Annotated in this window: 44 protein-coding genes, 1 tRNA gene and 4 pseudogenes; 24 read left to right on the forward strand and 25 right to left on the reverse strand. The window is 68.1% G+C overall.

Features of this window, described 5'->3' with window-relative positions; genetic code table 11:
• From B551_RS26405 to hutG, 11 genes and pseudogenes are all read left to right on the forward strand, one after another.
• Positions 1-476, forward strand: a pseudogene (locus B551_RS26405) (SDR family NAD(P)-dependent oxidoreductase); the annotation flags it as partial.
• A 448-nt stretch (positions 477-924) separates the two neighbouring features.
• Positions 925-1,890, forward strand: coding sequence for an ABC transporter substrate-binding protein (locus B551_RS03390; RefSeq protein ID WP_052511254.1), 966 nt, complete (start codon positions 925-927; stop codon positions 1,888-1,890).
• A gap of 15 nt (positions 1,891-1,905) precedes the next feature.
• Positions 1,906-2,790: an ABC transporter permease gene (locus tag B551_RS03395; RefSeq protein ID WP_052511253.1), complete on the forward strand. Its 885-nt coding sequence runs from the start codon at positions 1,906-1,908 to the stop codon at positions 2,788-2,790.
• Entirely contained in the window at positions 2,787-3,566 is a 780-nt protein-coding gene (locus tag B551_RS03400; RefSeq protein WP_006579257.1) for an ABC transporter ATP-binding protein, read from the forward strand. Before B551_RS03395 ends, B551_RS03400 begins: the two co-directional genes overlap by 4 nt.
• An 88-nt stretch (positions 3,567-3,654) precedes the next feature.
• Positions 3,655-4,452 (forward strand): histidine utilization repressor, encoded by a 798-nt coding sequence (gene hutC / locus B551_RS03405; RefSeq protein WP_006579256.1) that lies wholly within the window; start codon positions 3,655-3,657, stop codon positions 4,450-4,452.
• Between the two features lie 116 nt (positions 4,453-4,568).
• A complete protein-coding gene (hutH, locus tag B551_RS03410) occupies positions 4,569-6,158 on the forward strand; it encodes a histidine ammonia-lyase (RefSeq protein ID WP_023263487.1) in 1,590 nt (529 codons plus the stop codon).
• An 85-nt stretch (positions 6,159-6,243) separates the two neighbouring features.
• The gene (hutU, locus tag B551_RS03415) at positions 6,244-7,944 is read left to right on the forward strand and encodes a urocanate hydratase (protein WP_006579074.1); all 1,701 of its coding nucleotides are present in this window, start codon (positions 6,244-6,246) and stop codon (positions 7,942-7,944) included.
• Positions 7,941-8,597, forward strand: a complete 657-nt coding sequence (locus B551_RS03420; protein ID WP_023263488.1) for a HutD family protein — start codon at positions 7,941-7,943, stop codon at positions 8,595-8,597. Before hutU ends, B551_RS03420 begins: the two co-directional genes overlap by 4 nt.
• Entirely contained in the window at positions 8,594-9,874 is a 1,281-nt protein-coding gene (gene hutI, locus B551_RS03425) for an imidazolonepropionase (protein WP_023263489.1), read from the forward strand. The genes B551_RS03420 and hutI overlap by 4 nt, the downstream gene beginning before the upstream one ends.
• Positions 9,871-11,262 carry a formimidoylglutamate deiminase gene (locus tag B551_RS03430; protein ID WP_023263490.1) on the forward strand — a complete coding sequence of 464 codons (1,392 nt, stop codon included), beginning with the start codon at positions 9,871-9,873 and terminating at the stop codon, positions 11,260-11,262. The genes hutI and B551_RS03430 overlap by 4 nt, the downstream gene beginning before the upstream one ends.
• A 121-nt stretch (positions 11,263-11,383) precedes the next feature.
• Complete coding sequence (gene hutG, locus B551_RS03435; protein ID WP_006576426.1) at positions 11,384-12,199, forward strand: N-formylglutamate deformylase; 816 nt, start codon at positions 11,384-11,386, stop codon at positions 12,197-12,199.
• An 81-nt stretch (positions 12,200-12,280) separates the two neighbouring features.
• Here the strand turns inward: hutG and B551_RS03440 are convergent, their stop codons facing one another.
• From B551_RS03440 to B551_RS03450, 3 genes are all read right to left on the reverse strand, one after another.
• Positions 12,281-13,045: a M48 family metallopeptidase gene (locus B551_RS03440; protein WP_006576427.1), complete on the reverse strand. Its 765-nt coding sequence runs from the start codon at positions 13,043-13,045 to the stop codon at positions 12,281-12,283.
• Positions 13,046-13,221: 176 nt separating this feature from the next.
• Positions 13,222-13,878: an oxygen-insensitive NAD(P)H nitroreductase gene (nfsB, locus tag B551_RS03445; RefSeq protein ID WP_006576428.1), complete on the reverse strand. Its 657-nt coding sequence runs from the start codon at positions 13,876-13,878 to the stop codon at positions 13,222-13,224.
• Between the two features lie 63 nt (positions 13,879-13,941).
• Positions 13,942-14,949, reverse strand: coding sequence for a zinc-binding alcohol dehydrogenase family protein (locus B551_RS03450; protein WP_006576429.1), 1,008 nt, complete (start codon positions 14,947-14,949; stop codon positions 13,942-13,944).
• 114 nt (positions 14,950-15,063) lie between these two features.
• Between B551_RS03450 and B551_RS03455 the strand changes: the two genes are divergently transcribed.
• Positions 15,064-15,984 (forward strand): LysR family transcriptional regulator, encoded by a 921-nt coding sequence (locus B551_RS03455; protein WP_043437170.1) that lies wholly within the window; start codon positions 15,064-15,066, stop codon positions 15,982-15,984.
• Between the two features lie 35 nt (positions 15,985-16,019).
• Here B551_RS03455 and B551_RS03460 read toward each other — a convergent pair.
• Positions 16,020-16,681 (reverse strand): annotated as a pseudogene (locus B551_RS03460) (DUF4172 domain-containing protein).
• Positions 16,682-16,748: 67 nt separating this feature from the next.
• Entirely contained in the window at positions 16,749-17,702 is a 954-nt protein-coding gene (locus B551_RS03465) for a LysR family transcriptional regulator (protein WP_006576432.1), read from the reverse strand.
• A 185-nt stretch (positions 17,703-17,887) separates the two neighbouring features.
• Between B551_RS03465 and B551_RS03470 the strand changes: the two genes are divergently transcribed.
• The 3 genes from B551_RS03470 to B551_RS03480 all read left to right on the forward strand — a co-directional run bounded on the left by B551_RS03470 (position 17,888) and on the right by B551_RS03480 (position 21,326).
• Entirely contained in the window at positions 17,888-18,901 is a 1,014-nt protein-coding gene (locus tag B551_RS03470) for a tripartite tricarboxylate transporter substrate binding protein (RefSeq protein WP_157071903.1), read from the forward strand.
• A 13-nt stretch (positions 18,902-18,914) separates the two neighbouring features.
• Positions 18,915-20,375: an amidase gene (locus B551_RS03475; protein WP_006576434.1), complete on the forward strand. Its 1,461-nt coding sequence runs from the start codon at positions 18,915-18,917 to the stop codon at positions 20,373-20,375.
• 96 nt (positions 20,376-20,471) lie between these two features.
• Positions 20,472-21,326 carry an aminoglycoside adenylyltransferase family protein gene (locus B551_RS03480; protein ID WP_023263492.1) on the forward strand — a complete coding sequence of 285 codons (855 nt, stop codon included), beginning with the start codon at positions 20,472-20,474 and terminating at the stop codon, positions 21,324-21,326.
• Between the two features lie 19 nt (positions 21,327-21,345).
• On the opposite strand, the gene B551_RS03485 is transcribed toward B551_RS03480, so the two are convergent.
• On the reverse strand, positions 21,346-22,569 hold the full coding sequence (locus B551_RS03485) for an MFS transporter (protein ID WP_006576436.1): 1,224 nt from the start codon (positions 22,567-22,569) through the stop codon (positions 21,346-21,348).
• 295 nt (positions 22,570-22,864) lie between these two features.
• Here B551_RS03485 and B551_RS03490 point away from each other — a divergent pair, with 295 nt between their 5' ends.
• Positions 22,865-23,515, forward strand: coding sequence for a LysE family translocator (locus B551_RS03490; protein ID WP_006576437.1), 651 nt, complete (start codon positions 22,865-22,867; stop codon positions 23,513-23,515).
• Between the two features lie 18 nt (positions 23,516-23,533).
• Here B551_RS03490 and B551_RS03495 read toward each other — a convergent pair whose 3' ends face one another.
• Positions 23,534-24,142 (reverse strand): GNAT family N-acetyltransferase, encoded by a 609-nt coding sequence (locus tag B551_RS03495; RefSeq protein WP_006576438.1) that lies wholly within the window; start codon positions 24,140-24,142, stop codon positions 23,534-23,536.
• Between the two features lie 36 nt (positions 24,143-24,178).
• Here B551_RS03495 and B551_RS03500 point away from each other — a divergent pair, with 36 nt between their 5' ends.
• The gene (locus B551_RS03500; protein WP_006576439.1) at positions 24,179-24,979 is read left to right on the forward strand and encodes an APH(3'') family aminoglycoside O-phosphotransferase; all 801 of its coding nucleotides are present in this window, start codon (positions 24,179-24,181) and stop codon (positions 24,977-24,979) included.
• A gap of 23 nt (positions 24,980-25,002) precedes the next feature.
• Here B551_RS03500 and denD read toward each other — a convergent pair whose 3' ends face one another.
• The 14 genes and pseudogenes from denD to B551_RS03570 all read right to left on the reverse strand — a co-directional run bounded on the left by denD (position 25,003) and on the right by B551_RS03570 (position 38,452).
• Entirely contained in the window at positions 25,003-25,974 is a 972-nt protein-coding gene (gene denD / locus B551_RS03505) for a D-erythronate dehydrogenase (RefSeq protein ID WP_006576440.1), read from the reverse strand.
• A gap of 70 nt (positions 25,975-26,044) precedes the next feature.
• Positions 26,045-26,827 carry a 2-oxo-tetronate isomerase gene (gene otnI, locus B551_RS03510; RefSeq protein ID WP_006576441.1) on the reverse strand — a complete coding sequence of 261 codons (783 nt, stop codon included), beginning with the start codon at positions 26,825-26,827 and terminating at the stop codon, positions 26,045-26,047.
• Between the two features lie 54 nt (positions 26,828-26,881).
• Positions 26,882-28,204, reverse strand: coding sequence for an MFS transporter (locus B551_RS03515; RefSeq protein WP_006576442.1), 1,323 nt, complete (start codon positions 28,202-28,204; stop codon positions 26,882-26,884).
• Between the two features lie 93 nt (positions 28,205-28,297).
• Positions 28,298-28,936, reverse strand: a complete 639-nt coding sequence (locus B551_RS03520) for an aldolase (protein ID WP_006576443.1) — start codon at positions 28,934-28,936, stop codon at positions 28,298-28,300.
• Positions 28,933-30,252, reverse strand: coding sequence for a 3-oxo-tetronate kinase (otnK, locus tag B551_RS03525; protein ID WP_006576444.1), 1,320 nt, complete (start codon positions 30,250-30,252; stop codon positions 28,933-28,935). Before otnK ends, B551_RS03520 begins: the two co-directional genes overlap by 4 nt.
• Before the next feature lie 55 nt (positions 30,253-30,307).
• A pseudogene (ltnD, locus tag B551_RS03530) lies at positions 30,308-31,204 on the reverse strand (L-threonate dehydrogenase); the annotation flags it as partial.
• A 33-nt stretch (positions 31,205-31,237) separates the two neighbouring features.
• Positions 31,238-31,942 carry a FadR/GntR family transcriptional regulator gene (locus B551_RS03535; protein WP_006576446.1) on the reverse strand — a complete coding sequence of 235 codons (705 nt, stop codon included), beginning with the start codon at positions 31,940-31,942 and terminating at the stop codon, positions 31,238-31,240.
• A 180-nt stretch (positions 31,943-32,122) separates the two neighbouring features.
• Positions 32,123-33,217, reverse strand: a complete 1,095-nt coding sequence (locus B551_RS03540) for a cation diffusion facilitator family transporter (RefSeq protein ID WP_006576447.1) — start codon at positions 33,215-33,217, stop codon at positions 32,123-32,125.
• Positions 33,218-33,506: 289 nt separating this feature from the next.
• A tRNA-Leu gene (locus tag B551_RS03545) sits at positions 33,507-33,591 on the reverse strand.
• 123 nt (positions 33,592-33,714) lie between these two features.
• A complete protein-coding gene (locus B551_RS03550; RefSeq protein WP_006576448.1) occupies positions 33,715-34,089 on the reverse strand; it encodes an HNH endonuclease in 375 nt (124 codons plus the stop codon).
• Positions 34,090-34,111: 22 nt separating this feature from the next.
• A pseudogene (locus B551_RS03555) lies at positions 34,112-35,005 on the reverse strand (NAD(P)-dependent oxidoreductase); the annotation flags it as partial.
• A 51-nt stretch (positions 35,006-35,056) separates the two neighbouring features.
• Positions 35,057-36,247, reverse strand: a complete 1,191-nt coding sequence (locus tag B551_RS03560; protein WP_006576450.1) for an ABC transporter substrate-binding protein — start codon at positions 36,245-36,247, stop codon at positions 35,057-35,059.
• Positions 36,248-36,308: 61 nt separating this feature from the next.
• The gene (locus tag B551_RS03565) at positions 36,309-37,514 is read right to left on the reverse strand and encodes a class I SAM-dependent methyltransferase (RefSeq protein ID WP_023263494.1); all 1,206 of its coding nucleotides are present in this window, start codon (positions 37,512-37,514) and stop codon (positions 36,309-36,311) included.
• Positions 37,511-38,452, reverse strand: coding sequence for a CysB family HTH-type transcriptional regulator (locus tag B551_RS03570; RefSeq protein WP_006577802.1), 942 nt, complete (start codon positions 38,450-38,452; stop codon positions 37,511-37,513). Before B551_RS03570 ends, B551_RS03565 begins: the two co-directional genes overlap by 4 nt.
• A 157-nt stretch (positions 38,453-38,609) precedes the next feature.
• Between B551_RS03570 and B551_RS03575 the strand changes: the two genes are divergently transcribed.
• From B551_RS03575 to cobA, 7 genes are all read left to right on the forward strand, one after another.
• Positions 38,610-39,383, forward strand: a complete 774-nt coding sequence (locus tag B551_RS03575) for a sulfite exporter TauE/SafE family protein (protein ID WP_006577803.1) — start codon at positions 38,610-38,612, stop codon at positions 39,381-39,383.
• A gap of 75 nt (positions 39,384-39,458) precedes the next feature.
• Positions 39,459-41,138, forward strand: coding sequence for a nitrite/sulfite reductase (locus B551_RS03580; protein WP_006577804.1), 1,680 nt, complete (start codon positions 39,459-39,461; stop codon positions 41,136-41,138).
• A 41-nt stretch (positions 41,139-41,179) separates the two neighbouring features.
• Positions 41,180-41,758 carry a DUF934 domain-containing protein gene (locus B551_RS03585; RefSeq protein WP_023263495.1) on the forward strand — a complete coding sequence of 193 codons (579 nt, stop codon included), beginning with the start codon at positions 41,180-41,182 and terminating at the stop codon, positions 41,756-41,758.
• Positions 41,755-42,576, forward strand: a complete 822-nt coding sequence (locus B551_RS03590; RefSeq protein WP_006577228.1) for a phosphoadenylyl-sulfate reductase — start codon at positions 41,755-41,757, stop codon at positions 42,574-42,576. Before B551_RS03585 ends, B551_RS03590 begins: the two co-directional genes overlap by 4 nt.
• An 8-nt stretch (positions 42,577-42,584) precedes the next feature.
• Positions 42,585-43,571: a sulfate adenylyltransferase subunit CysD gene (gene cysD, locus B551_RS03595; RefSeq protein ID WP_006577229.1), complete on the forward strand. Its 987-nt coding sequence runs from the start codon at positions 42,585-42,587 to the stop codon at positions 43,569-43,571.
• 48 nt (positions 43,572-43,619) lie between these two features.
• Entirely contained in the window at positions 43,620-44,936 is a 1,317-nt protein-coding gene (locus tag B551_RS03600) for a sulfate adenylyltransferase subunit 1 (RefSeq protein WP_006577230.1), read from the forward strand.
• A gap of 48 nt (positions 44,937-44,984) precedes the next feature.
• Positions 44,985-45,749, forward strand: a complete 765-nt coding sequence (cobA, locus tag B551_RS03605; RefSeq protein WP_006577231.1) for a uroporphyrinogen-III C-methyltransferase — start codon at positions 44,985-44,987, stop codon at positions 45,747-45,749.
• Between the two features lie 204 nt (positions 45,750-45,953).
• On the opposite strand, the gene B551_RS03610 is transcribed toward cobA, so the two are convergent.
• The 4 genes from B551_RS03610 to B551_RS03625 form a co-directional block, all read right to left on the reverse strand.
• The gene (locus B551_RS03610) at positions 45,954-46,535 is read right to left on the reverse strand and encodes a hypothetical protein (protein ID WP_006577232.1); all 582 of its coding nucleotides are present in this window, start codon (positions 46,533-46,535) and stop codon (positions 45,954-45,956) included.
• Between the two features lie 29 nt (positions 46,536-46,564).
• On the reverse strand, positions 46,565-47,638 hold the full coding sequence (gene ruvB, locus B551_RS03615) for a Holliday junction branch migration DNA helicase RuvB (protein ID WP_006577233.1): 1,074 nt from the start codon (positions 47,636-47,638) through the stop codon (positions 46,565-46,567).
• Between the two features lie 144 nt (positions 47,639-47,782).
• Positions 47,783-48,364: a Holliday junction branch migration protein RuvA gene (gene ruvA / locus B551_RS03620; RefSeq protein ID WP_006577234.1), complete on the reverse strand. Its 582-nt coding sequence runs from the start codon at positions 48,362-48,364 to the stop codon at positions 47,783-47,785.
• A gap of 217 nt (positions 48,365-48,581) precedes the next feature.
• Positions 48,582-48,810, reverse strand: a 229-nt coding sequence (locus B551_RS03625) for a glycerophosphodiester phosphodiesterase family protein (RefSeq protein WP_043437174.1), incomplete at its 5' end; no start/stop codon positions are given.

The following is a 48,810-nucleotide window of genomic DNA, read 5'->3' on the forward strand; positions in this document are numbered from 1 at the left end:
GGGCACGCCGCCGCGTCGCTGCCGAGCGGGCGGTGCGGGCCTTCGGCCGTGCCAGTGGCTGGCGCGCCGGCATCGTGCGGATTCCCGGCATCTACGCCGCGGACCGCCTGCCAGTGGCGCGCCTGCTCAAGGGCACGCCGGCGCTGGTGCCCGAGGACGACGTCTACACCAACCACATCCACGCCGACGACCTGGCGCGCGCGATGATCGCCGCGCTGCTGCGCGGCAGGCCGCAGCGCGTCGTGCATGCCAGCGACGACAGCGAACTGCGGATGGCCGACTATTTCGATCTGGTGGCCGACCGCCGCGGGCTGCCGCGGCCGCCCCGGCTGTCGCGCCAGCAGATCCGCGAGGCCGTGGAGCCGGCGCTGCTGAGCTTCATGAGCGAATCGCGCCGGCTCGACAACGCGCGGCTCAAGCGCGAGCTGCGGCTGCGGCTGCGCTATCCGACGGTTCACCACTTCTTCGAAACCTGATCCGCTCCGGGCGCCTGGAGCCCTTTGAGCCATCGCGCCGCCGCGATGGCATGGCGATTGCGTCATTCCGCTTCGCTAACCTGTCTATACAGCATATTGGGGCACGATGCCCGCAGGCCGTGCCGGAACGTCACCACGATGGTGCGAAACAACCGTTGCCAAGGCCTCCGCCGATGCCGCCGCTCCATTCGCCTGCCCGTTATCGCTTTCCCGATCAGGGTTTGCGAGGAGCGTCCGGGATTCGGCAACGGTCATTGGCGGGGCCCTTCCGGAAGGGCGAAGCCGTGATCTTTCGTCTCCTTGACTTGTATATACAGGATTGCTACATTGCCCGGAAACCGACCGGCGCCCCGACCGAGGACGCCGGCACGACCCGGGCGGGCCCGCCAGCCGGCGGCGCCGTTCGCGACACCAAAGGAGCCAGACAGTGCAGATGCAGAAGCGGAAGTTGGGGAATCAAGGGGGCGCCGGCCGTGCGCTCGGTTGGCTGGCCACGCTGGCGCTTGCCGCCGGGGCCGGCGGGGCGCAGGCCCAGACCACCAAGGTGGCGCTGGGCATGAGCGGCTGGACCGGCTTCGCGCCGCTGACGCTGGCCGCCAAGGCCGGCATCTTCGAGAAGCACGGCGTCGAGGTCGACATCAAGATGATTCCGCAGAAGGACCGCCATCTGGCGCTGGCCTCGGGCGCGATCCAGTGCGCGGCGACCACGGTGGAAACGCATGTGGCCTGGAACGCCAACGGCGTGCCGATCACGCAGATCGTGCAGCTCGACAAGTCCTACGGCGCCGACGGATTGGCGGTGCGCAGCGACGTCAAGTCCTTCGCCGACCTGAAGGGCAAGACCATCGGCGTCGATGCGCCGGGCACCGCGCCGTATTTCGGGCTGGCGTGGATGCTGAAGAAGAACGGCATGACCATCAAGGACGTCAAGACCACCACGCTGTCGCCGCAGGCGGCCGCGCAGGCCTTCGTCTCGGGCCAGAACGATGCGGCGATGACCTACGAGCCGTACCTGTCGACGGTGCGGCAGAACCCGGAGAAGGGCAAGATCCTCGCGACCACGCTTGACTATCCGATGGTGATGGACACGCTCGGCTGCACCCCGAAATGGTTGAAGGACAACCCGAAGGCCGCGCAGGCGCTGGTCGACGGCTACTTCGAAGCATTGGAGATGATTCGCAAGGACCCGGCCAAGTCCAACGAGATCATGGGCGCCGCGGTCAAGCAGACCGCCGAGCAGTTCGCCAAGTCCGCCTCGTATCTGCGCTGGCAGGACCGCGAGGCCAACCGTAAGTTCTTCGCCGGCGAGCTGGCGGAGTTCAGCAAGGAAGCTGCCGCGGTGCTGCTCGACGTCGGCGTGATCCGCAAGGTGCCGGACGTGACCGGCCTGTATGACCCGCGGTTCATCCGCTAAGCGCCGGGAGCCGCGATGACACAACCGTTGCACGCCGATTCGCTGCGGGCCGTCGCGCCCGACAGCCCGGCGCCCGCCAGGACGATGCCGGCCGCGCCGCGTGCGCGCCGGACCCATCCGTGGCTGACGCCGCTGACCCCGGTCTCGCCGCGCACCCGCTGGGTGCTGGGCCTGGGCTTCTTCGTGCTGTTCTTCGCCGTCTGGGGCGCGGTGACGCTGGGCGGCCTCGTGCCGCCGACCTTCCTCGCCGATCCGATGACGATGGCGCGCGAGGCGTGGCTGCTGTTTACCGAGTATGGCTTTCTCGGCGACATCGGCATGACCGTCTGGCGCGTGCTGGGCGGCTTCGTGCTGGCCGCCGTGCTGGCGGTGCCGCTGGGCATCCTGATGGGCGCCTACAAGGCGGCCGAAGCCTTCTTCGAGCCCTTCGTCTCGTTCTGCCGCTACCTGCCGGCCTCGGCCTTCATTCCGCTGCTGATCCTGTGGGCTGGCATTGGCGAGACGCAGAAGCTGCTGGTGATCTTCATCGGCTCGTTCTTCCAGATCGTGCTGATGGTGGCCGTCACCGTGGGCGGCGCGCGCCGCGACCTGGTCGAGGCGGCCTATACGCTCGGCGCCAACAGCGCCGGCATCGTCAAGCGCGTGCTGATTCCCGGCGCCGCGCCCGGCATCGCCGAAATCCTGCGGCTGGTGCTCGGCTGGGCCTGGACCTATGTGATCGTCGCCGAGCTGATCGGCTCGTCGTCCGGCATCGGCCACATGATCACCGACAGCCAGGCGCTGCTCAATACCGGGCAGATCATCTTCGGCATCATCGTGATCGGCTGCATCGGCCTCGTCTCTGACCTGCTGTTCAAGCTCGCCAACCAGCGGCTGTTTCCGTGGAGCACCATTCAATGAGCGCGCTGTCGATCCAGCAGGTGTCGCGCACCTTCGTCAATCCGCGCGGCGGCCAGACCCAGGCCTTGCTGCCGGTGGACTTCGAGGTCCGCGAGAACGACTTCGTCACCATCCTCGGGCCTTCGGGTTGCGGCAAATCGACGTTGCTGCGCATCGTCGCCGGCCTCGACTCACCGACCTCTGGCCGCGTGCTGCTCGACGGCGAGCCGGTCACCGGACCCGGCGCCGACCGCGGCATGGTGTTCCAGTCCTATACGCTGTTCCCGTGGCTGACGATCGAGCAGAACGTCCGCTTCGGCCTGCGCGAGCGCGGCATGAGCGTGGCGGAGCAGCGCGAGCGCAGCGATTTCTTCATCGCCCGCGTGGGCCTGCGCGGCTTCGAGCATCACTATCCGAAGCAGCTGTCGGGCGGCATGCAGCAGCGCACCGCGATTGCGCGGGCGCTCGCCAACGATCCGAAGATCCTGCTGCTCGACGAACCATTTGGCGCGCTCGACAACCAGACCCGCGTGCTGATGCAGGAGCTGCTGCTCGGCATCTGGGAAAGCGCGCGCAAGACGGTGTTGTTTGTCACGCACGATATCGACGAGGCGATCTTCATGGCCAACCGGGTTGCGGTATTCTCTGCGCGGCCCGGACGGATCAAGACCGAAATCGCCGTCGACTTCGCCCATCCGCGGCACTACACGATCAAGACGTCGCCGGAGTTCTCGGCGTTGAAGGCGCGGCTGACCGAAGAGATCCGTGCCGAGGCGATGGCCTCGGCCGAGCATTGAGCCGGCCCATGATGTCCACCCGCACGCGCACCGACACGCCCACCGACACGCCCGCCGACGCGCGCGTCGACCCACGCAACCACTGACCATGACCGTAGAAGCCGGCACCCGCCGCCCCGCCACCCGCCCCGACGCCAACGGCCACCGCCCGTCGCCCGATGCCACGCCGACCGCGCTGTACCAGCAGGTCAAGGAGTACATCGCGCGCCAGATCCAGAGCGGCGCCTGGCAGCCGGGCGATCGTGTGCCGTCGGAGCAGGAGCTGGTCAACCGCTTCGCCGTGTCGCGGATGACGGTCAACCGCGCGCTGCGCGAGCTGGCCGAGCAGGGCAGGGTGGTGCGCGTGGCGGGGGTCGGCACCTTCGTCGCCGAACACAAGCCGCAGTCGACGCTGCTGTCGGTCGTCAACCTGCAGGACGAGATCCGCATGCGCGGGCACGACTACGCCTGCGACGTGATCCTGGTCGAGCGCGCCTCGGCCTCGATCGAGGTGGCGGCGGCGCTCGACCTGCGCACCGGCGAGTCGGTCTTCCATTCGGTGTGCGTGCATCGCGAGGACGGCGTGCCGGTGCAGCTGGAGGATCGCTACGTGAACCCGCGCGTGGCGCCCGACTTCATCAACCAGGACTTCAGCGGCGTCAAGCCGGGCGAATACCTGCTGCGGCATGTGCCGTACGACCAGGTCGAGCACGTGGTCGACGCGGTCGCGGCAACGCCCGAGCAGGCCAGCCAGCTGGAGATGCCGGTGACTCAACCCTGCCTGCTGCTGACGCGGCGCACCTGGACCGCCGGCACGCCGGTGACCTTCGTGCGCTGCCTGCATCCGGGCAACCGCTATCGCCTCGGCAGCCGTTTCCGTGCCGATGGCAATCCGGCGTTCGGCTAGCGCGGGGCCCGGTGGCCCGGCGGCTCTTTCGACCGTACGCTTCCGAACCTGACTTCGATCTCGATTCGACCTAAGCTGATTCAAGCCGTACCAAGCTGTATAGACAGGACCATACAATGACCACGCCACACTCCGCTTCCCAATCGACCCAGCCGCATCCCACGCTGACCCTGCATCCCGGCGACGTCTCCCTCGCCGAACTGCGCCGCATCTACCGCGGCGAGGTCCGGCTCGCGATGGCGGATTCCGCCTGGGCCGACGTGCGTGCCGCCCAGGCCACCGTGCAGCAGATCGTCGATACCGACGCGGTCGTCTACGGTATCAACACCGGCTTCGGCAAGCTGGCCAACACGCGCATCCCGCACGACAAGCTGGCCGAGCTGCAGCGCAACCTGGTGCTGTCGCACAGCGTCGGTACCGGCCGCGATCTGCCCGCCGATACGGTGCGCCTGATCCTCGCGACCAAGGCGGTCAGCCTGGCGCGCGGCCATTCGGGCGTGCGTCCGGAACTGATCGAGGCGCTGCTGGCGCTGGCCAACCACGGCGTCACGCCGTGCATTCCGGCCAAGGGCTCGGTGGGCGCGTCGGGCGACCTGGCCCCGCTGGCGCATCTGTCGTGCACGCTGATCGGCGTCGGCGAGGCGATCGTCGACGGCCGCCGCCTGCCGGCGGTCGAGGCGCTGGCGCATGCCGGCCTGAAGCCGTTCGAGCTCGGACCCAAGGAGGGCCTGGCGCTGCTGAACGGCACCCAGGTATCGACGGCACTGGCACTGGCAGGCCTGTTCGCCGCCGAAGACGCGTTCGCGGCCGGCCTGGTGGCGGGCGCGCTGTCGCTCGAGGCGATCAAGGGCTCGGTCAAGCCGTTCGACGCCCGCATCCACGCCGCGCGCGGCCAGGCCGGCCAGATCGCGGTCGCCGGCGCGGTGCGCGAGCTGCTGGCGGGCAGCGAGATCGTCGACTCGCATCGCGAGTGCGGCCGCGTGCAGGACCCGTATTCGATCCGCTGCCAGCCCCAGGTGATGGGCGCCTGCCTGGACAATCTGCGCCACGCGGCGCGCGTGCTGCAGATCGAGGCCAATGCCGCCTCCGACAACCCGCTGGTGTTTTCGGAGCAGGGCGACGTGGTGTCCGGCGGCAACTTCCACGCCGAGCCGGTGGCCTTCGCCGCCGACATCATCGCGCTGGCGCTGGCCGAGATCGGCGCGATCTCCGAGCGCCGCCTGGCGCTGCTGCTCGACACCGGCCTGTCGGGCCTGCCGCCCTTCCTGGTGCGCGACGGCGGCCTGCATTCGGGCTTCATGATCGCGCAGGTCACCGCCGCCGCGCTGGCGTCCGAGAACAAGTCGCTGGCCCATCCGTCCAGCGTCGACAGCCTGCCGACCTCGGCCAACCAGGAGGATCACGTGTCGATGGCCACTTACGGCGCGCGCCGGCTCGGCGACATGGCGGAGAACACCGCCGTCGTGGTCGGCATCGAGGCGATGGCCGCCGCGCAGGGCATCGAATTCCACCGGCCGCTGAAGTCCTCGCCGCTGATCGAGACCGAACTGGCCCGCATCCGCGAGCGCGTCGATTTCGTCGAGGTGGACCGCTATCTGGCGCCCGATATCGAGGCGATGAAGCAATGGGTGCTGCAGGGCGACGCGGGCGCGGGCTGGCCGCAGGCGGTGCGTGCCGTGCTGCCGGCGCAGGGCGAAGCGGGCTGACGCGGGCGCCCGCAAACCGAGGCCGCCCGACACCACCGACCGAAACACCACCGAACGAGACACCAGCAAAGCAGGAGAACCGAACATGAACGCCAACGAACAGCAATTCCTCGCACGCGGCCAGCGCGAAATCCGCGCGCCGCGCGGCACCGAGCTGCACTGCAAGAACTGGCTGATCGAAGCCGCCTATCGCATGATCCAGAACAACCTGGACCCGGACGTCGCGGAACGTCCGCAGGACCTGGTGGTCTACGGCGGCATCGGCAAGGCCGCGCGCAACTGGGAATGCTTCGACGCGATCCTCGACAGCCTGCGCCGCCTGGGCGAGGACGAATCGCTGCTGGTGCAGTCCGGCAAGCCGGTCGGCGTGTTCCGCACGCATGCCGATGCACCGCGCGTGCTGATCGCCAACTCGAACCTGGTGCCGCACTGGGCCAACTGGGACAAGTTCAACGAGCTCGATCGCGCCGGCCTGATGATGTACGGCCAGATGACCGCCGGCTCGTGGATCTACATCGGCACGCAAGGCATCGTACAGGGCACCTATGAAACCTTCGTCGAGGCGGGCCGCCAGCACTACGGCGGCGACCTGTCCGGCAAGTGGATCCTGACCGCGGGCCTGGGCGGCATGGGCGGCGCGCAGCCGCTGGCCGGCGTGCTGGCCGGCGCTTGCGTGCTGGCGATCGAATGCCAGGAGTCGCGCATCGATTTCCGCATCCGTACGCGCTATCTGGACAAGAAGGCCACCACGCTGGACGAGGCGCTGGCGATGATCGCCGAGGCCACCGCCAGCAAGCAGGCGATCTCGGTGGGCCTGCTCGGCAATGCCGCCGAGATCGTGCCCGAGCTGGTCAAGCGCGCGCAGGCCGGCGGCATGCGGCCCGATATCGTCACCGACCAGACCTCGGCGCACGACCTCGTCAACGGCTATCTGCCGGCCGGCTGGACCGTCGAGCAATGGGAAGCCGCGCGCAAGGCCGATCCGAAGGCGGTGGAAGCCGCGGCGCGCCCGTCGATCGTCGAGCACGTCAAGGCGATGCTCGCCTTCCAGCAGATGGGCGTGCCGACGCTGGACTACGGCAACAACATCCGCCAGGTCGCCTTCGACGAGGGCGTCAAGAACGCCTTCGACTTCCCGGGCTTCGTGCCGGCCTATATCCGTCCGCTGTTCTGCCGCGGCAAGGGCCCGTTCCGCTGGGTCGCGCTGTCCGGCGATCCGGAGGACATTTACAAGACCGACGCCAAGATGAAGGAGCTGTTCCCCGAGGACAAGCACCTGCACCGCTGGCTCGACATGGCGCGCGAGCGCATCGCCTTCCAGGGCCTGCCGGCGCGCATCTGCTGGGTCGGCCTGGACGAGCGCCATCGCGCGGGCCTGGCCTTCAACGAGATGGTCAAGTCCGGCGAGCTGAAGGCGCCGGTGGTGATCGGCCGCGACCATCTGGACTGCGGCTCGGTGGCCTCGCCCAACCGCGAGACCGAGGCGATGAAGGACGGCTCGGATGCCGTCTCCGACTGGCCGCTGCTCAACGCGCTGCTCAATACCGCGGGCGGTGCGACCTGGGTCAGCCTGCACCACGGCGGCGGCGTCGGCATGGGCTTCTCGCAGCATAGCGGCGTGGTGATCGTCTGCGACGGCACCGATGCCGCCGCCCGCCGCATCGAGCGCGTGCTGTGGAACGACCCCGCCACCGGCGTGATGCGCCACGCCGACGCGGGCTACGACATCGCGATCGACTGCGCGCGCGAGAAGGGCCTGAACCTGCCGATGGTCAACCGCGGATGAGCGCGACGCCGTCGCAACCACCGCAACCGGGGCGGCCACGGCGCTTTGCGCTGGCCGAGCTGACGCCGATGCCGTGGAAGAACGGCGGCGGTACCACGCGCGAGATCGCCGCGTGGCCGCCCGCCGCCGGGCTCGACGCGTTCGACTGGCGCCTGAGCATCGCCGATATCGCGGACGATGGCCCATTCTCGGCGTTCCCCGGCATCGACCGCCAGATCGTGCTGCTCGATGGCGCCGGCGTGCGCCTGCAAGCGCGCGATGGCAGCTTCGATCATCGTCTGGTGGCGGTCGGCGAGCCGTTCGCCTTTGCCGGCGAAGCGACCGTCGATGCCACGCTGCTGGGCGGACCGACGCGCGACTTCAATGTGATGACGCGGCGCGGCCGCTGCCGCGCGCGTGTGCAGTGCACCGGCGCGGCCATGGACAGCGCCGAGGTCCAGGCGGATACGACGGTCGTGCTCTATGTGCTGGCCGGCCGCTGGCGAAGCGATCACGCGCGAAGCGCCGACGCCGATGTGCTGGCGGTGGGCAGCGGCTTGTTGCTGCCACCCGGCAGCGCCTTCCGCTGGCTGCCCGAAGATCAGGGCGCCCGCTGCCTCGTCGTCAGGCTGCAATCGACGCAGCCATCCTCCGATAGGGAAACCCAGTCATGACGCAGTCCGCTGAAGAATTCGCTGTCGATGCCGGCGTATCGCGTGCGCCGTCGGCCGACGGCGTCTGGCATCGCTGCCATCTGCTGCCGGATGCCGACCCTGCCAACGCCATCCGCGATGCCGCGCTGGTCGTCGAGCAGGGTCGTATTGCTTGGCTCGGCAAGCAGGCCGAGTTGCCCGAGGCCTACCGCAGCCTGCCGCACCACGATGCCAACGGCGCGTGGATCACGCCGGGCCTGATCGATTGCCACACGCATCTGGTCTATGGCGGCCAGCGCGCCGACGAATTCGCGATGCGGCTCGCCGGCGCCAGCTACGAGGACATCGCCCGCGCCGGCGGCGGCATCGTCTCGACCGTGCGGGCCACGCGCGCCGCCGGCGAAGATGCGCTGTTCGCGCAGGCCGCGACGCGGCTGGCGCCGCTGCTGGCCGAGGGCGTCACCGCGATCGAGATCAAGTCGGGCTATGGACTGGACCTCGCCACCGAGCGCAAGCAGTTGCGCGTCGCGCGGCGGCTCGGCCAGGCGTTCGGCGTGGCGGTGCATACGACCTTCCTCGGCGCGCATGCCCTGCCGCCCGAATACGCCAATCGCGCCGACGACTACATCGCGCTGGTCTGCGATACGATGCTGCCGGCGCTGGCGCAGGAAGGGCTGGTCGATGCGGTCGACGCCTTCTGCGAGGGCATCGGCTTCTCGCCGGCGCAGACCGAGCGCGTGTTCGACGCCGCGCACCGGCATGGGCTGCCGGTCAAGCTGCATGCCGAACAGCTGAGCAATCTCGGCGGCGCCGCGCTGGCGGCCCGCTATCGCGCCTTGTCGGCCGACCATCTGGAACATCTGGACGAGGCTGGCGTCGCGGCGATGGCCGAGGCGGGGACCGTCGCCGTGCTGCTGCCCGGCGCCTACTATTTCCTGCGCGACACGCATCTGCCGCCGATCGCGCTGCTGCGCCAGTACGGCGTGCCGATCGCGCTGTCGACCGACCATAATCCCGGCACGTCGCCGGTGACCTCGCTGCTGCTGATGCTCAATATGGCCTGCACGCTGTTCCGCATGACGGTGCCCGAGGTGCTCGGCGGCGTCACCACGCACGCCGCGCGCGCGCTCGGCGCCAGCGATCGGCATGGCCTGCTGGCACCGGGACGCGGCGCGGATTTTGCGCTGTGGCGCGTCGATTCGCCGGCCGAGCTGGCCTACTGGTTCGGCCGCAATCCGCTGGCCGCCGTGGTGCGCCAGGGGCGCGTGTTCGCCGGACCCGCAGGAGTGTCGAGATGAGTCCAGTCCCCGATCGAACGCTGTTCGCCGCCGAGGCGCTGCTGCCCGATGGCTGGGCCAGCAACGTGCTGCTGAGCTGGGACGCCGACGGCAAGCTGACCGCCGTGACGCCCAACGCCGCGCCGGCCGCCGACACGCCGCGCGCCGCAGGGCCGGTGCTGCCCGGCATGACCAATCTGCATTCGCACGCCTTCCAGCGCGGCTTCGCCGGCCTGACCGAGTTCCGCTCGGCCGCTGACGATTCGTTCTGGAGCTGGCGCGAGCTGATGTACCGCTTTGCGCTGCGGCTGGCGCCCGAGACGCTGGAGGCGATCGCCACGCAGCTCTATATCGAGATGCTGCGCGCCGGCTATACCAGCGTCTGCGAATTCCACTATGTCCATCACCAGGCCGACGGCACGCCGTACGCCGATCCGGCCGAGATGTCGCTGCGCCTGCTGCGCGCCGCGGAGCGCGCGGGCATCGGCATCACGCTGCTGCCGGTGCTGTACCAGAGCGCGGGCTTCGGCCCCAAGCCGCCGCTGGCCGAACAACGCCGCTTCCTGCACGAGACCGACGCGATGCTGGCGCTGTTGCAGCGGCTGGCACCGGCTTGCACGGGAGCGGCGCGGCTTGGTCTCGCGCCACACTCGCTGCGCGCGGTGCCGCCCGACAGCCTGCGTGCCGCGGTGGCCGGGCTGCATGCGATGGACCCGACCGCGCCGGTGCACATCCATATCGCCGAGCAGCAACGCGAGGTCGACGAATGCCTGGCGTGGTGCGGCACGCGGCCGGTGGACTGGCTGCTGGACCATGCACCGGTCGACGCGCGCTGGTGCCTGGTGCATGCGACCCATCTGGACTGGGACGAGCGCCGGCGCCTGGCGAACAGCGGCGCGGTGGCCGGCATCTGTCCGACCACCGAAGCCAATCTCGGCGATGGCGTGTTCGATGCCGCGCCCTATCTGGAGCAGGGCGGCGCATGGGGCATCGGCTCGGACAGCCATGCGAGCGTCAGCGTCAGCGAGGAGCTGCGGCTGTTCGAATACGGGCAGCGGCTCGCGCTGCAGAAGCGCAACGTGCTTGCCTCGAGCCGCCATCCGCAGGTGGCCGATCGGCTCTATCTCGATGCGGCGGCCGGCGGTGCGCGGGCGGCGGGACGTGCGGTGGGCGGGCTGGCGGCCGGACAGCAGGCGGACTTCGTCGTGCTGGACGGCAATCATCCGACGCTGGCCGGCCTGCGCGGCGAGCAGGCGCTGGCCGTCCACGTGTTCGCCAATCACGGACATGAGACACTAGCGGAAGTCCGCAGCGCGGGACGCCGCCGCGTGCAGGGCGGCGTCCATGCCTTGCAGGCCGAAGCGGGCGCGGCCTTCGCCAGCGCGCGTGCCAGCCTGCTGGCGCCATGACGGTGACCGTCGACGGCGACTATGCCGCAGCCCCGGACCGCATTCCAGACGAACCCTGATCTTGCCACCGGCAACGCCGCACCGGCTCGCGGCCGGCGGCGATGCCACTCGTAGCAGCAATATGACTTCCTTCTCCACCGATACCCCGGCCTTCACGCTGCAGCGCGGCACGCGCCCGCTGCTGATCTCGATGCCCCATGTGGGTACCTATCTGCCGCCGTCGGTCGCCGACCGGCTGACCGACGAGGCGCGCACCGTGCCGGATACCGACTGGCATATGGACCGGCTCTATGGCTTCGCGCGCGAGCTTGGCGCGTCGGTCCTGATGGCGACGCACTCGCGCTATGTGGTCGACCTGAACCGCCCGCCCGACAACGCCAACCTGTATCCGGGCCAGGACACCACCGGGCTCTGTCCGGTCGATACCTTCGACAAGACGCCGCTGTATGCGAACGGCGTGGGTCCCGACGAAACCGAGATCTTCGCGCGCCGCGACGCGGTCTGGCGTCCCTATCACGATGCGCTGGCCGGCGAACTGGCGCGGCTGCGCGCGGAGCACGGCACGATCGCGCTGTGGGACGCGCATTCGATCCGCTCGGTGCTGCCGCGCTTCTTCGACGGCAAGCTGCCCGACTTCAATCTGGGCACCGCCAACGGCGCCAGCTGCGATGCGGCGCTGGCCGACCAGGTCGCGAAGATCGCCGGCGAAGCGCAGGGCTATACGTCGGTGCTGAACGGACGCTTCAAGGGCGGCTATATCACCCGCCAGTACGGGCAGCCCGCGCGGGGCGTGCATGCGATCCAGCTCGAGCTGTCGCAATGCACCTATATGAGTGAGCAATATCCGTTTGACTACGACGAAGCGCTGGCGGGCAAGCTGCAGCCGACACTGCGGCGGATGCTCGAGGCCGTGCTGGCCTTCGTCGAGGCGCGTTGATGGCGCGCTGATGGCGCGCTGATGGCGTGCTGGCATCGGCAAACAGAGACGGCGCATGCCGTCTCTGTTCTCGCGCCAACGTCATTTCCCGCTGCGCAGCCGCTCCTCGATATGCTGGGCGCGCTGCAGCGAACCGGGGTGCGTGCTCAGCATGCTCGATTGCCCGCCGTCGAGCGCCGCCATCTTGCGGAAGGCGGTCACCAGGGCCTCCCGATTGGACTTGTTCTTCGTCAGCAGATCGAAGGAATAGTCGTCCGCCGCGGTTTCCTGCCGCTGCGAGAACTGCGAGTTGACCAGCGTCTCGGCCAGCTCGCCCAACTGCGACGACGACAGCGCATTGAGCGTCGCGCTGCCCGCGGCGCCCAGCACGCCGCGCGCGGCAGCGGTCGCGTAGGCCACCTGCATCGCCGCCTTGGTATGGCCGAGCGCCACGTGGCCGATCTCGTGCCCGACCACGCCGCGTACTTCGTCATCGGTCATCATGTCCATCAGCCCGCTGTAGATCCGCACGCAGCCGTTGGCCATCGCCCAGGCATTCACTTCCTTGGTCTCGTAGACCTTGGCGTCGAGCGGCAGGCCGGTGTTCTGCAGGCCCGCCATGATCTTGGTCAGGCGCTGCCCATAGGTGCTCGTCGGCGCGGCGATCTTGTTCTTCTTGTCCATCTCGGCGCACGACTGGTCCGACAGCGTCTTGATATTGGCGTCGGACAGCGTCGCGGCGGTGAACAGGCTGCCGCCGGCCTGCGTCAGGCCCTGCATGTCGGCGCCGGCGCATCCGGCGAGCAGGGCGGCCGCGAGGGTCGCGAGCAGGGGGGCCTTGGCGCGCAAGGCGGTGCGGCGTGGCATGGCTGGGGTCATGGCGGATCCTCTTGATGCTGGAGAATCCAGCAGCATACGCAGCCCAGCCGCGACCCGGTAGCGGGCGATGTCCGACGTAGCGAAGATCACTCGTCTCGGCAATGGGGCGTCATGTCGCCGCGTACGGCATTTTGGCGGCATGTCGGCGGCATGACCCCATGGCGTTACAGGTACCGAACCACGGTCTCCGCCGGCAAACGGGACTTCGGCAGCGCCGCATTGAAGTCGCTGTCCGCGCGATAGCCAAGGCCGACCAGCACCACGCTGGTGTACCCGGCCTCGCGCAGGTTCAGTTCGTCGTCGAGCGCGCCTGCGTCGAATCCTTCCATCGGCGTCGCGTCGATGCCCAGCGTGGCGGCGCCCAGCAGCAGCGTGCCGAGCGCCAGATAGACCTGCTTCTCCATCCAGTGCTGCAGGTCCTTTTGCGTATAGCGATGCAGATCGACGAAGCCTTGCCGGGTCTTGCGCTGGTTCCCGCGCGCCTCGGGCGTCTGGAAGCGGCCGTCGCGCTCCTCCTGGTCGAGGATGACGTCCAGCTGCGCGTCCGGCAGGCCGGTGCGCGCGCACAGCACGATCACGTGCGACGCGTTCTCGATCTTCGGCGCGTTGTAGGCGTAAGGCCCTTGCGCGCCGGCCTTGGCGATGCGCGCCTTCGCCGCGGCGCTGCCCGCGACCACGAAGTGCCACGGCTGCGAGTTGACGGACGAGGGGCTGTAGCGCAGCAGCGTGATCAGCTCCTGCAGATCGCTGTCGGATACCTTGCCAGCAGGATCGAATGCCTTGGTGGTATAGCGGGTGCGGGCGAGATCGGAGAGGGACATGGGCATGCTCTTGATATGGGTATGTCGTGTGTGTCTGTTGTCGGGATGAGGAGGCGCCGGTGCTCAGAACCCTTCGAGCACGACCTTGCCGCGCGCGCGGCCGCTTTCGATCAGCGCATGGGCGCGGCGCAGGTTGGCGGCGTTGATCGTGCCGAAGTGTTCGCCGAGCGTGGTGCGGATCGTGCCGGCGTCGATCAGCTGCGCGACGCGGGTCAGCAGTTCGTGCTGGCGGATCATGTCCGGCGTCTCGAACATCGGCCGCGCAAACATGAATTCCCAATGCAGCGACAGCGACTTGCGCTTCATCGGCATCACGTCGAGCGTGGCGGGATCGTCGATCACCGCGAGCTGACCCTGCGGCGCCAGCACGTCGATCAATTGCAGGTAGTGTTGTTCGGTATGGGTCAGACTGGCCACATGTTCGACCTGCGGCACGCCGATGCGCTCCAGTTCTTCACGCAAGGGCCTGGTGTGGTCGATCACGTGATGGGCGCCGAGCGACGTCACCCAGTCGCGTGTCTCCGGACGCGACGCCGTGCCGATCACGGTCAGGCCGGTCAGCTGGCGCGCGAGCTGGGTCAGGATCGAGCCGACGCCGCCGCCGGCGCCGACGATCAGCAGGTGCTGGCCCGCGCCGCCATGCTCGGGAACGCGCAGCCGGTCGAACAGCAGTTCCCACGCGGTGATCGTCGTCAGCGGCAATGCCGCGGCTTCGGCGTCCGACAGCGAGGCCGGCTTGCGCGCGGCGATGCGTTCGTCGACGAGGCAGTACTCCGCATTGCTGCCGGCACGCGTGATCGAGCCGGCGAAGTAGACGTCGTCGCCCGGCGCGAACAGCGTGACCGCGCTGCCGACGCGGACGACCTTGCCGACCGCGTCCCAGCCCAGCACGCGCATGGCCGCGACCGCGGACGATGCCCGGACCTTGGTATCGACCGGGTTGACTGCGATGGCGCGCAGCTGCACCAGCAGGTCGCGCGGACCGGGTTCGGGCGTCGGCAGATCGATGTCGATCAGCGCGGCCGGGTCGTCGATCGGCAGGCCGTGCTGGAGGTAGGCGATGGCTTTCATGTGGGCTCCGTGACTTGAGGAGAGGGTTTGCCTGGTCGGTGCCGCTATCTTGCGCCGTCGCAGCCTATCCGATAAGCGGTAAAATCCACCAGCACTTTCTCTCGTGGAGTGAAGATGATCCGCCTCGAAGACCTGACCCTGTTCGTGCGCAGCGCCGCCCTCGGCAGCTTTTCCAGCGCCGCGCGCGAGGCCGATCTGCTGCCGGGACAGGTCAGCGCCGCGGTCAAGCGGCTGGAGCGCGATCTCGATATCCGGCTGTTCGCCCGTTCCACGCGCAGCCTGCGCCTGACCGCCGAGGGCGAGCGCTATCTGCCCTACGCGCAGGAAGTGCTGGCCACGCTGAACGAGGGCCGCGACCGGCTGCGCGGCGATGGCGCCGCACTCAGCGGGCTGCTGCGCGTCACGGCGCCGTCCGACCTCGGCCGCAATGTGCTGCTGCCCTGGATCACCGAATTCCGCCGCGCCCATCCCGACCTGACGCTGCGGCTCTATCTGTCCGACCATGTGACGGACGTCTTCCGCGATCCGATCGATGTCGCGATCCGCTACGGGCGCATCGAGGAGGCCAGCTATGTCGCCTTGCCGCTGGCGCCGGAAAACCGCCGCGTGCTGATCGCCTCGCCGGCCTATCTGGCCCGGCATGGCCGCCCGCAATCGCTTGATGAACTGGCCGCGCATCGCTGCCTGCTGTACCACCTGAGCGGCCGCGTCTACGACAAATGGCCGTTCGAAACCGCGCGCGGCCGACGCCTGGTCGAGGTCAAGGGCAGCCTGTACACCGACGACGCCGACGTGGTCCGCCGCTGGGCGGTGCAGGGCGAGGGCATCGCCTACAAGTCATGGCTCGACGTCTGCGGCGACGTGCAGGCCGGCCGCCTGACCGTGCTGCTGCCGCACGAGCCGGGAGAAAGCACGCCGCTGCAACTGGTCTGCCCGCACCGCAAGCAGTTCTCGCCGGCCGTGCGGCAATTGCAGGCGCTGCTGAAGGAGCGGTGCGCGGCGTTGACTGCGCTGTATGCGGCGGCGGTGGCCTGAGCCGCTTGTCGCTGCCGCGATCGAAAACCGTCGCGTCAGGTCTCCGCCGGCGCGGCTAGCTCGTAGCTCGTGCTGCGGCCACCAGCCGCTGACTTCTGCAGCACGCCGTGTTGCACCAACTCATTGATGTCGCGCAGCGCCGTATCGTTCGAACATTTGCCGATGGCGGCCCATTTCGCGCTCGTCAGCTTGCCCTCGAAGCCGTCCAGCAAGCGGTTCAGCACCTTGATTTTCCGCTCGTTCATCGGAACCGTCGCGGCCCGCTGCCAGAAGCGCGCCTTGAGCAGTACCCGATCCAGTGTCTTGTTGGCCTGCAACACGGCCGCGTGCAACGTCGCGAGAAACCAGGCAAGCCACTGCGTGATATCGAGAGTGCCTTTCTGGGTCCGCTCAAGGATTTCGTAGTAGGCCTTGCGCTCTCGCTGGATTTGCGCGGAGAGGCTATAGAAGCGCTGCGGCGTGCCGTCGGCGCGCGCAAGCAGCAGGTCGCCAATCGCGCGCGCGATGTCTTCACGACGTATTCGGTCAGGACCGCGAGGCATGCTTCGTTTCTGAAGCCCATGCCGAGATCGGCCAGTCGGCCAAGCAGAAGGCCCTGAGCGCGGGTGGTCTCCGCCATGGGGGTCGCCAGGGCGGCCAGATCGTACTGCCACCGCGGCCAGTGCGGAGATTGCCAGACGTATTCGCCGTAATTCATGCGGAGATGATGGGTCGTATTCCCTGCACAGTTAAATTTATGACCTAAAAATCACATAAAAAGCGAGCTAAGCGGGCTTTCCAATTTTTCCGAGCGACCGTCGCGGCGTCGCCGGTGGGCTCATCACCGCCGACGGCATTAGGTCGGCGATGACCTGCCGCAGCCAGGCATTGGCCGGATCGCGGTGGTAGCGCACGTGCCAATGCTGCTTGACCTCGTAGCGCGGGATCTCGTACGGCAGGGCGAGCAGCCGGATGGGCTCGCGCGACTGCATCACGGCAGCGTAGTGCCGAGGCACCGTGGCGAGCAGTTCGGTCTCGCCCACGATCTGGGCCAGGGCCAGGAAGCTGGGCACGTGCAGGGCGACGCGCGGTGACGCGCCATGACCGGCGAGGGCCTTCTCCAGAATGACGGTGTGGCCAGTGCCCGTGGCGGCCACCGTAGCATGCCGCTCGCGCCGATAGACCGCCTTTGGCAGTGTCTTGCCGATGCGAGGATGCGAGCGGCTGGCGATGCAGACAAAGTCCTGCTCGAACAGGGTGCGCTGATAAAAGCCCGCCTCCAGCTGCGGCATGTAGCCCACCGCGACATCGACCGCGCCTTCCTCGAGCCGCCGCGCGCTGTCGGCGGTGATGCGTTCCGCATCGATGTCGATGCCCGGCGCATGTCGCTGCAGGTAATTGAGCAGCCGCGGCAGCAAGGCGATTTCTCCCAGATCCGTCATGCAGATCCGGAACGAACGCTTCGCCTTGGCGGGATCGAAGGCCGACGCGGTGCGGGCCTGTTCGAGCATCGCGCGGACCTCGCGCAGCACCTTGTGCAGGGCGTCGGCCCGGGGCGTCGGCAATACCCCGCGCGCGGTGCGCGTGAACAGCGGATCGCCATAGTAGGCACGCAAGCGGTTCAGCGCCGTGCTCGCCGCGCCTTGCGTCATGCCGAGCTTGTCCGCCGCGCGCGACACGCTGCCGGCCTTGTAGACCTCGTCGAATACCGCAATCCACTCCAGGTCCAGCGACGCCATCGGATGTCTCCGCACAGGGATATCGAAAAATTGGATAGATGGTATCCCGCGGCGCTGTTGCTGGCGAGGCCGGCCGGCACAAGAATGGGTTGCATCGAACCGGGGAGGAGACAGCGATGATTCCCAGCACCAGAGTTCCGCCTACCAGAGGCCCCGCAGTGTGCTCGACCAACACCAAGGCATCCATGCGGCGCGCGTGGAACGTCCTTGTCCTCGAAGGCATCGCGGCGACGCTGCTGGCAGTCGCCTTGCTGACGCCGGCTTTGCCGAGGTTGGCATTCGGCGCCGGCAACGGCGCCTTTCCGACCAAACCGGTGACCATCGTCAGCACGTTCTCGGCGGGCAGCGGACCGGATACGATGTTGCGCGCCGTCGCCGAAAAACTGGCGCTCCAATGGAAGACGCCCGTCGTCATCGAAAACCGGCCGGGCGGCGCGGGCTTCATTGCCATCAACGCGGCGCGCGCGGCGGCGCCGGATGGCCATACGCTGCTGCTGCACGATGGCGATGCGTTGAGCGCGCTGCCGCATCTGTTCAAGAGCCGCGATTTCCGCGTGTTCGATGCCTTCGAGCCGGTCGGCGTGCTCTACAGCACGCCGTTCTTCGTGGTGGTGTCGTCGTCCTCCCCGTGGAAGACGGTCGGCGATCTGCTCGCGGCCGCGAAGGCCAGACCGGGCAAGGTCAGCTTTGGGACCTGGGGCGTCGGCAGCACGGCGCATCTGCAGTCCGCGCTGCTGGAGGCGCAGGCCGGCGTCAGGATGCTGCACGTGCCGTACAAGGAGATGGGGCAGCTCTATACCGGCGTCAGCACGGGCGAAACCGACTGGGCGTTGGGGGCGAGGGCGTCGACCGAGTTCGTCTATCAGCCCGGTCGCGTCCGCTATCTCGCGGTGACGAGCCCGCAGCGGCTGCCTGCCATGCCCGATGTGCCGACGCTGGCCGAGTCCGGCGGTCCGGCCCATGCGGTGCCCAGCGGTTTCGTCGCGCTGATGGCGCCGAAGGGCACACCCGCGGCGATTCTCGACAGGATCAACAAGGATCTGCTCGCCGCCGTCGCCAGCACGGACGTGCAGGCGCGCTACAAGACCTTCAGTTTCGAGGCCACACCGTGGAGCGGCGCGCAGATGCGCCGTGCGATCGAGACGCGCAGCGCGACCTATGAGCAGGTCGTCCGCCAGAACGGCATCAAGCTCGATTGAGGAACGGACGAGCATGCGAAGGAAGCCCAACGACATCGGCCCCGCAGCCCGGGCGGCATCGCTGCCGGCGGCATTGTGGCAATGGGACGCCGCCGACTTGGCGGCGCAGATTCGCGCCGGCACGGTGTCGAGCGTGGAGGCGGTCCACAGCGTGTACGAACGCATCGACGCCATCAATCCGCGTCTCAATGCGATCGTCCATTCGGATCGCGAGCGGGCGCTCGAAGCAGCAAGGCGGGCCGACGCATTGCGTTCGGCTTCGCCGGACCCGCTCGGACCGCTGCATGGCGTACCGGTGACGATCAAGCTCAACGCCGACGTCGAAGGCGAGGCGACGACCAACGGCGTGCCGGCCTACCGCCGCCGCGTGGCGCGCGAGAATGGTCCCGTCGTTGCGAACCTGCGGCGCGCCGGTGCGATCGTGGTCGGGCGGACCAATGTGCCGCCCTTCTCGTTTCGCTGGTTCACCGAGAACCCGCTGCACGGCAGGACGCTTAATCCCTGGAACGCCGATATCACGTCGGGCGGGTCCAGCGGCGGCGCGGCGGTGGCGGTCGCCGCGGGCATGGGCGGGATCGCGCACGGCACCGACATCGCCGGCTCGATCCGCTATCCGGCCTATGTCAACGGCGTGGTCGGCTTGCGGCCCACCCCTGGACGCGTGCCGGCCTATCAGCCGACCGCAGATCCGCGCCTCGCCGGCCTGCAACTGTTTTCGGCGCAGGGGCCGCTGGCGCGATGCGTCGACGACGTCGAGCTCGGATTCCGTGCCATGGCATCGAGTGGATCGTGCGATCCTACGTGGGTCGGCATGCCGCTGGATGTCCCGGACGACGCGGCGCCTGTCAGCGTGGCCTGCGTGGACGAGATTCCCGGCGCCCGGCTCGCTCCGGAAGTGGTACGCGCCCTTGGGAAGGCAGCCAGCGCGCTCCAGGCGGCCGGCTACCGCGTCGAACGGGCCGTGCCGCCCCGGCTCGACGAAGCGCTGGATATCTGGCTGGCCATCGTGATGACGGAAGTCCGGATGGGAATGATGGCGGCCGTCGAGGCGACGCGCGACCCGACGATCATCGCGTCGGTGAGGAACATGGCCGCGTGTGCGCCGCCGCCGGACCTGCGCACCTATGCCGCGGCCTTCGCGCGGCGCGATGCGCTTCGGCGCGAATGGAATGCGTTCCTCGACCGCTATCCGCTGGTGCTGATGCCGACATCCTGCCGTCCGCCGATGCCGTGGGGCGAGGATCTGCACGATCTCGAGCGGATGCAGATGCTGCTGCGGGATCAGTCCCCGTTGATCGGCGTCGCCGCGATGAGCCTGCCGGGTTTGCACGTGCCAACCGGTATCGACAACGGACTGCCGAGCGGCGTGCAGCTGGTGGCCGCAAGCTTCCGCGAACAGCGGCTGCTCGCAGCCGGCAGGGTGATCGAGTGGGATGCGGGGATGCCGAGGGCTTATGACGCGCTGGAACGGTGAGCCATGGACGCGCGCGCTCGTGGACCTGTGGGGAGAGCGGCGGCAGCGCGCTAGTATTGCGGTTCCATCGAAAATCGCCAACGACGCCACTGCACCATGCCGCCGCTTGCCAACGAGCCGGTCCCGATCGAAGTCCGGCGCATTCTCGATGTCGTAGTCGGCGCGCTCGGCGACAACATCGCCGGCGCCTATCTGTTCGGCTCCGCCATCGTGGGCGGGCTGCGGCCGGACAGCGATGTCGACCTGCTGGTGCTGACGCATCGAACGATGGCCGCGCAATGCCGCAGGCAGTTGGTGCAAGCGTTGATGAAGGTCTCCGGCGCGCGCGCGGAGCGGGGGCCGGCCCGCAATGCCGAAGTCACGATTGTGGTGCTCGACGACATCGCCCCGTGGCGGCACCCGGCGCGGAGCGACCTCGTCTATGGCGAATGGCTGCGCGACGAGTTCGAAGCGGGCGCGGTGCCGGCGCCGAGCACCGACCCCGATCTGACGCTGGTGCTGGCCACGGCCCTGCAAGGCCACCGCGCATTGATCGGCCCGGCGCTTGCCGAATTTCTTCCAGCGATTCCCTACACCGATATCCGGCGCGCCATCGCGGACAGCCTGCCGGCGCTGGTGGCGAACGTCTGCGGCGACGAACGCAACGTCATGCTGACGCTGGCCCGCATGTGGGTCACGCTGGCGACGGGCAAGATCGTGCCGAAGGACGAGGCTGCCGACTGGTTGCTGCCGCGCCTGCCGCAGGGCCAGCGCGCGCTACTGGCGACGGCCCGCGATGCCTATCGTGGCGATGGCGGTGATGGCGGCGATGGCGGCGATGGCGGCGATGGCGGCGATGGCGGCGATGGCGCCGATGAGGCCTGGCACGAACGCGGGGCCGACGTCCGCGCCTGGGTCAACGATGTCAGCCAGGCGATCGCGCGGATGCTGCACGAGGGCGCCGACGCATGAGCACTCATGCCATCGCGTGCTAGGCGGTGCGTTTCGGCTGGACCGCCATCAGCATCAGCGCAATCACCGCCAGGGCCAATGGCGCGAACGATACCCACAACACCGTATCCCAGTCGTAGGCGGCCAACAGTCCCCCGGAGGCAAACGAGCCGAGCGCCATCGTGCCGAAGACGATGAAATCGTTGAAGGACTGCACCTTGGTCTTTTCCTCGGGCCGGTGGCATTCGAGCACCAACGCGGAAGCGCCCACGAAGCCAAAGTTCCAACCGACGCCAAGGAGGATCAGGGTCAGCCAGAAGTGGGCCACATCGATGCCGGTCAGGCCGATCGCGGCGGAAACGCCGGTCAGCAGCAGGCCCGCCGTGACGACGCGCTGCGCGCCGAAGCGGGTAATCAGCCGGCCCGTGAAGAAGCTCGGCCCATACATCGCGATCACGTGCCACTGCAGACCGAGGTTGGCGTTTTCCTGCGAATGGCCGCACAGATGCATCGCCAGCGGCGCCGCCGTCATCAGGAAGTTCATCAGCATGTATGACACGGCGCCGCACATGACCGCGGTGACGAACAGCGGCTGGCGCGCGATCGTCGACAGCGGCCGCCCCTTCGCGACTTCCGCCGCCGTCGGCATCGGCAGCCGCACGCCCCACAGCACCAGCGCCGACACCAGCGCGACGACGGCCTGCATGACGAAGGTCGCCGCGAACATGTGCGGCGGCCACAGATGCATGGTGTGCGTGACCAGCTGTGGTCCGACGACGCCGGCGACGACGCCGCCTCCCATCACGAAGGACAGCGCACGCGGGCGCAGCGCAGGCGAGACGCCGTCGGCCGCGGCGAAGCGGAACGACAGCACCACCGCCGCATAGGCGCCGCCGAAGAACGTTGCCAGGCAGAACAGCCAGAACGAACTCCACACGACGGCGGCGGCCGCCAGCAAACCGACCAGCACGCCGCAGGCGGTGCCGGCGAGGAACGAGGCGCGTCGGCCGTAGCGGCGCGCGATGGCTCCCGTCGGCAGGATGCACGCCGCCATGCCGACAACGAAGATCGAGATGGGCAGCGTGGCCAGCGTCTTGTCGGGGGCCAGCATGTCGCCGACGATCGCGCCGGTCGCATAGACCACGACGGAATTGGCACCGGCCAGCGCCTGCGCGACGGTCAGGCGCAGGATATTGCCGCGCTGGTCGCGCTCGGAGAGTTCGGCGACGGATTCGCTCAGTGCGGCAGGGGCGGGGTTCGACAAGACAATACCTCGGAGAAATGGGGATTCGCGCTCGGCACCGTGGGTCGATGGCGGAATTCCGGCGGGACGACAGGCGATTGTTGGCGGATTATCCCCGACCTGCAAACAAGATTAAGTATCGATCAGCGAAAGAATAGCTTTATCGATGTGGAAGTCGTCGCGCACGAGTCGATCGGAGCGGCGGCGCCGGTGCAAGGGAAAAACATGCTGCACCGCACGACCGGGCGAGAAACGGTCCTGCGGTAGAGTAACGGTTCTTCTTCCCCCCCGATGCTCGCCATATGGAGACCGAGCCATGGAATTCGTTATCCCCAGTACCGCAAATCTGGTTCTGTTCGTCAGCGCCGCCCTGGTGTTGCTGGTGATTCCAGGCCCGGCCGTGCTGTACATCATCGCGCAGTCGGTGGAGCAGGGCCGCAAGGCCGGGATGGTGTCGGATCTCGGCATCCATACGGCCACGCTCGTCCACGTGCTGGCCGCCGCGCTGGGGTTGTCCGCGTTGCTGGCCTCGTCCGCCGTGGCGTTCAGCATCCTGAAGTACGCCGGTGCCGCCTATCTGATCTGGCTGGGGCTGAAGAAGATCTTCGGCCGTCCGGCGCCGGTCGTCGTCGATGCGGTGCCGCAGCAGCGGCGCTACGCCCGACTGTTCCGCGACGGCTTCATCGTCAACCTGCTCAATCCCAAGACGGCACTGTTCTTCCTGGCCTTCCTGCCGCAGTTCGTCGACGTCAGCCGCGGCCACGTGGCGATGCAGATCGTCTTTCTGGGCCTGTTGTTCACGCTGCTTGGCCTGATCAGCGATGCCTGCTACGCGCTGGCCGCAAGTGCGGCAGGCCGCTGGCTGCGCCAAAGCCGCGGCTATCTGACGTTCGAGCGCTACGTCGGCGGCACGCTGCTGATCGGGCTGGGCATTACTGCAGCGTTTGCCGGGAACGGCAAGAAGTAGCCGGCGCCGCCGAAGGCGTTACCGAATCCGGATGTCGGCCGCGCCGCCGCGGGTATCCTGCCGGACCGCGGTCCAGTCGGCCCGCGTCAACCGGTACACGCAATGCGCTTTCAGCGGATGGCCATCGGGCACGTTCGGGTGGTCGAAGGTCTGCGCGCAGCGCCGCATGCCCAGCCGTTCCATCACCGCCTGCGAGGGCTGGTTCAGCAAGGCGGTGAACGACACGATTTCGTTCAGGCCGAATACCTCGAAGCCGGCCCGCAGGGCGGCGCGCGCAGCCTCGCTGGCGTAGCCCCGTCCCCAGTATTCAGCCGCAAGGCGCCAGCCGATCTCCACGCACGGCGCGAAGGGTAACGGCGCGCCTGGGATGTTCAGGCCCACCATGCCGATGAACGCGCCATCCTGCTTGCGCTCCACCGCCCAGAACCCGAACCCGTGCGCGGCAATATGCGCGCTGCAGCGGTCGATCATCGCGTCGCTGGCGGCGCGGTCAAACGGGGCCGGAAAATAGCGCATGACCCGGACATCGGCATTGAGCGCGGCAAAGGGATCGCTGTCGGAAGTCTGCCATGGGCGCACGATCAGACGGGGTGTTTCGAGCTGGATGGGGCGCGGACCCGGATGCATTTGGCGTTTCCGTTCGCATCAAGAAGGGAGGGAAGTATGACACTGCCCGCGGCGCTGGCCGATCACGGCCGTCTTCGCTGGATGCCGGTCAGCATGGGGGAATCGGGCGATCTTGTCTATCGGCGCGATGACGGCCGGGCCTTCGCCAAGGTCGTGCCGGAGTCCCGCTCGGCAGAGCTCGCTGGCGAGCGCGATCGGCTCGCCTGGCTGGAGGGTCAAGGGATTGCCTGCCCGAAGGTACTGGACTGGCGAGAAGCGGGGAACGAAGTGTGCCTGGTGATGACAGCCGTGCCAGGCGTGCCCGCGGCCGATTTGCCCGGCACGGATCTGCTCGAGGCATGGCCGTCGATGGTGCGCGAGCTTGGCGCGCTGCACGCGTTGTCGTCGGGCCAGTGCCCGTTCGAACGCAGCCTGTCGGCGATGTTCGCGCATGCCGTGGACGTGGTGAACCGCGATGCAGTCAATCCAGACTTTCTGCCCGACGAGGACAAGCGCACGCCGGCCCCGGAACTGCTGGCGCGGGTCGAACGCGAGCTGCCCGTCCGCCTTGCGCAAGAGGCCACCTCTACGGTGGTCTGTCACGGCGATCCCTGCCTGCCCAACTTCATGGTCGATCCGCACACGCTGCGATGCACGGGCATCATCGACCTGGGTCGGCTCGGCCGGGCGGACCGCTATGCCGACCTCGCCTTGATGGTGGCCAATGCCGAGGAAAGCTGGCAGACACCGCAGCAGGCGGAACAGGCCTTCGCCATGCTGTTCGACACCCTCGGGCTGACGGCCGATCGCGAACGATTGGCCTTCTACCTGCGGCTCGATCCCTTGACCTGGGGGTGAATGGCTCCCGCCGTCCGCGTTGCCTAGCGCAGCTCGTCCTCGATATAGGCCCGGATCACATCGGCGAAGCTGGCGTCGCCGCGCAACCCCAGCTGCTCGGCGCGCGTGGTGTCCCAGCGGCCCGGCCAGCTGCCGACGATATGCTGCACGCGGGCGTCGGGCTCGCGGCGAATGCGGTTGGCGGCCTCGTCGCCGGCCACTTCCCGCAGCGCGGCGATCATCTCATCCACGGTCACGGAAACGCCAGGCAGATTGACGATGCGCCGATTGCCCAACCGTTCGCCCGGCAGCTCGCTGCCGGCAATCAGCGCCTCGATGGCCCGGCGCGGCGACAGCAGCCACAGCCGCGTGTCGCCCGGCACCGGGCAGATCGCCTCCTCGCCATTGAGCGGTTCGCGGATGATGCCGCTGGCAAACGACGATGCGGCGGCATTGGGCCGGCCCGGACGCACGCTGATGGTCGGCAGCCGCAGCACGACGCCGTCGACAAAGCCGCGCCGGCTGTAATCGGACAGCATCAGTTCGGCGATCGCCTTCTGCGTGCCGTACGACGATTGCGGATTGAGCGCGGTATCGTCGCGCACCACCTCGGGCAGCAAGCCGCCATAGACGGCCACCGAGCTGGTGAACACCACGCGCGGGCGATGGCCGCGGGCCCGGCATACTTCCAGCAGCGCGCGCGAGGCATCGAGGTTGATGCGCATGCCCAGGTCGAAATCGGCCTCGGCCTGGCCGCTGACGATGGCGGCCAGATGGAACACCACCGCGGTATCGCGGTCGATCGCGCGTTCGAGCAGCGCGGGATCGGCGATATCGCCGACCAGCGCGGTCACGCGCTGGTCGCCCAGATCGTTGCCTGGCACGACATCGACCAGCACCAGTTCCGTGATGGGAGCCGCCTTGCCGTCGGGACCGGTCAGCTCGCCGCGCGACAGCAGCTGTTTGGCCAGACGCTGGCCGAGAAATCCGGCGCCGCCGGTGATCAGTACTTTCATGATGCGTTGCCTTGTTGAATCGCGAGATCGGCGGGCAGCCGGCCGTGAATGTGCCAGCCGCCCGCAATGATTACCGCTGCAGCCAGGGGCGCAGCCACCCAAGCCCCTCGGTGGTACCTGCCCTGGGGCGATATTCGCAGCCGATCCAGCCCTGGTAGCCAAGCGCGTCGATCAGCTCGAACAGGTAGGGATAGTTCAGTTCGCCGATATCCGGCTCCTGCCGCTCTGGCACCCCGGCGATCTGGATATGCCCGATACCGGCCATGTCGCGCTTGAGCTTGGTGGCCACATCGCCTTCGACGATCTGGCAGTGGTAGCAGTCGAACTGCACCTTGAGGTTCGGCGCGCCGATCTCGCGGCAGATCGCTTGCGCATCGTCCTGGCGGTTCAGGAAGAAACCCGGGATATCGCGCGTGTTGATCGGCTCGATCACCACCGTGATGCCGTCGGCCTGCGCGGTGCGGGCGGCGTACTCCAGGTTGCGCAGATAGATGGCGCGCTGCTGGTCGCGCGACACGCCCGGCGCCGCAAGGCCCGCCATCACGTGCAGCTTGTCGTTGCCCAGCACGCGCGCGTAGTCGAGCGCCGTATCGATGCTGCGCCGGAATTCGTCTTCCCGTCCGGGCAGCGACGCGATGCCGCGTTCGCCGCCGGCCCAGTCGCCCGGCGGCGCATTGAACAGCGCCTGTTGCAGGCCATTGGCATCGAGCCGCGACTTCAGCTCGGCCGCCGGAAAGTCGTAAGGAAACAGATACTCCACGGCGCGGAAGCCATCGTTCGCGGCCGCGGCAAAACGGTCCAGGAACGCGTGCTCGTTGTACATCATCGAAAGATTGGCGGCAAAGCGTGGCATGGCAGCAAGTCGGGATGGAGTGGAGGAAGGCGGCGCTAGCGCGCCGCGTCCATATTAGCGGTTGACCAGCCTGGCCGGCGTCAGCCAGACGGCGACGGCACCGAGCACCAGCATGCCGGCCAGCACATACATGCCGGCTGCCGTGCTGTTGGTGGCATCGCGCAGGAAGCCGATCAGATAGGGGCTGGCGAAGCCGGCCAGGTTGCCGATCGAATTGATGATCGCGATACCGGCCGCGGCGGCGCTGCCGGCGAGGAACGCGGTCGGCAGCGACCAGAACAGCGGGGCGCAGGTCAGCACGCCGGCGGCCGCCACCGACAGCGCGACGATGGACAGCGTGGTGTTGCCGGTGGCGGAGGCGGCGATGGTGAAGCCGACGGTGCCCATCAGCGCCGGCACGATCAGATGCCAGCGCCGCTCGCGGCGCTTGTCCGCGCTGTGGCCGAACAGGTTCATCGCGACGATGGCGACCACGAAGGGAATCGCGCTCAGCAGCCCGATTTCCAGCGTGCCCGTGATGCCGGTCGATTTGACGAAGGTCGGCATCCAGAACGTCAGACCGTACTGCCCCGATACGAAGGCGAAGTAGATCAGCGACATCCACCACATGCGCGGGTCACGGAACACCGCGCGCAGCGAATGCGCGTGCTGTTGCTGCTCCTGCGGCTGCGCGGCGATCTCGTCGGCGAGCAGCGTCTTCTCGCGCTCGGTCAGCCATTTGGCGCTGCGGATGTTGTTGTCCAGATAGAGGATCGTCGCGATGCCGATCAGCACCGCCGGGATTGCCTCCAGCACGAACATCCATTGCCAGCCGTGAAAGCCCGCGCCACCGTGGAAGCTCTCCATGATCCAGCCGGACAGCGGATTGCCGAAAATGCCCGATACCGGAATCGCCGACATGAACACCGCGATGATCTTGGCGCGGCGGTGCGATGGAAACCAGTAGGTGAGGTAAAGGATCACGCCAGGATAGAAACCGGCCTCCGCCAGGCCCAGCAGGAAGCGCAGCACATAGAACTGCGTCGGCGTCGTGACGAAGGCGAACATCGCCGACAGGATGCCCCAGGTGATCATGATGCGGGCGATCCAGATGCGCGCGCCGATCCGGTGCATCAGCATATTGCTCGGCAGTTCGAACAGGAAGTAGCCGAGGAAGAAGATGCCGGCGCCCAGGCCGAACACCGTCTCGCTGAAGGCCAGGTCCTGCGACATCTGCAGCTTGGCGAAGCCGACGTTGACGCGGTCCAGATAGGCCACCACGTAGCACAGCATCAGGAACGGCACGATGCGCCAGAACACCTTGCGGTAGGTCAGGTCGAGTTCGGCTTTGTCGGGTGCGTCGACGTAGGCGGCCGCGGCCGCGTCGTAGGCTGTCATCGGTTGTCTCCTATGGATTGTGTCGGGCCGGCTGTCGCGCCGGCGCCGGTGTGCGTAATCAAGGCCCGTGCACACCGCGGGCTGGCGCGTCCGCTACCAGCGTGCGCCGAAGGTCTGGCGTAGTTCTTCAAGCGCCGCGGCGTCGAGCGGCGCGGGCTTGGGATCGGTCATCAACCACAGGCGTGCGGTTTCCTCGAGCTCTTCGAGCACCCACGACGCTTGCGAAACCGACGGGCCCCACACCACGGGGCCCAGCCGGTCCAGCAGCACGCCGCGCACGCGCGCGGCCAGCGCGGCCACTTGCGCCGCGACCTCGGGGTCGCCCGGGCGGCGATAGCGCAGCAGCGGAACATGGCCAACCTTCATCACGTAGTAGGGCGTGATCGGCGGCAGCACGTCGTCGTCGCGCCAGACGCCCGCGAGCGTCAGCGCGACCAGATGGGTCGAATGCGTATGCACCACGCCGTGCGCGTTCGGGTCGTTGGCATAGATGCCGCGATGCAGCGCCAGCGTCTTCGAGGGCCTGTCGCCGGACACGTGCTGGCCGCTGGCGTCGACCTTGGCGATGCGCGCCGGGTCCAGCCGGCCCAGGCAGGCATCGGTCGGCGTAATCAACCAGCCGTCGTCGAGCCGCGCGCTGATATTGCCGGCGCTGCCGACCGCATGCCCGCGCGCATACAGGCTCGCGCCGATCGTGCAGATCTCCTCGCGCAGGCGGGCTTCCTCGCTCATTGGATGCCTCCTTCCAGCTGGCGCAGCGCCTTGGCGAAGAAATCGACCGCGCCGAAATTGCCCGACTTGAGCGCCAGACCCAAGGGCTCGGTGTCGATGGTGGCGGTGGCCGGCACGCCGGGATCGATCTGCGCGCCGATTTGCAGCGATTTCACGTCGAGTGCCTGCACCACGGCGCCCGACGTCTCGCCGCCGGCAACCACGAACTTGCGCACGCCCATCTCGCGCAGACCGCGCGCGATGGCAGCCAGCGTGGCCTCCACCAGTTGGCCGGCCTCCGCCACGCCGAGCGCTCGCTGCACGCTGCGCACTTCGTCGGGCGTGGCGGTGGCATAGATCAGTACCGGCTCGGGCAGATGCGATCGGGCAAACGCCAGCGCCTGCTCGACCACCGCTTCGCCGCGCGCCACCGCGAGGGGGTCGATGCGGAAACTCGGCCTGGCGTCAGCTCCGTTCCCGTTCCCGTTCCCGCGCCACGCTGCCACCTGCTGGTTCGTCGCTTGCGATGCGCTGCCTGCCAGCACCGCGGCATGGCCTTCGATGCGGGGCAATTGCGCGGCATCGGCGCGTTCCGCCAACAGACCCGCGCGGCGGAAGTTGGCGGGCAGGCCGAGCGCGATGCCCGAGCCGCCGGTCACCAGCGGCAGATCGGCGCACGCTTCGCCGAGCACGTGCAGATCTTGGTCGGACAGCGCGTCGGCAATCGCCAGCCGTACGCCATCGGCGCGCAACTGCGCGATCGCCTCGCGCACCGCGGCCGCGCCGGCGGCGATCGTGTCATAGCGGATCAGGCCGACCCTGTCGCGGGTTTGCCGTTGCAGCACGCGCACCAGATTGGCATCGCGCATCGGCGTCAGCGGATGGTTCTGCATGCCCGACTCGTTCAGCAGCGTGTCGCCGACGAACAGATGGCCGCGAAAGACCGTACGGCCGTTCTCCGGAAAAGCCGGACAGGCGATCGAGAAGCCGGGCTGTTCCAGCGCATCGAGCAGGGCCTCGGCCACCGGGCCGATATTGCCGGCATCGGTAGAGTCGAAGGTCGAGCAGTACTTGAAGAAAAATTGGTGGCAGCCCTGTTCGCGCAGCCAGGCGAGGGCGGCCAGCGATTGCGCAATGGCCTCGGTTGCCGGGATGGTGCGCGATTTGAGCGCCACCACAATGGCGTCCGCTTGCAGCGGCGCCGCGGACGGCGGCACGCCGATGGTCTGCACGGTTCGCATGCCGCTCTTGACCAGCATATTGGCCAGATCGGTGGCGCCGGTGAAATCGTCGGCGATACAGCCCAGAAGCGGGCGAGGCGAGTTGGAGTGGGACATGAATGGGCGGGGGATAACGGACAGCGGCAACGAACGGCGCTCAGCCTGTTTTGAATCAGCGTGAGGGCGGCAGCGTGATGCCGGGGAAGGTCTTGATCACCGCGGAATCGTCCTCGCCGCCATGGCCGGCGCTGGACGCGCTCATGAACATCTGATGCGCGGTGGCCGACAACGGCAGCGGGAATTTGCTGCGGCGGGCGGTATCGAGCACCAGGCCCAGGTCCTTGACGAAGATGTCGACGGCGGACAGCGGCGTGTAATCGCCTTTGAGGATATGGGGCACCCGGTTCTCGAACATCCACGAGTTGCCGGCGCTATGGGTGATCACGTCGTACAGCGCGTCCGGATCGACGCCCTCGCGCAGCCCCAGCGCCATCGCTTCGGCGGCAGCCGCGATATGCACGCCGGCCAGCAATTGATTGATGATCTTGACCTTGGAGCCGGCACCATGCTGCTCGCCAAGTCGATAGACCTTGCCCGCGATGGCCTCGAGCACGTCGTCGCAGGCGGCATAGGCGGCCGCCGGCCCCGACGTCATCATCGTCATCTCGCCCGACGCCGCGCGCGCCGCACCGCCGGACACCGGCGCGTCGAGCATCAGCAGGCCCGCCGCTTCCAGGCGCACGCCAAGCTGCACGGCAAATTCCGGCGCGACCGTCGCGCTGGCAATGACCACGCTGCCGGCCTTCATGCGGGCCACCGCGCCTTGCTCGCCGAACAGCACCGCTTCGGTCTGCTCGGCATTGACCACCAGCGTCACCACCACGTCGCACTGCGCACCCAGTTCGGCCGGCGTGGCGCAGGCGATGCCGCCTTCGTTGGCGAAGGCGCGCAGCACCTCGTCGCGCACGTCGCAGGCGTGAACGCGAAAGCCCGCGCGCAACAGCGAGCGCGCAACGCCCAGGCCCATGGCACCGAGGCCGATGACTCCAATATGTCGTGACATGATCTGTCTCTGGTTGGCGCGAGCCGCCGCGGCGGCCGCTCAGCAGATGCCGGCTTGCGACAGCCGGCGCTCGGCGTTGTACAGGTGGGTCAGGGCGGCATTGCGTGCCGCCATCGGGTCGCGCGCACGGATCGCGTCGACGATGGCCGCGTGTTCGTCGCGCACCTGACGCGAGAAATCGTCGCGCGTCGCCTCGTTGCGGCGGGTCACCGCGACCCCGGCCTCGAGGTACTGGTTCAGGAAATTCAGCGTCTTGATGAAGTAGGGGTTGCCGGTCACCGCGGCGATCTTGCGGTGAAAGGCGACATCCTCGGCCACGCCATCGCGTCCGGCGGCCGCCGCCTCGTCGATATTGGCCAGCGCCGCGTCGATCTCGGCGATATCCCGGTCAGTGCAGCGCCGCGCGGCCTCCGCTGCAACCTCCGCCTCGATGGCGCGGCGCACCGCCAGCAGATGCGGCATCGAGCTGGGCTCGATCGCCTCGGCGTAATCGATCCGCAACGGCCGGATCGCGCCATGCTCCTTGACGAACACGCCGCTGCCCTGGCGCGGCTCGACCACGCCTTCGTTCTTGAGCCGCGAAATCGCCTCGCGAATCACCGTACGGCTAACGCCGAACTGCTGCGCCAGCACGGCCTCGGTGGGCAGCTTGCCGGTCGCGGCAAAACTGCCGATCTCGATCTGCTTGAGCAGTTGCTGAGCGACGGTGTCGCTCATCGCGGGGGCGGAGACCTTGTCGAACATGGCTTGGGCCGGTGTGATGCCTTATCAGGTAATAAGGTCATCATACAAATTTGAGGGCGGCAACCGTTATTGGGGACAACCCTTGCAACGCTAGAGGATTCTTTGCGTCACCTAAGCGAACACCTTTGCCAACGAGCCTTGCTGGCGTAAGCCGCCTGCAGCAGCGCAAGGCGCTTGGTATCAGCCGGTATCACGCGATTTGATACTTCTCGCCGTCGACGATACCGAACCAGGTTTTTCTGGAGTCGTTGCCCCTGTCCCGCTCGGCTCGGCGGCCGCGGCCAGCAGCCGCGCCTCGATGTAGATCCGTTTGACGGAGGGATAGCGCAAACGAATCTGCCGTTCCACCCTTTCCACCGAGCGCGCGATCTCGGTGCCGCGAGCGCCGGCACGGAACTGGACGTCGAGCGCTACCAGTACATCGTCGGGACCGAAATGCATGGTCAGCGGCCGCGCGGCGTAATCGATGCAAGGGTCTTCGTGTGCCAGGCGCTGAATACCTTCGGCCATCTCGCGGTTCACGCTTTCCCCCACCAGCAAGCTGCGGCTTTCCCGGACCAGCACCGTAGCGACGCCGGCAAGCAGCACGCCAATCACCAGCGATGCCGCGCCGTCCAGCACCGGCATGTTCCAGCGGTGGCTCGCATAGATGCCCGCCGCAGCGATCACCAGTCCAGCGAGCGCCGCGGCGTCTTCGGCAAGCACGGTGACGGTGGTGGGATCCTTGCTGCTGCGCAGCGCCGTCCAGAACGGCGTGGCGCCCTTTTCGCGATTGAACTCGCGCAGCGCAATGGCAAAGCTGATTCCTTCGAATATCGCGGCGCAGGCCAGCACGATGTAATTCCAGTGGGGATCGCGCAATGGCTCGGGATCCATCATGTGAAGCACACCTTCGTAAGCCGAAATGCCGCCGCCCAGGCCAAAGATCAGCACCGCGACGATCAAGCTCCAGAAGTACAGCTCCTTGCCGTAGCCAAACGGATGCTGCGGATCGGCCTTGCGGCGACTGCGCGACAGACCGACCAGCAGTAGTAGCTCGTTGCCGGTATCGACGGTCGAGTGGATCGCTTCAGAGAGCATCGCGGAGCTGCCCGTGACACTGGCGACAATGAATTTGGTCACGGCGATGGCGAGGTTGGCCGCGATCGCGCCGTAGATGGCGAGGGGAGATTTGCGCGACGCGCTGGCCGGCGAGGGCGGCGCCGGTTCAGATGGCGAGGCATCCTTGAGCGCCGCGCCGGTGACAGGAGGGGGCCACGGATGACGTCCTGACATGCAGTCTTCGTGTCGTGACAGCAGGAATACGACGGGTCAAGCAACAGTTGTACCTTGGCCGCATCCGCGCCTGAAAAAAGCGAACGGACCTCAATGGCGCCCGCGATGACGTCGATCGAACGGTAAATGCTTCATGCCGATGTATTGGTCGCAACCGCAAGCCGGCGCGGCGGGCAGAGCCGATAGCAGCATGCCAATGCACAGTCCGACACCGGACGTATGGGATGTTATGGGAAGCAAAAACCCCCGCAAAGCGAGGGTTGACGGCGTCTCTGGACTTCTTGGGATTTGGTGCCCGGGGTCGGACTCGAACCGACACGCCTTGCGGCGGGGGATTTTGAGTCCCCTGCGTCTACCTGTTTCACCACCCGGGCGGGGTGCGCGATCGTGCCGGAGGGTTGCCGGAGAAGCGGCGGGGGCACTGCGCTGAGCAGCGGATTATGCCGCAAATCGCCTGACGGGACAACCGAGGGCGGCCTGCCGCGGGGCGGCGCGGTCTAGCGCCGGCGCTTGTCGTTGGTCCAGCGGTTGCGGTCGTAATACTCCGGCGGCTTGCGGGCGATCCAGCGGATGAAGTCGGCCATGGCGGGGTGGCCGCGCAGCTTGTCCCAATCGTGGAATTCGGTGGCGAGCTCGGCTTCGGTGAAGACCGAGTGGATCTTCTGGTGGCAGACCCGGTGCATCGGCACCACCTCGGTTCCGCCGCGGGAGCGGGGCACCGGGTGGTGCAGGTCGGTGCTGGGGCCCGCGATCAGTGGCCGCCCGCATAGCGGGCAGGTCTCGAGCAGGGCTGGCGTGTCGGCCGGGGCCGGTGGTCCGTGCTGATCGCCGCGGCCGGCCTTGCCCACGCGAAGATGGCGTTTGACGACCATGCCCGGCCACTTTCATGCCGAATCAGCCCTGATCCTCCAGCACCCGCAGCAGCGACGAGGTGTCGTCCTTGCCCCAGCCGTTGCGCATCAGCGTCTGCAGCTGCGCGGCGGTGGCCTGCATCGCCGGCAGCGCCAGCCCGGCTTCGCGGGCGACGTCGGCGGCCAGGCCGAAGTCCTTGTCGTGCAGGCGCGCCTGGATGCCGGCGGCGAAATCGCGGGCGACCATCTTCGGTCCCATCATGTCCAGCATGCGGCTGCCGGCCATGCCGGTCGACATCGCCTGCAGCACGCGCTGCATGTCGACCTGCTGCGACTGCGCGAAGCGCATCGCCTCGGCGATCCCTTCGATATTGACGACCTGCGCGATCTGGTTGCACAGCTTGGCGACCTGGCCCGCGCCGTTGTCGCCGATATGGGTGATGGTCTTGCCGTAGCACGCGAGCAGCGGCTGCACGCGCGCGAGCACGTCCGCCTTGCCGCCGACCATGATGGTCAGCGTGCCGGCTTCGGCGGCGACCGTGCCGCCCGACACCGGGCAGTCGAGCGCCTCGATGCCGCGTTCGGCCAGCGCCTGGGCGATCTCGCGTGTGACCACCGGCGAGATCGTGCTGTGGTCGATGCAGATCGTGCCCGGCGCGGCGCCTTCGATCACGCCGCCTTCGCCGAGCAGCACCATGCGGACATCCTCGGACGAGGTCACGTTGGTGAACACCACCTCGGCGCCGCGCGCCGCCTCGGCGGGGCTGAAGAACGGTTCGGCGCCCAGTTCGCGCGCCGCGTCGGCGGCTTCGGGCCGGCGCACCGAGGCGCGTACCGTATGGCCGGCCGCGAGCAGATGGCGCACCATCTGCGAGCCCATCGCGCCCAGGCCGATAAAGGCAATGGTAGTCATGTCGACAGCTCCTTCCTGATCTTGTTGTTGCGCGGCAGTGCGCGTTCGCCCGTGCCGCGCCCGGCAATGCCGGCCTTATTGTCCCGCGTAACTGAACTTGCCGTTGCGGATCACGCCCATCACGCGCGAGCGCTGATCGAAGCCCTGGTGGTCGCGCGGGCTCAGGTTCAGCACGCCGTTCGGCACGGTCAGATTGGCGGTGGTTTCCAGCGCGTTGCGCATCGCCGCGCGAAATTCTTTGGTGCCCGGTTGCGCGCCGGTCTTCAGCGCGCGCCGTGCGGCGTCATCCAGCAGTTGCCACGCGCCCCAGGCATCGCCGGCAAATTGCGTGATCGAATCCGCGCCGTACTTGGCCTCGTAGCGGGTCACGAAGTCGAGCGCGACCTTCTTGACCGGATGGGTGTCGGGCAACTGGCGAGCGACCACCACCGGGCCGGTCGGAAACAGCGTCCCTTCGACGTCCTTGCCGCCCATGCGCAGGAATTCGCCGGTGGCGATGCCGTGCGTCTGATAGACCTTGCCCTTGTAGCCGCGCTCGCCCAGCGTCTTCTGCGGCAGCACCGACGGCGTGCCGGCGCCGGCGATCAGAATCGCGTCGGGATTGGCGGCCATCAGCTTGAGCACCTGGCCGGTGACCGAGGTGTCGTTGCGCGAGAAGCGCTCGCTGGCGACCACGCGGATCTTGCGGACTTCGGCCAGCTTGGAGAACTCTCGCCACCAGCTCTCGCCGTAGGCGTCGTTGAAGCCGATGAAGCCGACCGACCGCACGCCGTGGTTGCTCATGTGCTCGGTCAGCACGGTCGCCATCTGCGAGTCGTTCTGCGGCATCTTGAAGGCCCAGCGGCGCTTGGGGTCGGTCTGCGGCTCGACGATCGCGGCCGAGGCGGCCAGCGCAACCATCGGGGTCTCGCCTTCCGATACCGCGTCGAGCGCGGCCAGCGCGGTGGGCGTGATGTTCGGGCCGACGATCACGTCGACCTTTTCCTCGGAGATCAGCTTGCGGACGTTGCGCACTGCTGCGGACGGATCCGAGCCATCGTCGAGCAGGATGTACTCGGCCTTCTGGCCGCCGAGCGTCGCCGGCCACATCAGGATCGTGTTCTTCGACGGAATGCCGATCGACGCGGCGGGGCCGGTGGTCGACACGTCGATGCCGACGCGGATGTCGGCGCGCGCGGCACCGGAGCACAGCGCGCCGGCGGCGGCAAGCGCCAGCGCGGCAATGCGCAGCGAGCGTCGCAGGCGGGGCAGGGTGGATCGTGGCATTGGGGTCTCCTCCTTCGGCTTGTTGGCTTCTCTCTCGCGTCTGCTTCTATTGAGTACGGAGTCAACCTGGCCGGGCGGCGGCCTTGGGCGCGAGCCGCCACAGCGAGGTCGTCTCCGCGGCCCGGGCCGCGTGCAGCGGATCGTCGGCATCGGCGGCACGGGGATGGCGCGGCTTGATGTCGATGCGGCCCAGCACCTGCAGGCCCGCGGCGTCGATCATGCCGAGCAGCGCCTCGCGCGTGCGCAGGCCCAGATGTTCGGCCAGGTCCGACAGGATCAGCCAGCCTTCGCCGTCGTCGCTCAGATGCGCGGCCAGGCCGGCCAGAAAGCCGCGCAGCATGCGGCTGTCGGGATCGTAGATCGCGTGCTCGATCGGCGCATTGGCGCGTGCCGGCACCCACGGCGGATTGCAGACCACCAGCGGCGCGCGGCCGGGCGGAAACAGGTCCGCCTGCACGATCTCGACCTGTCTGGTCAGCCCAAGCCGGCCGATATTGTCGGCGGCGCAGCCCAGCGCGCGCGGGTCCTGGTCGGTCGCGACGACGCGGGCGATGCCGCGCCGGGCCAGCATCGCGGCCAGCACGCCGGTGCCGGTGCCGATATCGAAGGCCAGCGATTCGCGCGCCAGCGCTGCGGGCAACGGCGCCTGGACGACCAGGTCGACATACTCGCCGCGCACCGGCGAGAACACGCCATACCAGGGATGGATGCGGTCGCCCAGCGCCGGCACCGGCACGCCCTTCTTGCGCCATTCGTGCGCGCCGATCAGGCCGAGCAGTTCGCGCATCGATGCGACATAAGGTTCGGCGGCGTCGCCGTATGCCTCGGTGCAGGCCTCGCGCACATCGGGCGCCCGCCGCAGCGGCACGGTGTGATCGGACTCGAACGGCAGCAGCAGCATGCCGAGCGTGCGGGCGCGCTGCGCCTGGGCCTGGCGATGCAGATGGAAGGCCTCGGCCGGGGTGGCGGGCGCGGGCTTGGCCTTGGCCTGGCGCTGTGCCCGGCGCGGCTTGCGCTCGACCCGGCGCGCCATCGCCTGCAGCAGCTGGCGCGCGTTCTGGAAGTCGCCGCGCCACAGCAGCGCGGTGCCCTCGCAGGCGAGCCGGTAGGCGGTATCGGCGTCGGTGCGGTCGTCGGCGATCACCACGCGCCGCGGCGGCGGCATCCCGGCCTCGGAGCGCCAGCGCGCGCGATGCGGCACGCCTTCCTCGGTCCACTCGATGGTGGGCTCGGCCTCCGGCCGTTGCTCGGGTTGGTGTGCGCTCACAGTTCGTAGGCCTCGTGGTCGCCCGACATCGCCTGCTCGACCAGCTTGCGGTTCAGCGTCGGCGAAAACAGTTCGATGAAGGTATAGACGAAGCTGCGCAGGTAGGCGCCCTGCTTGACGGCCAGGTGCGTCACATTGGTGCCGAACAGGTGGCCGGCCGGAATGCCGCGCAGATTGCGGTCGCGTTCGGGATCGAAGGCCACGCCGGCGACGATGCCGATGCCGAGCCCGATCTCCACATAGGTCTTGATCACGTCGGCGTCGATCGCCTCCAGCACGATGTCCGGCTGCAGGTGGCGCAGCTCGAACGCCTTGTCGATCTTGGGGCGGCCGGCGAAGTTCGGGTCGTAGGTGACGATCGGATAGCCGATCAGGTCCTCCAGCGACAGATGCGGCTTGTCCAGCAGCGGGTGGTCCGGCGGCGTCACGATGGTGTGCTGCCATTGATAACCGGGCAGCGACACCAGGTTCTTGTCGCCCGAAATGCCTTCCGTGGCGATGCCCAGGTCGGCCTGGTCGTGCAGCACCATGTCGGCGATCTGAGCCGGGTTGCCCTGCTGGATCGACAGCCGCACCTTCGGGTAGCGCTTGGTGAACTCGCCGATGACCCGCGGCAGCGCGTAGCGGGCCTGCGTGTGCGTGGTGGCGATCGTGAAGTTGCCCTGGTCCTGGGCGGCGTAGTCCTTGCCGACCCGCTTCAGGCTCTCGACCTCCTGCAGGATCTTCTCGACCGAGGTCAGGATGCGACGGCCCGGTTCGGTCAGGCTGCGGATTCGCTTGCCGTGACGGGTGAAGATATCGACACCCAGCTCTTCTTCGAGCTCGATGATCGCCTTGGAGACCCCTGGTTGTGACGTATAGAGCGCTTTAGCGGCTTCGGTCAGGTTGAAGTTCTGACGGACGGCCTCGCGCACGAAGCGGAATTGGTGCAGGTTCATATATCGTCGTCCGTATAAACAAACAACTTCTTATTAGTTTGAGATATGAGGCGAGTTTATTACGATTTGCGAACTTTGTTAATGAACGGCTAGTCCCCGTGCGCCCGGCGTTACACGGCCGGTGCGGCCCGGCGGGGACCCACTTCGGTGCGCCCCCATGTCCCTGGCCTTTACCGTTTCCGGTCTGTTGGTAGGCGTCCTCGTCGGTCTGACCGGCGTGGGCGGGGGCTCGCTGATGACGCCGCTGCTGACCCTGCTGTTCGGCTTCTCGCCGGCCACCGCGGTCGGTACCGATCTGGCCTTCGCGGCGATCACCAAGGGCTTCGGCACGCTGGCACACCGCGCCCACGGTCATATCCAATGGCAGGTGGTCAAGCGCCTGTGCCTCGGCAGCCTGCCAGCGGCGCTGGCGGCCATCCTCGTGCTCAAGAGCGCCGGCGAACTCGACGCCGGCTGGCTGCACGCGATCCGTCTGTCGATCGGCATCTCGGTGATCCTGACCGTGCTGTCGCTGCTGTTCCGCCGCCAGCTGCTGGAATGGCTGGCCCGCAATCCCCGTTTTCAACTGGAAGGCCGCGCCCAGGCGGTGGCCACCGTGATCGTCGGCGTCGTGATCGGCGTGCTGGTCACGGTGTCGTCGATCGGCGCCGGCGCGGTCGGCGCGACGCTGATCCTGCTGCTGTATCCGCGCATGAAGCCGGCCGAGGTGGCCGGCACCGATATCGCCTACGCGGTGCCGTTGACCGCGCTGGCCGGGCTGGGCCACGTGTGGCTCGGCACCGTCGACTGGAACCTGCTGATGGCGCTGCTGGTGGGCTCGATCCCCGGCATCTGGCTGGGCGCGCAGCTGTCGCGCGCGCTGCCGGAGCGGCTGGTGCGCGGCGCGCTGGCCACCACGCTGACGCTGGTGGCGATCAAGCTGGTTTCCTAGCGCCGGTGTCCTTGCCCGGCGCCCGTACGAACGAAACACCAACGAACACGAACGCATACTGAACGGACCCACACCATGTATCAGTACGATGAATACGACCAGCGCATCGTTGCCGAGCGCGTCGCCCAGTTCCGTGACCAGGTGCGCCGCCGCCTGTCGGGCGAGCTGACCGAGGAAGAATTCCTGCCGCTGCGCCTGCAGAACGGCCTCTACATGCAGCGCCACGCCTACATGCTGCGCGTGGCGATTCCCTATGGCCTGCTGGCGTCGAAGCAGCTGCGCATGCTGGCGCATCTGGCGCGCCACTACGACCGCGGCTACGGCCACTTCTCGACGCGCCAGAACATCCAGTACAACTGGATGGAGCTCGAGCGCGTGCCCGATGCGCTGGCCGACCTGGCCTCGGTCCAGATGCATGCGATCCAGACCTCGGGCAACTGCGTGCGCAACATCACCACCGACCACTTCGCCGGCGTCGCGCCGGACGAGGCGGTGGACCCGCGTCCGCTGGCCGAGCTGCTGCGCCAGTGGAGCACGTTCCAGCCGGAATTCGCCTTCCTGCCGCGCAAGTTCAAGATCGCGATCTCGGCGTCGAAGGACGACCGCGCCGTGGTGCAGATGCACGACATCGGCGTCTACGCGTACCGCAACGCGGACGGCGAACTGCGCCTGAACATCCTGGCCGGCGGCGGCCTGGGGCGTACCCCGATCCTCGGCACGATCATCAAGCACGATCTGCCGTGGCAGCACATGCTGACCTATATCGAGTCGGCGATCCGCGTCTACAACCGCTATGGCCGCCGCGACAACAAGTACAAGGCCCGCATCAAGATCCTGGTCAAGTCGCTCGGCGCCGAGAAGTTCGCCGAGGAAGTCGAGGCCGAATGGCAGCACAGCAAGGACGGCCCCGGCACGCTGACGCAGGCCGAGTTCGACCGCGTCGCGCAGCATTTCGCGCCGCCGGCCTATGACAAGCTGCCGGACACCGACACCAGCTTCGAGAAGCATCTGCTCGAGGACAAGGCCTTCGCCCGCTGGGTCCGCCGCAGCGTGCACGGCCACAAGGTGCCCGGCTATGCCGCGGTGACGCTGTCGACCAAGCCCGGCGTGGCCGCGCCCCCGGGCGACGTGACAGCCGAGCAGATGGAGCTGGTCGCCGACTGGGCCGACCGCTACGGCTATGGCGAGCTGCGCGTCGCGCACGAGCAGAACCTGGTGCTGCCGGACGTGCGCAAGCGCGACCTGTACGAACTGTGGCAGCTGGCCAAGGCCAATGGGCTGGCCACGCCGAACATCGGCTTGCTGACCGACATCATCGCGTGCCCCGGCGGGGATTTCTGCTCGCTGGCCAATGCCAAGTCGATTCCGATCGCGCAGGCGATCCAGCAGCGCTTCGAGGACCTGGACTTCGTGCACGACCTCGGCGAGGTCTCGTTGAACATCTCGGGCTGCATCAACGCCTGCGGCCACCACCACGTCGGCAACATCGGCGTGCTCGGCGTCGACAAGGACGGCGAGGAGTGGTACCAGGTCACGCTCGGCGGCGCGCAGGGCAACCAGACCGCGCTGGGCAAGGTGATCGGCCCCTCGTTCAAGGCCGAGGAAATGCCGGACGTGGTCAGCCGCATCATCGAGACCTTCGTCGAGCATCGCATCGAGGACGAACGCTTCATCGACACCTTCGCCCGCATCGGGGTCGCGCCGTTCAAGGAGCGCGTCTACGCGAACAAGCAACGCGAACGCGCCGAAGCTTGAGCCCGACGGCAACGACGAACGCAAACGCATCGAGAACGAATATGGCAAAGATCATCCAACTGCAACGCGCCGACGGCGGCCAGGCCGCCGTGCCGGCGATCGTCGATGACGCGTGGACCGTGCTGCGCGGTGCCGAGGGCCAGGCCCCGACCGACGAGCAGATCGCGGCGGGCGCATCGAGCCAGGACGCGGTGCTGTTTCCGCTGCCGGTCTGGCTGGCGCACAAGGACGGCCTGCTGGCCGGCCGCGCCGCGGCCAGCACCGGCATCTGGCTGGCGCCGGACGACGAGCCGGGCGATGTCGCCGGCGAACTGGCGCGCGTGTCGCTGCTGGCGGTCGACTTCCCGGTGTTCCGCGACGGCCGCGGTTTTTCCACCGCGTATCTGCTGCGCACCCGCTATGGCTGGAAGGGCCAGCTGCGCGCGATCGGCGACGTACTGCGCGACCAGCTGAACTTCATGAAGCGCTGCGGCTTCGACGCGTTCGCCGTGCGTGCTGACAAGAACATCGAAGACGCGCTCAAGGGCTTCAGCGAATTCACCGTGACCTACCAGGCCTCGGTGGACGAGCCGCTGCCCCTGTTCCGCCGGGCGCGCGCCGAACAGCGGGAATCGGCATGAGCGTGATCCCGATCGTCGAACTGCCGGCGACCGCGTCGGAGATTGCGTCGGAAATTCCGGCCGCATCGCCGCTGCGCCCGTCGCTGTGGACGGCGCCGGAATACAGCGGCACCGTCGCCGCGCTCGAGGCCAAGGAGGCCGCGCTGGCCGAACGGCTCGAAGCGATCGCGAGCCGCTTCTACCGCGCCCGCTTTGCCTCGAGCCTGGCCGCCGAGGACATGGTGATCACCGACGCGATCCTGCGCGGCTCGGCCGCGCTGCGCGCCGGCATCCGCGTGTTCACGCTGGCGACCGGCCGCCTGCACGCCGAGACGCTCGCGATGCTCGACGAGGTCAAGGCGCACTACGGCTACGAGATCGAGCGCTTCACGCCGGACGCCGAGGCGGTCGAGAACTATGTGCGCAAGCACGGCCTGAACGCCTTCTACGACAGCGTCGAGCTGCGCAAGGAATGCTGCGGCATCCGCAAGGTCGAGCCGCTGAACCGCGCGCTGTCGCATGCGGACGCGTGGCTGACGGGCCAGCGCCGCGAGCAGGCCGTCACGCGTGCCGACCTGCCGTTCGAGGAAATCGACGAGGCGCGCGGCATTCCGAAGTTCAATCCGCTGGCGGACTGGACCGAGGCCGAGGTGTGGGCCTATCTGAAGCGGCATGCGGTGCCGGTCAACGCGCTGCATGCCAAGGGATATCCGAGCATCGGCTGCGAACCGTGTACGCGTGCCGTGCGCGCCGGCGAGGACGTGCGCGCCGGCCGCTGGTGGTGGGAAAGCCGCGACTCGAAAGAGTGCGGCCTGCACGAACAGAACATCAAGCATTGAGGCCACAGATGGGCATCATGAACGAACTCCAGGCCGGCGCCGCGGCCACGCGCGACGGCAACCCCGACATCGCGCACCTGATCGAGGTGCAGAACGACCACCTGGACCGGCTCGAGGCCGAGTCGATCTACATCATCCGCGAGGTCGCCGCCGAGTGCCGCAATCCGGCGCTGCTGTTTTCCGGCGGCAAGGACTCGATCGTGATGCTGCATCTGGCGCTGAAGGCGTTCCGGCTCGGCAATCGCAAGATCGAGCTGCCGTTCCCGCTGGTGCATATCGACACGGGCCACAACTATCCCGAGGTGATCGCCTTCCGCGACCAGCGTGTGGCCGAGATCGGCGCGCGGCTGGTGGTCGGCCACGTCGAGGATTCGATCAAGCGCGGCACCGTGCGGCTGCGCAAGGAAACCGATTCGCGCAACGCGGCCCAGGCGGTCACGCTGCTGGAAACGATCGAGCAGCACCAGTTCGACGCGCTGATGGGCGGCGCCCGCCGTGACGAGGAAAAGGCGCGCGCCAAGGAACGGATCTTCTCGTTCCGCGACGAGTTCGGCCAATGGGATCCGAAGGCGCAGCGGCCCGAGCTGTGGAGCCTGTACAACGCCCGCATGGCGCCGGGCGAGCAGATGCGCGTGTTCCCGATCTCGAACTGGACCGAACTGGACGTGTGGCAATACATCGCGCGCGAGAACCTGGCGCTGCCGCCGATCTACTACGCGCACCAGCGCGAGGTGGTCCGCCGCAACGGCCTGCTGGTGCCGGTGACGCCGATCACGCCGAAGCAGGACGGCGACGTCAGCGAGGTACTGTCGGTGCGTTTCCGCACGGTCGGCGACATCAGCTGCACCTGCCCGGTGGCGAGCACCGCGGCGACGCCGGTCGAGATCATCGCCGAGACCGCGGTCACCGAGATCACCGAACGCGGCGCCACGCGCATGGACGACCAGACCAGCGAGGCGTCGATGGAGCGCCGCAAGAAGGAAGGCTACTTCTGAGGCTGGATTTCTGCGCAACGCGCGACGCACCGACACAGGATTTGCATCATGACTACCCAAGCCACCCATCAGGGCCTACTGCGATTCATCACCGCCGGTTCGGTCGACGACGGCAAGAGCACGCTGATCGGCCGCCTGCTGTATGACAGCAAGGCGGTGCTGTCGGACCAGCTGACCGCGCTGGCCAACGCCAAGAACAAGCGCACCGCCGGCGAGCAGATCGACTTCTCGCTGCTGACCGACGGCCTCGAGGCCGAGCGCGAGCAGGGCATCACGATCGACGTGGCCTACCGCTATTTTTCGACCGCACGCCGCAAGTTCATCATCGCCGATACGCCGGGCCATGAGCAGTACACGCGCAACATGGTCACCGGCGCATCGACCGCGCACGCCGCGATCGTGCTGATCGATGCCACCCGCGTGACCGTGGCCGATGGCCGCGCGCAGCTGCTGGCGCAGACCAAGCGCCATACCGCGATCGTCAAGCTGCTCGAGCTGCAGCACGTGATCGTCGCGGTCAACAAGATGGACCTGGTCGACTACAGCGAACAGCGCTTCAACGAGATCCGCACCGCCTATGCCGAACTGGCCAGCCAGCTGGGCTTGAAGGACGTGCGTTACGTGCCGGTGTCCGCGCTGCGCGGCGACAACATCGTGCACGCCAGCGAGGCGATGCCCTGGTATCAAGGCGAGCCGCTGCTGCCCCTGCTCGAGGCGCTGCCGGTCGAGGAGGTCGCGCCGCACGGCGAGGCCGCGCTGCGTTTCCCGGTGCAGCTGGTGATCCGCCAGGATGGTGCGCAGTCGGACGATTTCCGCGGCTATGCCGGCCGCGTCGAGGCCGGCACGGTGCGCGTGGGCCAGACCGTACGCGTGCTGCCGGCCAACCGCGAGGCGGTGGTCGCCGAGGTGCTGACGCCGAACGGTGCCGCCGAAGAGGCGAGCGCCGGCGAGACCATCACGATCCGGCTGGCCGAAGACGTCGATGTATCGCGCGGTGACATGTTCGTCGCTGCAGCGGCCGCGGAAAGCCAGCAGGCGCTGCCGGCGAAGAAGTTGCAGGCCGACCTGTGCTGGTTCGACGATGCGGCGCTGAATACCGCGCGCAAATACGTGCTGAAGCACACCACCGCCAGCGTGTTCGCGCGCGTGTCGGCGGTGGACCGCGTGCTCGACGTGCATACGCTGTCGCACGAGACCGGCCGTCACGACATCCGCCTGAACGACATCGGCTCGGTGCAGATCACGCTGCAGAAGCCGGTGGTCTGCGACGTCTACAGCGACAACCCCGCCACCGGCGCGTTCGTGCTGATCGACGAGGCGACCAATCACACGGTTGCCGCGGGCATGATCCGTGCATATTCCTAAGACCGAATCGAGATCGCACTCGATCCAGGAATCACGAGGAGCAGCAACATGGGCAAGGTCTACCTGATTGGCGCCGGTCCCGGCGCGGCGGACCTCATTACGGTGCGTGGTGCACGACTATTGGGCGAAGCCGACGTGGTGCTGCACGATGCGCTGGTGTCGCCCGAGATGCTGGCCTGGTGCCCGCAGGCCAGGCTGGTGGAGGTGGGCAAGCGCTGCGGCAAGCGCTCGACCGCGCAGCTGTTCATCAACCGGCAGATCGTCGACCTGGCGCGCAAGCACGAGCGCGTGGTGCGCCTGAAGGGCGGCGATCCGATGCTGTTCGGCCGTGCCGACGAGGAATTGCAGGCGCTGGAAGAGGCGGGCATCGATTACGAGATCGTGCCGGGCATCACCGCCGCGCTGGCCGCCGCCTCGGCGATCGCGCGTCCGCTGACCAGGCGCGGCGTGTCGCGCAGCGTCGCGTTTGCCACGCAGGCGAAGGCGCCCGACACCATCGACGTGGAGGCCGACGTCAAGGCCGATACGCTGGTCTACTACATGGGCCGCGACCAGGCCGCGGCCATCGCCGCGCAGCTGATCGCGCATGGCAAGCCCGCCTCGACGCCCGCCTGGGTCGTCGAGGCCGCCTCGACCCCGCACCAGCGCAGCCGCCAGTTCACGCTGCGGCAGATGGCCGCTGGAGAAGCCGCGGCGTGGATCGATCCGCAGCATCCGAGCTTGCTGATGATTGGCGAGGCGTTGGGTGGGCGGGCGAGTGGTGTGGCCGACGGCGATCTGCAGGAATCGGAGCGCCACCCTCGGGCGGCTTGACTCGCCGGCGGCGATTAGCAGCGCAGCGTATCGCGCCCCGCGCTGGTTTTCTCCCCTCTCCCGCGAGCGGGAGAGGGGCGGGGGAGAGGGCAAACGGCCTTCGCTCTGGCGAAAGCGCATCGCGATAGCCACCGCCCTTTCCCTCTCCCCCAACCCCTCTCCCGCTGGGCGGGAGAGGGGAGCAACGCGACGGCGGTCGACGTTCTACCGTCCTTCCCTCGTAATCTCCACCGTCTCCCGATAAACGATCCGGGCCATCTGGCCTGGCCGCAGCCCGGCCACGTCGATCGAGATGTCGTCCGCGCGTGCCGCGTGTTCCGCGTTGCGCGGGCCGCGGAACGTCACCGTGCGGCCGATCGGGTCGACCGCGACGATTTCGGCGGTGGCCGTGGTCGTGATCTCCCGCACCACGCCGGGCCGGCCGTCGTCCAGACGGCGCGACAGCCGGTCGACCGATTCCGCGGTCGCGACATTGCGGCTCGGCAGCGGCTCCAGCTTCGTGATGCGCGCGGGGCCGCGCGTGACCGTCAGACGGTCGCCCGCATTGACCGTACCGAAATGGCGTGCCTCGTCGCCGGTCATCAATTCGGTCAACTGACCCTGCGGCCCTCGCACCAGCACCGCGTTCGTGGCATCGATGCGGACGACCTCCGCCGCGGTGGTGGCGGGCGCCGTCTGCGCGTTCGCGCCGCCGACGGAGCCGGCCGCCAACACCCAGGCCATCGCGCCGGCCAGCGCCAGCGCGCGCGCCCCGCGTCGTATCGTGCTGTCTCGATCGTTTCGCATCGGCGCCTCCACAATGGTTTATCGCGTGATCACTCGTCCGGCAGGATGCTGCCCTGCGCGCCGCCGGGCGCCGCCAGCCCGAAGTGCCGGTAGGCGGCGGGGGTCGCCACGCGTCCGCGCGGCGTGCGTTGCAGATAGCCCTGCTGGATCAGAAACGGTTCGAGCACGTCCTCGATGGTGTCGCGCTCCTCGCCGATCGCCGCGGCAAGGTTGTCGACGCCGACCGGCCCGCCGCTGAACTTGTGCAGGATGGCCTCGAGCAGCTTGCGGTCCATCAGGTCGAAGCCGACGCGGTCGACGTCCAGCATCGCCAGCGCGGCATCGGCCATCTCGCGCGTAATGGTGCCGTCGCCCTTGACCTCGGCATAGTCGCGCACGCGCCGCAGCAGGCGGTTGGCGATACGCGGCGTGCCGCGCGAGCGGCGCGCGATCTCGAGCGCGCCGGTCGGATCGATGCGCGCGTGCAGCAGCTGGGCCGAGCGCGTGACGATGCGGGCCAGCTCGTCGGCGGTATAGAACTCGAGCCGCGCGACGATGCCGAAGCGGTCGCGCAGCGGATTGGTCAGCATGCCGGCGCGCGTGGTGGCGCCGACCAGCGTGAACGGCTGCAGATCGAGCTTGACCGAGCGCGCGGCCGGGCCTTCGCCGATCATGATGTCGATCTGGTAGTCCTCGAGCGCCGGATACAGGATTTCCTCGACGACCGGCGACAGCCGGTGGATCTCGTCGATGAACAGCACGTCGTTGGCTTCGAGGTTGGTCAGCAGCGCCGCAAGATCGCCGGGCCGCTCGAGCACCGGCCCCGAGGTCTGGCGCAGATTGACGCCCATCTCGCGCGCGATGATATGGGCCAGCGTGGTCTTGCCCAGGCCCGGCGGGCCGAACAGCAGCACGTGGTCGAGCGCTTCGCGGCGATTGCGGGCCGCGTGCATGAAGATGTCGAGCTGGTCGCGCACCTTCTGCTGGCCGACATAGTCGTCGAGCAGCTTGGGCCGCAGCGCGCGCTCGAAGGCCTCCTCGCTGCTGGACGCGGGCGTGGCGGCAATCAGGCGGTCGCCGCTGTCGGCAGGGCGGCTCGGGGCGAACTTGTCGGTCTGGATCATGGCGCGGAGGCGGGAAAACTGGCTCGATTGTAGCCCACGGCACCGTCGGCGCCGTCCGCCGTCTCAGCGAGCACGAGCCGCTTACCGGCTCGTACGCAGGCCCGTACACCGGCCTGCACGCACGTGCCCGTGCTCCTCGCGGCCTCAGCCCTTCGACAACGCCTTCAGCGCGAGCTTGATCCCTTCGGAGACGCCGGTGCCGGCCGGCACCTGCCTGGTCGCCGCGGCGGCCTCCTTGTCGGAATAGCCCAGCGCCAACAGCGCGTTCAGGATATCGGCGGCGCTGTCGTGCGAGGCCGCCGCGCCGCCGACATGGCCCAGTTCGGCGCCGAGCTTGCCCTTCAGTTCGAGCAGCAGCCGTTCGGCGGTCTTCTTGCCGATGCCCGGAATGCGGGTCAGCCGGCCCGCCTCCTGCAGCGTGATGGCCTGCGCCAGTTCGGCCACCGACATGCCCGACAGCACCGCCAGCGCCATGCGCGCGCCGATGCCGCTGATCTTGATCAGCTCGCGGAAGGTATTGCGCTCCTCCGCGCTGCCGAAGCCGTACAGCAGATGCGCGTCCTCGCGGACGATCAGCTGCGTCAGCAGCGTGACAGGCTGGCCGACCGCGGGCAGGTTGTAGAAGGTGCTCATCGGCACGTCGACCTCATAGCCGACGCCGTGGCAGTCGACCAGCAGATGCGGGGGATTCTTCTCGATGAGGGTGCCGGCGATGCGTCCGATCATGGTGGCTTGCGAAAGTGGGCGAGGGCGCAAGCGGGGCGCCCGAGCATGGGTCAGTCACGAAGGGCGCCAGTGTAGCGCAGCGCTTCGGTGCTTCCAGGGAGCGTCAGGAACGATCTCGTCGCCCCCGCGAAAGCGGGGGGCCAGCGGCGTTGTCTCGTGGCAAGGCAAGCCACTGGATCCCCGCTTTCGCGGGGACGACGGGGAGAATGCACACCGCTCATTCCGGCCGCGCCGGCCCCGGAGCGCTGTCCACCGCGCGGCGTCCGAGCGCGGGATCGTCGGTGAAGAAGCCGTCCACGCCGGCATCGACCAGGGCCCGGACCTCGCGGATCATGCCGGCCGGATGGCGCGCGGCGTCGCCGCCCGGGCCGCGCAGGCTCTTGGGCAGGAAGGCGTTCTCCGGCCGCACCGTGTAGGGGTGCACGACCAGGCCGGCCGCATGCGCG

Origin of the sequence: Cupriavidus sp. HPC(L) (assembly GCF_000307735.3) — a bacterium.
GTDB lineage: Bacteria > Pseudomonadota > Gammaproteobacteria > Burkholderiales > Burkholderiaceae > Cupriavidus.

Bases quoted from the DNA above. Each gene is read 5' to 3' on its own strand.
- B551_RS03395 (WP_052511253.1), top strand. From the start codon at position 1,906: ATGACACAACCGTTGCACGCCGATTCGCTGCGGGCCGTCGCGCCCGAC.
- B551_RS03400 (WP_006579257.1), top strand. From the start codon at position 2,787: ATGAGCGCGCTGTCGATCCAGCAGGTGTCGCGCACCTTCGTCAATCCG.
- hutC (WP_006579256.1), top strand. From the start codon at position 3,655: ATGACCGTAGAAGCCGGCACCCGCCGCCCCGCCACCCGCCCCGACGCC.
- hutH (WP_023263487.1), top strand. From the start codon at position 4,569: ATGACCACGCCACACTCCGCTTCCCAATCGACCCAGCCGCATCCCACG.
- hutU (WP_006579074.1), top strand. From the start codon at position 6,244: ATGAACGCCAACGAACAGCAATTCCTCGCACGCGGCCAGCGCGAAATC.
- B551_RS03420 (WP_023263488.1), top strand. From the start codon at position 7,941: ATGAGCGCGACGCCGTCGCAACCACCGCAACCGGGGCGGCCACGGCGC.
- hutI (WP_023263489.1), top strand. From the start codon at position 8,594: ATGACGCAGTCCGCTGAAGAATTCGCTGTCGATGCCGGCGTATCGCGT.
- B551_RS03430 (WP_023263490.1), top strand. From the start codon at position 9,871: ATGAGTCCAGTCCCCGATCGAACGCTGTTCGCCGCCGAGGCGCTGCTG.
- hutG (WP_006576426.1), top strand. From the start codon at position 11,384: ATGACTTCCTTCTCCACCGATACCCCGGCCTTCACGCTGCAGCGCGGC.
- B551_RS03440 (WP_006576427.1), bottom strand. From the start codon at position 13,045: ATGCCACGCCGCACCGCCTTGCGCGCCAAGGCCCCCCTGCTCGCGACC.
- nfsB (WP_006576428.1), bottom strand. From the start codon at position 13,878: ATGTCCCTCTCCGATCTCGCCCGCACCCGCTATACCACCAAGGCATTC.
- B551_RS03450 (WP_006576429.1), bottom strand. From the start codon at position 14,949: ATGAAAGCCATCGCCTACCTCCAGCACGGCCTGCCGATCGACGACCCG.
- B551_RS03455 (WP_043437170.1), top strand. From the start codon at position 15,064: ATGATCCGCCTCGAAGACCTGACCCTGTTCGTGCGCAGCGCCGCCCTC.
- B551_RS03465 (WP_006576432.1), bottom strand. From the start codon at position 17,702: ATGGCGTCGCTGGACCTGGAGTGGATTGCGGTATTCGACGAGGTCTAC.
- B551_RS03470 (WP_157071903.1), top strand. From the start codon at position 17,888: ATGCGGCGCGCGTGGAACGTCCTTGTCCTCGAAGGCATCGCGGCGACG.
- B551_RS03475 (WP_006576434.1), top strand. From the start codon at position 18,915: ATGCGAAGGAAGCCCAACGACATCGGCCCCGCAGCCCGGGCGGCATCG.
- B551_RS03480 (WP_023263492.1), top strand. From the start codon at position 20,472: ATGCCGCCGCTTGCCAACGAGCCGGTCCCGATCGAAGTCCGGCGCATT.
- B551_RS03490 (WP_006576437.1), top strand. From the start codon at position 22,865: ATGGAATTCGTTATCCCCAGTACCGCAAATCTGGTTCTGTTCGTCAGC.
- B551_RS03495 (WP_006576438.1), bottom strand. From the start codon at position 24,142: ATGCATCCGGGTCCGCGCCCCATCCAGCTCGAAACACCCCGTCTGATC.
- B551_RS03500 (WP_006576439.1), top strand. From the start codon at position 24,179: ATGACACTGCCCGCGGCGCTGGCCGATCACGGCCGTCTTCGCTGGATG.
- denD (WP_006576440.1), bottom strand. From the start codon at position 25,974: ATGAAAGTACTGATCACCGGCGGCGCCGGATTTCTCGGCCAGCGTCTG.
- otnI (WP_006576441.1), bottom strand. From the start codon at position 26,827: ATGCCACGCTTTGCCGCCAATCTTTCGATGATGTACAACGAGCACGCG.
- B551_RS03515 (WP_006576442.1), bottom strand. From the start codon at position 28,204: ATGACAGCCTACGACGCGGCCGCGGCCGCCTACGTCGACGCACCCGAC.
- B551_RS03520 (WP_006576443.1), bottom strand. From the start codon at position 28,936: ATGAGCGAGGAAGCCCGCCTGCGCGAGGAGATCTGCACGATCGGCGCG.
- otnK (WP_006576444.1), bottom strand. From the start codon at position 30,252: ATGTCCCACTCCAACTCGCCTCGCCCGCTTCTGGGCTGTATCGCCGAC.
- B551_RS03535 (WP_006576446.1), bottom strand. From the start codon at position 31,942: ATGTTCGACAAGGTCTCCGCCCCCGCGATGAGCGACACCGTCGCTCAG.
- B551_RS03540 (WP_006576447.1), bottom strand. From the start codon at position 33,217: ATGTCAGGACGTCATCCGTGGCCCCCTCCTGTCACCGGCGCGGCGCTC.
- B551_RS03550 (WP_006576448.1), bottom strand. From the start codon at position 34,089: ATGGTCGTCAAACGCCATCTTCGCGTGGGCAAGGCCGGCCGCGGCGAT.
- B551_RS03560 (WP_006576450.1), bottom strand. From the start codon at position 36,247: ATGCCACGATCCACCCTGCCCCGCCTGCGACGCTCGCTGCGCATTGCC.
- B551_RS03570 (WP_006577802.1), bottom strand. From the start codon at position 38,452: ATGAACCTGCACCAATTCCGCTTCGTGCGCGAGGCCGTCCGTCAGAAC.
- B551_RS03575 (WP_006577803.1), top strand. From the start codon at position 38,610: ATGTCCCTGGCCTTTACCGTTTCCGGTCTGTTGGTAGGCGTCCTCGTC.
- B551_RS03580 (WP_006577804.1), top strand. From the start codon at position 39,459: ATGTATCAGTACGATGAATACGACCAGCGCATCGTTGCCGAGCGCGTC.
- B551_RS03585 (WP_023263495.1), top strand. From the start codon at position 41,180: ATGGCAAAGATCATCCAACTGCAACGCGCCGACGGCGGCCAGGCCGCC.
- B551_RS03590 (WP_006577228.1), top strand. From the start codon at position 41,755: ATGAGCGTGATCCCGATCGTCGAACTGCCGGCGACCGCGTCGGAGATT.
- cysD (WP_006577229.1), top strand. From the start codon at position 42,585: ATGGGCATCATGAACGAACTCCAGGCCGGCGCCGCGGCCACGCGCGAC.
- B551_RS03600 (WP_006577230.1), top strand. From the start codon at position 43,620: ATGACTACCCAAGCCACCCATCAGGGCCTACTGCGATTCATCACCGCC.
- cobA (WP_006577231.1), top strand. From the start codon at position 44,985: ATGGGCAAGGTCTACCTGATTGGCGCCGGTCCCGGCGCGGCGGACCTC.
- B551_RS03610 (WP_006577232.1), bottom strand. From the start codon at position 46,535: ATGCGAAACGATCGAGACAGCACGATACGACGCGGGGCGCGCGCGCTG.
- ruvB (WP_006577233.1), bottom strand. From the start codon at position 47,638: ATGATCCAGACCGACAAGTTCGCCCCGAGCCGCCCTGCCGACAGCGGC.
- ruvA (WP_006577234.1), bottom strand. From the start codon at position 48,364: ATGATCGGACGCATCGCCGGCACCCTCATCGAGAAGAATCCCCCGCAT.